This window comes from Mesorhizobium sp. M1050 (assembly GCF_040318715.1).
Lineage (GTDB): Bacteria > Pseudomonadota > Alphaproteobacteria > Rhizobiales > Rhizobiaceae > Mesorhizobium.
The window spans coordinates 1-56,240 of sequence record NZ_JAMYMV010000024.1; the positions used below are offsets into that span (position 1 = coordinate 1).

The following is a 56,240-nucleotide window of genomic DNA, read 5'->3' on the forward strand; positions in this document are numbered from 1 at the left end:
ACTCGACGGCCTCACTCCAAGCGAGTATCTCAAAATCTGCCGAGACCGGATGACCCAGCCGTCTCATATGTACTGAGCGCGGACATCTCGTTGACACGGCGTTTGGTTGCGAGAATAGTGGCAGGCGCTGGTCAAAATGTCGGTACCCGATCCGCAATCGGAACTTTAATCGCCGCAGGGTGGGGTCCTGCCTAATTCGTTTCCGAACCGGGAGCATCGTTGGCGCTCCAGCGTCCGACAGTTGGTCACTTATTCACACTGAATTCTGGGAGGAACAGGCAATGAGAACGGATCTTTACGAGAAACTGGTTCGTGCCGGCGCCACAAGGCGCGACATATTGAAGGGTGCGGCCAGCATGGCCGCAATCGCAGCGGCATCTGGTGCAGGGCTCGGCGCCTTGACGCGCCCGGCTTCCGCTGCAAGCGAACTTCGCTCCAAAATCCTGCAGATCCCCGGCGTCGGCAAGGGTCAGCCGACCGATGCCGATTTCCAGAAGGTCGGCGAGCTCTGCCTCGAAGCCACCAAGGCCAACGTCAAGGAAGGCGAATTCGCTGGCGTCGAGCTCTCCTTCATGGGCCTCAACAACCAGAACCTGCACAATGTGCTGTTCCGCGGCTTCCTGAAGCCGTGGGAGGCCTATACCGGGGCCAAGATCAACTGGATCGACCTGGCGCAGGCCGACTACAATCCGCGCCTGCAGCAGGCTATCGCCACGAACACAATCGACTTTGATATCGTCGAGATGGGCGCGCCTTTCGAAGGCGATGTCTGCGGCAAGGGCCTCACTTCCGAGATGCCCGACTGGGTCAGGAAGCAGATCGATATGGACGATCTGGTGGCCTATCTGAAGCCGCCGGTCGGCACCTGGAACGGCAAGCAGTATCGCGTTACCGTCGACGGAGACGCGCACAACTTCAACTACCGCACCGACGTGTTCTCCGACTCTGATCTGGCAGCAGCCTGGAAAGCCGATAGCGGCGACAAGGCAGGCCTGACGGAATGGGGCGTGCCGAAGACCTGGCAGCAAGTGCAGGTAGTGACCAAGTTCCTCAAGGGCAAGCAGGTGAAGGGCCAGGACGTCTACGGCTACCTCGACGCGCCCAAGCCCTGGGGCGGCTTCGGCTTCTATTTCCTCGGCAGCCGCGCCTCCGCCTATGCCAAGCATCCGGATGACAAGGCGTGGCTATTCGATCCGGATACCATGAAACCGCGCGTCAACAACCCGGCTTGGGTGCGCGCGATCCAGGACGTGATCGATGCGCTGCCTTCCGAGCCGCAAGATCAAATCAATGCCGACCCGAACCAGACCTGTTTCTCCCAATTCCTGGGCGGCACCGGTTCGATGCTGGCTTGGTGGGGAGACGCGGGCTCGAATGCGAAAACTAACGATTCGTCGGTCGTCGGCGATGTCACAGGCTTCTCGATCCTGCCAGGCTCCGACGATGTCTACAATTCCAAAACTGGCAAGTGGGACAAACTGGCCAGCGGCCCGAACTATGCGCCGAACTGCGCCTATCTCGGCTGGGGCGTCTATGTCATGGCCCGCGTCGACAGTGACGAGAAGAAGAAAAAGGCCGCCTGGTCTGCGGCAGCCCATCTCGGCGGCAAGGACCTCTCGCTCTGGTGCGCCGCATATCCATCGGGCTTCCAGCCCTACCGCAATTCCCATTTCGACATTCCGGAATGGGTGGCGGCCGGCTACGACGAGGCGTTCATCACCTCCTACCTCAAGTCGGAGGCCGACAGCTACAACCATCCGAATGCGGCGATCGAGCCGCGCATCCCCGGCATCTTCCAATACTACAGCGCCGCCGAGGACATCCTGGCCAACACCTTCGCCGGCAAGATGAAGGCGCAGGAAGGCGCCGACGCCATTGCGGCGGCCTGGGAGAAGCTGACCGATCAGATCGGCCGCGACAACCAGATCAAGCTCTACAAGGCCTCGCTCGGCATGTAGGTTGGCTTATAAACCGTGGTTCGGCGGCGCAAAGCCGCCGGACCTGACCGGCCGGCAAAGGGCCTTCTGTGAACGGACGGGACGCGTGGCTAACCAGACTTTGCCCACCAATGCGTGGCCGGCAGACGCCGCCCCTTACGATCTGATTTCACCGAGCCGCAAACGCCTGGGCTGGGCTTTGATGGCTGCTGCAACTCTCGGTCTGCTGGCGGTGATCGCGCTGGAGATCCTGTACAAGACCGAAGCCGACACCGTCGGCTTCGAAACCTGGCGCCCGGTCGTCTACGCCTATGTGCTGTGGGGCGTGGCTATCGGCATCGGCCAGGTGCTGACGCGCGGCGAAGACGGCCAGCGTGCGCTGTTCCTGCTGCCGGCGCTGCTGTTCACCATCGCCATGGTGATCTTCCCGACGCTGTTCGGTTTCTACATCGCGCTCACCGACTGGAATCTCAGCTCCTTCAGTGGACGCAGGTTCAACGGGCTCGCCAATTTCTGGCAGATGCTGGGCGATCCCTACTACCGCAATGCGCTGTTCAACATGGTGCTCTATGTGCTGGCGGTGGCGGTCGAATATGTCATTGCCTTCGGCCTGGCGCTGCTGCTTAACGCGCAGATCCGGGCACGAAAATTCTTCCGCGTCGTCTTCCTCTTACCCTTGATGTTGTCGCCGGTCGCGGTGTCGTGGATGATCGGCAAATCGCTGATGGAATACCGGTTCGGACCGGCAGCGACGCTGGCGCGCCATCTCGGCTGGGAGAATCCAGCCTTCTTCAGCGATCCGATCATCGCGCGCATCGCAATCATGGTGCTGGATGCCTGGACGTTCATTCCGTTCATGATGATCATGCTGCTGGCCGGGCTGCAGGCGATGTCGCGCGAGGTGCTCGAAGCCGCCCGCGTGGACGGCGCCAATGTGTGGCAGACCTTCTGGCAGGTCACCTTCCCGCTGATGCTGCCGGTGTCGGTGACGGCGGTGATCCTGCGCATCATCTTCAAGCTGAAGCTTGCCGACATCATCATCACGGTGACATCGGGAGGCCCGGGCGGCGCCACCGATTCCGTGTCGAGCTTCATCTATCGCGAATACCGCGACCGCTCGAATGTCGGCTACGGAACCATGCTGGCGATGGCCTACCTAGTGATCATCATCGTGTTCGTCACGTGGCTGTTGAAATTTGCCAACCGTTTCGTGCGCAATGTGAATTGAAGCAGGGCGGGTCAATTGAAGCAAGATCGGGTGAATTGAAGCAAGATGAGCGTACTCACCACCGAATATGTAGCCTCGGAGATCCGCTCGCCGGCGAGCTTCCTCGCCAGCCGCTTCTTCATCTACGCGGCGCTGGCGTTCTGGGCGTTCGTCTGCCTGTTCCCGATCTACTGGACGATCACGACCTCGTTCAAAACCGCGGTCGACGTCACCCAAGGCCATCTGATCCCCTTCGTCGACTTCCAGCCGGACTGGAAGGGCTGGCGCTCGCTCGGCCTGTCGCCGGACTCGATCTTCCAGACCTCGACGGTGCGCGAGGAGTTCCTCAAGCGCTTCATGAATTCGGTGATCACCTCGGTCGGCGCATCGAGCCTGGCCATCGTCATCGGCAGCCTCGCCGCCTACGGGCTCACCCGCTATCGCTACCATTTCGCCTGGTTCAAGAACGAGGACATCTCGTTCTTCTTCCTGTCGCAGCTGATCCTGCCTCCGGTGGTGCTGGCACTGCCCTTCCTGGTGCTCTACCGTGAAGTCGGCCTGCTCGACACGCGCGTCGGGCTGATCCTGCTCTACACGCTGATGGTGCTGCCGATCGTCATCTGGATCATGCGCGACCAGTTCAACTCCATCCCGGTCGAGCTCGAGGAAGCAGCGCTCGTTGACGGGTTGTCGATCTGGGGAGCCTTCTTCCGCATTGTCATGCCGATCGCGCTGCCCGGCATGGTCGCCGCCTTCATCCTGGCAATGGTTTTGTGCTGGAATGAATATTTCTTCGCGGCCCTTTTGACATCGACCGATGCCAAGACCATCCCCGTCATGGTGGCGAGCCAGACCGGCTCGCAAGGCATCAACTGGTGGTCGATGGCAGCGCTTGCCACGGCGGCCATCGCCCCGCTTGCGGTCATAGGCATTGCGCTTGAGCGCTATCTGATCATGGGCATGACCGCGGGAGCGGTGAAGTAGGCATGGCGATGCCGGCCAGCGCCCTGATCGGCTGTTGATCGCCGAGTACAGTGTTGATAGGCGTGGGGCGAGCATGCCCCGAGTTTGTTTGCGCCTACATCGCCTCCGACGGCGCAAAGAAGCAATTTTCGTGCTCCTCTGTCGGATGCAGGCAGATGTGGAAGTTGTCGTCTCCTGACGGAATGACACTGTCGTAGGGAACGAAGTATCGGTTCTGGTGGGTGACTTTCTGATGGTCACCTGGCCGCAGAATGATCACATAGCCGTCGGCCTGCGGTGTTACGGTCATGCTGGGAATCCTGCCGCACTCTCCTGTCGTTGGATTGCCGTGACAGCAGGCTGGCGGATAAGTCCAGCCGCTATCGGCATTGTGCGCAAACACAGAAACATTCTGAACTGCTGCAGCCGTGACGATCACGCCTGCCAAGCTTGCCATACGTCGTTTTCCGACCTCGTGCACCGAGCGGCTCCAGGGCCTAAAGGCATTGCCGGAGCGATAGTATACCATTACCGATTGCTAATATATAAGAAGCGGTCTCCTGATAGTCCCGTTCGAAAGGAGCCCGCTAGCTTGAAAGCGTGGCGCGCAGGTGGTCGAGGATCATGGCGACACCCTTTCGTCCCAACTCCGCCGAAGCATCCTTGGCGCTCGCCGTGTACCAGCCGGTATTGTCGGCGTAATGGCTGGCATCCACCGTTTCAGGACATAGCGCCAGCATCAGCGAGGTCTCGCCAATGCCGGCATGGTCGAACGGGTACTTGCCGTTCATAGGCACCGGCATCAGTGGATGCACCTGCACCCAGTTGAAGAAATTGGCGCCTTCGGCGTGCTCGGCATAGTAGTCGGCCATCGCCTCGGAGCCCCACCAGCCTTCGCCGCGTTCCTTCTCGAGAAAGCGGAAGATCGCCTGGCGGCCGGCGGTCTTGAACGCCAGATCGGTCGGCATGCCGGCGGTGAAATTCTCGGTCTGGTGGTGGATGATGGCGTGGATGTTGCGAAAGCCGATGCGCAGCAGGCTGTAGAACAGCTCCTCGCCGAACGGTGCCAGCGCATTGCCGCCGACCTGCACCGAGCCGCTGCCCTCCGGCGGCGCCACAGCGTAGCTCGCAGCACCGTAGTAGAAGGGTGGCAGGATGACGACGTCCCTCTCCTTTTCGAACAGCTCCAGGGTCTTGATGACGGCCAGCGTGTCCATGCCGACGGCCATGTGCTCGCCATGGTATTCGAGCACGCCAAGCGGCAGGGCGACCGGCCAGTTCTCGGCGATCGCCCTGCGGATCTGGTGAGGCAGCATCAGTTCGTAGCGCATGATCTATTCCATGTTGGTGTGGCGCGCGCGCATGGCGTCCGGCGACGCGCCGATCAAGTCCTTGAGCTTCAGCACCATCACTTCGAACAGCAGGAACAATGCGCCTTCAAAGACCGAACCCATCGGCAGCACCGACGTCTTCCGCGCTCCCTGGTCGCTGGCCATGGTCTGCGCGGGAATGAGCAGCGTGAAATCGGCGCGCTTTGCCGCGCTGCCATCGTCCTGGGCCGTCAGCAGCAGGTTGGTCGCGCCTGCATCGTTCGCGACCTGCATGAGGGTCAGCACGGTCGAGGTTTCTCCGGGTCCGGAACTGACCAGGAAGACATCGCCTGGCCCCAGGGGCGGCGTGGTCATGTCGCCGACCACGGCGACCGGCAGGCCAAGATGGTAGAGCCGCATGGCAAAACCCTTGGCCTGCAAGGCCTCGCGGCCACAGCCATAGACGACGATCTGTCGGGCGCCGGCCAGCATCTTGCAAGCAGCATCGATCCGGTGCTCATCGACGCGCGCCAGCACGCCGCCGAGTTCGTCGAGCGCGGTCTCGAACAGGCTTTTGCTCTTGTCGCTCACCGCAAACCTGCCATCGAAAACACCCTGGGATTTGCCGCTCTTGCTGCCACGAACAGCTTGATTTCATTCATGCTAGCAATCGCGAAAATGCGTGTCCAACGCTGCGCGGCGCTTTTGCCTGATCACAGGCATGATAATGTCATGCAGACAAATCAAGCGAGGCAAACGGCAGGATATGAAGACACGGCATTTCGACCGCATCGGCAATGGCGGCATCAGCTTCACCGAACTCGGCTTCGGCACGGCGCCGCTTGGCAATCTCTACCGTGCCGTCTCAGACGAGGATGCCAACGCCACGCTGGAGGCCGCCTGGGCGACCGGCTGCCGCTACTACGACACCGCGCCGCTCTACGGGCTTGGCCTGTCGGAAACCCGGCTCAACCCTTTCCTGCGCGGCAAGAAGCGCGACGACTATGTGCTGTCGAGCAAAGTCGGTCGCATCATGCGCGTCTGCCCGCCTGAAGAGCGCACCGGCATCGGCAAGTTCTTCGACACGCCATCGCGCCGCGAGGTGTACGACTACAGCTATGACGGGGTCATGCGCTCGTTCGAAGCCTCGCTGGAGCGCCTCGGCGTCGACCGTATCGACATTCTCTTCGTGCACGATGTCGACATCTTTACCCATGGTAGCAAGGAAGCGTCGGACCGCCGCATCGAAGAATTCATGCGCTCCGGCTATTACGGTTTGCTCTCGCTGCGCGACCAGGGCGTGATCAAGGCATTCGGCGGAGGCATCAATGAGTGGCAGGTTGCGCAGACGCTGGCCGAGCGCGGCGATTTCGACCTGTTCCTGCTTGCCGGCCGCTATACGCTGCTGGAACAGGAGGCGCTGACATCCTTCCTGCCGCTTTGCCAGGCGCGCGGCATCGGCATCGTTCTGGGCGGGCCCTACAACTCCGGCATCCTGGCGACGGGACCGAAGCCCGGCGCACACTACAACTATTCCGAAGCGCGGAAGGACATCCTCGACCGGGTCGCCGCCATCGAAAGCGTCTGCAAGCGCCACGGCGTGCGCCTGATCGAGGCCGCGCTGCAATTCCCGCTGCTGCACCCCTCGGTCGTCTCGGTGATCCCCGGTGGCCAGCGGCCGAGCGAAGTCGAGAGCAACCGTTCGCTGCTCGATGCAAAACTGCCCGCAGCGCTTTGGGCCGATCTCAAGAAGGAAGGCCTCATGCGCACCGAGGCGCCGACCGCATAACCCAGTCGCCATGCGCATCGGCGTCGGGCACAAAAATGAAAAGCCGGGCAAGCCCGGCTTTTCTGGTCTCTGAAAAGAAAAAGGCGCTTAGTTGACTGCGTCCTTGAGGCCCTTGCCGGCCGAGAACTTCGGCACGGTGCGTGCCGGGATCTTTACTTCGGCGCCGGTCTGAGGATTGCGGCCGGTCGACGCCGCACGCTTTGACACGGTGAAATTGCCAAAGCCGACAAGCCGGACATCGCCGCCCTTCTTCAGTTCGCCGCTGATCACGGAGAATACCGCATCCACCGCCGACTGCGCGTCACCCTTCGAAATGCTCGCGGCGTCGGCGACAGCGGACACCAGTTCGTTCTTGTTCATAAAAATTCCCTTCCATGAGAACACCGGAACTTACGACTCATCCGGCAGGAAACGGACTTTAGAAAGAAGCGTTGCCGCAACCAAGTCGCAAAGCCGTGAAAAAAGCGGAAAAAGCCCGGAATTCCGGGGTTTTTCACATGAAAAAGCCGGGCGCGAAGCCCGGCTCTCTGTTTGTGCATTGCAACCTTGGCGAAAACCAACGCATGGCTCCGAAAAACGCAGCCGGTTTTCGGAAAGGGCCATGCGCAAGTCCAAGTCCGAGAGCGTCCTTTGCTCGTCCAAGCGGACGCGCACCGCTCTAGTGCGCAAGCGTCTTCCCGGCATCGTCCGTGGTGTCGGTCGCGGCCGGAGGATTCACCGGCTCGATCCATTCGATCGCCTCCGGCATACGCACCAGCGCGTGGCGCAACACTTCACCGACCCGTGCGACCGGAATGATCTCCATGCCGTTCTTCACGTTGTCCGGAATGTCCGCCAGATCCTTGGCGTTGTCTTCCGGGATCAGCACCTTCTTGATGCCGCCGCGCAATGCGGCAAGCAGCTTCTCCTTCAGGCCGCCGATCGGCAGAACCCTGCCGCGCAGCGTGATCTCGCCGGTCATCGCCACATCCGCCTTGACCGGAATGCCGGTCAGAACGGAGACGATTGCGGTCGCCATCGCCACGCCGGCCGACGGTCCGTCCTTGGGCGTCGCACCTTCCGGAACGTGCACGTGGATGTCGCGCTTGTCGAACAGCGGCGGCTCGACGCCGAAATCGATGGCACGGGAGCGGACATAGGAAGCCGCCGCCGATATCGATTCCTTCATCACGTCGCGCAGATTGCCGGTCACCGTCATGCGGCCCTTGCCGGGCATCATGACACCTTCGATCGTCAGCAGTTCGCCGCCGACTTCCGTCCAGGCGAGCCCGGTAACGACACCGACCTGATCGTCAGCCTCGACCTGGCCGAAGCGGAAGCGCGGAACACCGAGATAGTCGGCGAGGTTCGCCGCCGTGATGTCCACCGTCTTCTTCTTCGTCTTCAGGATCTCGGTCACCGCCTTGCGGCCGAGCTTCATCAACTCGCGCTCCAGGCTTCTGACGCCCGCTTCACGGGTGTAGGTCTGGATGATGGCACGGATCGCGTCCTCGCCGACGGAGAACTCCTTCGGCTGCAGGGCATGGTCGCGAACCACCTTCGGCATCAGGTGCCGCTTGGCGATCTCGATCTTCTCGTCCTCGGTGTAGCCGGCGATACGGATGATCTCCATGCGGTCCATCAAGGGCGCAGGGATGTTCAGCGTGTTCGCCGTCGTCACGAACATCACGCTCGACAGGTCGTATTCGACCTCGAGGTAATGGTCCATGAACGTCGAGTTCTGTTCGGGATCGAGGACCTCGAGCAGAGCCGATGACGGATCGCCACGGAAGTCCTGGCCCATCTTGTCGATCTCGTCGAGCAGGAAGAGCGGGTTGGACTTCTTCGCCTTCTTCATCGACTGGATGACCTTGCCGGGCATCGAGCCGATGTAGGTGCGGCGGTGGCCACGGATCTCGGCCTCGTCACGCACGCCGCCAAGCGCCATGCGGATGAATTCGCGACCGGTCGCCTTGGCGATCGACTTGCCGAGCGAGGTCTTGCCGACGCCGGGAGGGCCGACGAGGCACAGGATCGGCCCCTTCAGCTTCTTCTGACGGCTTTGCACAGCAAGGTACTCGACGATGCGGTCCTTGACCTTGTCGAGGCCGAAATGGTCGGTGTCGAGCACGTTCTGCGCAAAAGCCAGATCCTGCTTGACCTTGGAGTTCTTGCCCCACGGGATCGACAGGATCCAGTCGAGATAATTGCGCACGACCGTCGATTCAGCCGACATGGGCGACATCGTCCTGAGCTTCTTCAACTCGGCTTCCGCCTTTTCGCGGGCCTCCTTGGAGAGCTTGGTTTTCTTGATGCGCGCCTCGATCTCGGCGGCTTCGTCGCGGCCGTCCTCGCCCTCGCCGAGTTCCTTCTGGATCGCCTTCATCTGCTCGTTGAGGTAGTATTCGCGCTGCGTCTTCTCCATCTGGCGCTTGACGCGCGAGCGGATGCGCTTCTCCACCTGCAGGACGGAGATTTCGGCCTCCATGAAGCCCATCGCCTTTTCCAGACGCTCCTTCACCGAGAGCGTGGCCAGCATTTCCTGCTTTTCAGGGATCTTGATGGCGAGGTGCGAAGCGACCGTATCGGCGAGCTTGGAATAGTCGTCGATCTGGCTGGCGGCACCCACCACTTCGGGCGAGATCTTCTTGTTCAGCTTGACGTAGTTTTCGAAGTCGGTGACGACGGAACGAGCCAGCGCCTCGACCTCGACCTCTTCCTCGTCCGGCTCGACCAATGCCGAGGCGCGGGCCTCATGGAAGTCGGGACGGTCGGTGAACGAGACGATTTTCGCGCGCGAGGCGCCCTCGACCAGAACCTTGACGGTGCCGTCGGGCAGCTTCAGCAATTGCAGCACATTGGCGAGCGTGCCGATGTCGAAGATGGCATCGGGCTCGGGATCGTCGTCTGCGGCATTCATCTGAGTGGCAAGCAGGATCTGCTTTTCCTGACCCATCACCTCTTCCAGCGCCTTGATCGACTTCTCACGCCCGACGAAGAGCGGAACGATCATATGCGGGAATACCACGATGTCGCGCAGTGGGAGGACTGCGAAGACGCCGTCGCTGGGTGCCTTGGATATTTTGGCCATTGTCCAACCTTTCATGTCGCGGCCGCCAATCAGCCAACCGCGAATCTTACATTAACGACCGGGGATCGTTCCGCCTACCATCGTTTGTGACGGGATTTTTACAGCACAGAAATCGGGCACCTCGGCCTTCTCCATTTAGTTGGATGCACGATCCCCAAAGATCAAGGGGCGAGTCCAAATCCGTAGCTCCAGCGTGCCCGCAAGTGACACATTTGCGACGACCACACCGAACGTCCTGCAAAAAACCTGCGCGACAGCAAAACGGCGCCTTGCGGCGCCGTTTCAGAACTTCGCTGCGGGCTCATGTCAGGCGCTGACATTGCCCTTCTTTTCCTTCTGCTCGGAGTAGATATAGAGCGGCCGGGCGCTGCCGGTCACCACCTCCTCCGAAATTACCACCTCGCGCACGCCCTCGAGCGCCGGGAGTTCGAACATCGTGTCGAGCAGGATCGCTTCCATGATCGAACGCAGGCCGCGCGCGCCGGTCTTGCGCTCGATGGCGCGCTTGGCGATCGCCGACAGCGCGTTCTCGTGGAAGGTCAGGTCGACATTCTCCATCTCGAACAGCCGCTGATACTGCTTGACCAGCGCGTTCTTCGGCTCGGTCAGGATCTGGATCAGCGCCGGCTCGTCGAGATCTTCCAGCGTCGCCAGGACCGGCAGACGGCCGACAAACTCGGGAATAAGACCGAATTTCAGCAAATCCTCGGGCTCGACCAGGCGGAAGACATCGCCGGTGCGGCGATCCTCGGGCGAGGCGACAATGGCACCGAAGCCGATCGACGTCTTGCGGCCGCGATCCGAGATGATCTTGTCCAGCCCGGCGAAGGCGCCGCCGCAGATGAACAGGATGTTGGCGGTATCGACCTGCAGGAACTCCTGCTGCGGATGCTTCCTGCCGCCCTGCGGCGGCACGGAGGCGACGGTGCCTTCCATGATCTTCAACAGCGCCTGCTGCACGCCCTCGCCCGACACGTCGCGGGTGATCGAAGGGTTGTCCGACTTGCGCGAAATCTTGTCGATTTCGTCGATGTAGACGATGCCGCGCTGGGCCCGCTCGACATTGTAGTCGGCCGACTGCAACAGCTTGAGGATGATGTTTTCGACGTCCTCGCCGACATAACCGGCTTCGGTCAGCGTCGTCGCATCAGCCATGGTGAAGGGTACGTCGATGATGCGGGCGAGCGTCTGCGCAAGCAGCGTCTTGCCGCAACCGGTCGGGCCTATCAGCAGGATGTTGGACTTCGCCAGCTCGACATCGTTGTTCTTGCCGGCATGCGCGAGGCGCTTGTAGTGGTTGTGGACCGCCACCGACAGCACGCGCTTGGCGTAAGGCTGGCCGATGACGTAGTCGTCGAGAACCTTGAGGATCTCCTGCGGTGTCGGCACGCCTTCGCGCGACTTCACCATCGAGGTCTTATTCTCCTCGCGGATGATATCCATGCAAAGCTCGACGCACTCGTCGCAGATGAAGACCGTCGGACCGGCGATCAGCTTGCGCACTTCGTGCTGGCTTTTGCCGCAAAACGAGCAGTAAAGCGTGTTCTTGGAATCGCCGCTGTTGTTGCCGACCTTGCTCATTTTCATGTCCTTTCATGGCCGCCCGCCGATGGTCTGGCTGAAAGGGCGCATTCTCTATCTATCGCGGGAATCCGCCGCCGCCAGTGTGTCCCGGCTCCCGCAACGCTTCCCTACGAAACACAAATCAGAAAACGTGGCAATGATTCGCGACAACCCCGCATAAAGCTAAGCCGCCGAAACTCAACATAGGCTTAACGTAGGCAATCCTGTCCCCCGAGGGAACAGCCAATTGTGGCCGAAATGCCGCAAGACACGCCAAAAGCGCGTGATGGCGCCATCCAGCTGCCAATAAGCCCTTATACCAGAGCGACTTCTGCCGCCTCGCGCGACGAAATGACCTTGTCGATGAGACCGAAGTCCTTGGCCTCGTCGGCGGTCATGAAATGGTCGCGGTCGAGCGTCCTTTCAATCTCTTCGTAGCTTTTGCCGGTGTGCTTGACATAGACCTCATTGAGGCGGCGCTTCAGCTTGATGATGTCCTGCGCATGGCGTTCGATGTCGGACGCCTGGCCCTGGAAACCACCGGAAGGCTGGTGAACCATGATGCGGGCGTTCGGCGTGGCAAAGCGCATGTCCTTGTGGCCGGCGGTCAGGAGCAGCGATCCCATCGAGGCGGCCTGGCCGATGCAGAGCGTCGACACGGCCGGCTTGATGAACTGCATGGTGTCGTAGATCGCCATGCCCGAGGTGACGACGCCGCCCGGCGAGTTGATGTAGAGATTGATTTCCTTCTTCGGATTCTCGGCTTCGAGGAACAGCAGCTGCGCGCAGACCAGCGTCGCCATGCCGTCCTCGACCGGACCGGTGATGAAAATGATGCGCTCCTTGAGGAGACGCGAGAAAATGTCATAGGCCCGCTCGCCGCGATTGGTCTGTTCGACCACCATCGGAACGAGGTTCATGTAGGTTTCGACGGGGTTTTTCATCAGATATCTCTTATCTCGCGGTGGGATTCCGGCGCCGGCAATGCTGGCAGATCGGGCAGAATCGGTTCTGGATCGGTATTCCGTAAATAGGATGCCGGCTCATCCTTGTGCAAGGCCGACCCCTCCTAGCCATCTGGGTAAGTCGAATCAAGCTTCCTGACCAACGATTCGCAAGGGCAGGTGCTCCTGCGAGCCTATAGCCGCACCGCCATTACTGCATGGTAGCTGTTTCTTAACCGCGTCCGAGGCATTGCCGGTTAGGTTGGCCGCTGGCGGTCTTCAGGCCACCTCCGCCCGCAGCCAGCGCTTCAGGCCGGCGACATCGCCATTGCCGACGGCAGCGGCAACACGCCGGCCGACCGCCGCCCCGAACTTGTAACCATGGCCGGAGCAGGCCGAGACGATCAGGCACTTGCCCTTTTCATACGCCATGAATTTCTCGTCTGATGTGAAGGTGTAGGCGCAGGTGACGACCTCGGTCACCCTGTATTCCTCGATCCGGGCTATCGGCGGCGAGAAGAGGTTGCGGATCGCCTCGCCCTCGCCCGGCACTGGCTGACGGTTCCAGTCGGCATCGCTGGTCGGCACCCTATGCAGCCCCGAACCGAACTTCATGCCGGCGCCGCCGGAGGGCGGGATCACATAGCCGTCGGTCGCGCCGCCGATATCAAGGACAACCGGCGAAGCCTGCCAGGCCACTCTCAAGTCAGCCGGCGGTTCGACATAGGCGAGCGCGGTTCGATAGGTCTTCAGTTCGCCGTCCAGCTCCGGGAACAGTTTCAACACCCAGGCTCCTGCCGTGACGATGATGCGGTCGGCCTGCATCGTGTCGCCGCTTTCGAGCACGAGGTGGCCGGCTTCGGCATCGATTGCCGTCACTTTGCTGTGCTCGTACACATTGGCACCGTTGGCACGCAACCAGGCGGCAAGGCCGGAAGCTATCTTGCGGCAGTGGAGCGCGCCGCCTTCCGGCGAATAATAGGCATAGCGGAACGTGCCTGGCTCGAGAAACGGCCAGCGTTTCACCGCCGCGTCCGGCTCCAGCAATTCGAAAGGAAAATTGCCCTCTTCCAGGCCCTCGCGGTATTCCTCGGCCTCGTCGCCCGGCTCGCGCGAGATGCAGACAAATCCGCGCGCATCGAGATGGCTTTCGCCGAGATCGGCCCACATCTCGTCCCAAGCCTGATAGGCTTCGGTGATCAGCCGGCCATAGCCGGTTCCGGCCCGGTAGGCGCGGCGGATGATGCGATGGTGGTCACCCGACGCGGCCAGCGGATTGGGGATCGGTCCCTGTTCGACGATCGACACGCTATGGCCGGCCTTGACCAGCGACCACGCGGTGGAGAGACCGGCAATACCCGCGCCGACAACGATCACATTCATCAAATCAGACTTTCCGCAGCGGTATCGGCTGGCTCAACGCATTGGGTTGCGGGCGCCAACATACGGTCTGGAAACAGGCTGGCAAGCCGCGCTATTGGTCTGGCATGAGCAAATTGGCGCCGCCCTCCCTGGCCTTTGATCCAGTCACTCGCCGCCTGCGGCTTGACCCGCACGAGCCGACCTTTTTTCAAAACCCGTACGAGGCCTATGCCTTTCTGCACGGCGCATCGAATGCATTTTTCTGGGAGGAATTCGACTTCTGGTGCTTTGGCGGCTTCGACGATGTCAACCGGCTGCTGCGCGACCGCCGCTTCGGCCGCCAGAACCCGGCCGGTATTCCAGACAGCCGCGGCATAGGCGAGGACCGCAGCCATCTCAGGGCATTCGACGGCATCGAAGCCAATTCGATGCTCGAACTGGAGCCGCCGGTGCACACGCGGCTGAGAACACTGGTCAACCGCGCCTTCGTCTCGCGGCAGGTCGAACGGCTGCGGCCGCGTGTCGAAGTGCTCGCCAACGAGCTGATCGACCGGTTCGAACCGGGCAAGACCGTCGATCTGTTGCCGGCCTTCGCAGCGCCGCTGCCGATCACCATCATCGCCGAAATGCTCGGCGTGCCGGTCGAGACGGGGCCGCAGCTGCTCGACTGGTCGCACCGGATGGTTGCTATGTACATGCATGGCCGCACGCGCGAAACCGAGGAGACGGCCAACCGCGCGGCGGGCGAATTTGCCTATTTCCTGCGCGGTTGCGTCACCGAGCGACGCAAGAACCCCGGCGACGACCTGCTGTCGCTGCTGATCTCGGCGCAGGAGGACGGCCAAAAACTGTCGGAGGACGAGATGGTATCCTCCGCGATCCTGCTGCTCAATGCCGGCCATGAGGCGACGGTGCACCAGACCGGCAATGCCGTCCGCTCGATCCTGGCGCAAGGCGGCGACCCGCGGCGGTTCTTCGCCTCACCCGAAGCGACCGCGGCCACGGTCGAGGAATGCCTCCGCTTCGACGCGCCGCTGCACATGTTCACGCGCTACGCCTACCAGGAGATCGAAGTTGCCCCCGGCATCGTCGTGCAGCCGGGCCAGACGGTCGGGCTGCTGCTCGGCATGGCCAATCATGACCCGCGCGCCTTTGCCGAACCGCAAGCCTTCCGGCCCGATCGCGCGGACCAGAAGAACGTGTCCTTCGGCGCCGGCATTCATTTCTGCATCGGTGCGCCGCTGGCCCGGCTCGAGTTGCAGGTGTCGCTGAAAACCCTGTTCGAACGGCACCCAAAGCTCCATCTTGCCGAAAGCCCAAGCTTCCGCGACACTTACCACTTCCATGGGCTGGAAACGCTCGCCGTCGGCTTCTGACGATTTGCGGCTGCCTGCCCGCGAAATGCTGGCCCAGGGCATCGGCCAGGAAGGGCTCGATCTCCTGGCGCAGTATTATTGCGACGAGATCTCCGCCTGCCTCAGCCAGTTTCCGGTGAAATAGTCATACCCAGGCAGTGCAAGCTTGGCTCGATGCTCGCGGGGAGCCTGAAAGCCGTTGCTGGCGGGCCCCTGTTGATCCATGCCAAATCGCAAGATCGGTCGAGCGCGACATACCCGGAAAGGCCTAACTGGTGTCGTCACGGAGGAAGAGACGTTGAAGGCCGCACTTGAAAACTACCAGGCCCGAATGCAGCGAGTGCTGGACCATATAGACCAGCATCTCGATGACGATCTGAGCCTGGAGGCGTTGAGCGGTGTCGCGGCGTTCTCGAAATACCATTTCCACCGGCAGTTCACGTCCACCTTCGGGGTGTCCGTGCATCGCTATGTCCAGCTCGCCCGCATGAAGCGGGCTTCGTACAGGCTTGCCGAGAGTGACGCCCAAAGCGTCACCGACATAGCCATGGATGCCGGTTACGACGCACCGGATGCCTTCGCCCGCGCCTTTCGGCAACGGTTCGGACAATCGCCCTCGTCGTTCCGGAAGTCTCCCGACTGGGGGTCGTGGCTCATGGCCTTCGGGCCCCTCGAAAAAGCAAGGAACACGCTCATGCAGATAATCTTTGAACACGACGACGTGACGATCCGCGATGTGCCTCCGACGCCGGTGGCGATCATGGAACATCGCGGAGACCGGGCGACGCTCCAGGACACCATCCAGCGGTTCATCGCCTGGCGTAAGGCCGCGGGCTTGTCGCCCGAGATAAGCCCGACCTTCAACGTCTTCCGTTCCGAAAGGGAGCCCGCGATCCCGGCTGACTACAGCATGGACATTTGTGCCGGGACCGCCCAACCGATCGAGGCGAATGACGCACAGATGAAGGCTGGCGTGATCCCCGGCGGACGCTGTGCGGTGCTGCGCTACCCCGGCAACACCAACAATCTCGAGCCCGCAGCACTTTACCTTTATCGGGAATGGCTTCCGGCGAGCGGCGAGGAAGCACGCGACTTTCCGATCTATTGCCAACGGCATCTGTCTCACTTCCCGGAGGGGCCGCTACGCGAAGTGGTCGTTGAACTCTTTCTGCCTCTGAAATAGCTCGGCAGGACAGCGGTTTGTCCCTTCCGCTCGCGAGAATCATGGCGACGCGAGATCAGAGCTTGATCACGTATTCCTTGCGAGTCGTTTCAAGCACTTCCCAGCTGCCATTGAAGCCTGGCCTCAGCACGAAGCTGTCGCCGGTCTTGACGGTGCGCGCTTGCCCACCGTCCTCCGCGATCACCGAAACGCCGGACAGGATGTGGCAGAACTCCCACTCGTCATAGACGATGCGCCATTTGCCGGGAGTCGATTCCCAGATGCCGGCGTAGAGGCCGCCGTCGCGCTCCTCGACATTCCAGGTGCGAAATTTGGGATCGCCAGAGATCAGGCGATCCGGCGCCGGCGCGCCGGATTCGGGTTCGACGCTGTCCGTCGATATTGTCAGGTAATGCGCCGACAAGACTTGCCTCCATGAAAAGAGCCGGCGCTGCGCGCCGACCCTCCCCACAAGGGGGAGGGTAAAAAGATCAGACCTTGGCGAGCGCCTGTTCGAGGTCGGCGACGATGTCGTTGACGTCCTCGATGCCGATCGACAGCCGCACCGTGTCCGGTCCTGCGCCGGCCTTGACCTTCTGCTCATCGGAAAGCTGGCGGTGCGTGGTCGAAGCCGGGTGGATGACCAGCGACTTGGTGTCGCCGACATTGGCCAGGTGCGAGAACAGTTCGAGCGCCTCGACGAATTTGACGCCGGCGTCATAGCCACCCTTCAGCGCGAAGGTGAACACGGCGCCGGCGCCCTGCGGCGAGTATTTCTTCTGCAGCGCATTGTTCTTGTCGGTCGGCAGGCCTGGATAGTTCACCGAAGCGACCTTGGGGTGGTTGGACAGCCAGGCGGCGACTGTCACGGCGTTGTCGCAGTGGCGCTGCATGCGCAGCGGCAACGTTTCCAGGCCGGTCAGGATGAGGAAGGCGTTGAACGGCGAGATGGCCGGGCCGAGATCGCGCAGGCCGAGCACGCGCGCGGCAATGGCGAAAGCGAAATTGCCGAACGTTTCGTGCAGGACGAGACCGCCATATTCGGGGCGCGGTTCCGATAGCATCGGGTACTTGCCCGACTTCGACCAGTCGAAGGTGCCACCGTCGACGATGGCGCCGCCGATCGAATTGCCGTGGCCGCCGATGAATTTGGTCAGCGAATGCACGACGATGTCGGCGCCATGCTCGATCGGTCGGATCAGGTAGGGCGAGGCCAGCGTGTTGTCAACGATGAGCGGCAGGCCATGCTTGCGCGCGATGTCGCCGATCTTCTCAATGTCGACGAAGGTGCCGCCCGGATTGGCGAGGCTCTCGATGAAGATCGCCTTGGTCCTGTCATCGATCTGGCTTTCGAAGGTCGAGATGTCGTTGGTGTCGGCCCAGCGCACCTCCCAGCCATAATTCTTGAAGGCATGGCCGAACTGATTAATCGAACCGCCATAGAGCTTGTTGGCGGCAACGAAATTGTCGCCAGGCTGCATCAGATTGTGGAACACGATCACCTGCGCGGCGTGACCGGAGGCGACCGCAAGAGCCGCCGTGCCGCCTTCGAGCGCCGCCATGCGCTCTTCCAGCACCGCCTGCGTCGGATTCATGATGCGGGTGTAGATGTTGCCGAAAGCCTTCAGTCCGAACAGTGAGGCGGCATGGTCGGCGTCGTCGAAGACGAAGGAGGTCGTCTGGTAGATCGGCGTGGCACGAGCGCCGGTCGCCGGGTCGGGCTTGGCCCCGGCGTGGACGGCGAGCGTATTGAAACCTGGCGTGCGGGTCACTGAAAACCTCCCTGAAAAACCTTCTGAAATTCGCCGGGCATTCTTGGCGAAGCCCGGCCGCGAATGCAAAGAAGAAAATACCCTTCCGTGCAGGACCTTCTATCAAGCGGCAGGAAAATACGGCGTTTGCCGGAATAATTTTGCGCTGTTGCCCCTTGCCTATTTCTGGCGGACGCCGAAACTCTGAAATCCGGAGCGCATCAGCGGCTTCTTCGACGACAGCACGCCGGAGTTGACGCCGGTCCAGCCGATCTCGCCGGACAGTTTACCGTATTCGATCTTGGGGCAGCGGTTCATCACCACCTTGATGCCGGCAGCCTCGGCGCGCGCGGCGGCCTCGTCATGACGGATGCCAAGCTGCATCCAGATCACTTTCGGCAAGGGGTCGAGCCGCAACACCTCGTCGATGATGCCGGGCACCGCTGCTGGCGCGCGAAAGATGTCGACCATGTCGATCGGCTCCGGAATGTCGGCCAGCCTGGCATAGGTCATCCGGCCGAGGATCTCCTTGCCGGCCTGGCCGGGATTGATCGGAAACACCGAAAACCCCTTGGCCAGCAGATATTTCAGCACGAAATAGCTCGGCCGCACATCATTGGCGGATGCGCCGACCATGGCGACGGTCTTCACCGAATTGAGGATGCCGGCGATGTAGGTGTTGTCGTAGCTATCGTGGTTCATGGCTCGTCCTCATACAATGCCTCGTCGAGAAAGCCATCCGGGTCATTGCTGAAATCGCGCATCATGCGGAAATGGTCCGTATCGCGAAAATCGGCGGGTTCCAGCCCGAAGCGGCTGATGCGGAACAGCTGCGCGCCGGGACAAGCCATCAGCAATGGCGAATGCGTCGCCATGATCACCTGCGCGGTGCCCGACTGGTCCATGCGCCGCAGCATCTTGAGCAGTTCGATCTGGCGCGATGGCGAAAGCGCGCTCTCGGGCTCGTCGAGAATATAGATACCTTGCCTGCGGCAGCGCTCCTCGAAGAAGCGGATGAACCCCTCGCCATGCGACCAGGACAGGAAGTCCGGCGGCGGTGGCTTGAACGGATCGTCCAGCGCCGCCTGGTCGAGATAACGAGCCACGGAGTAGAAGGATTCGGCACGAAAGAACCAGCCGGCGGTGACCTTCGGCAGCCAGTGGCCGCGGAATGTGTTTGCCAATGCTGAGCCACTCTTGTCGATGGCGCTGGAATGGTCGACTGGCCGGTAGCCCTTGCCGCCGCCGGCTTCGTCATAGCCGGCCAATGCGCCGATCGCCTCGAGCAGCGTCGATTTGCCGGTGCCGTTCTCGCCGACGATAATGGTGATCGGCGTGGTGAATTCGAGTTCGAAGTCCTGGCCGCGAAACAGCGGCAGGTTCCAGGGATATTTTTCCCAATCCTCGACCCGCGCGGGGTCGAGCAGGATGCGCTTGAGATAGGGTGCTTTGAGCTGCGTCAGCTGCTTGCGGTGGGCCATCAATCGGGCAGCGAGATCGTGCCGTCTTTCGCGATCGGAAAGGCCGGATTGTGCGCCACTTCCCAGACATGCCCGTCGGCGTCGGCGAAATAGCCGTACCAGCCGCCCCAGAAGGCGCGTCCGGCCGGCTTGACGATGCGGCCGCCGGCTTTCTCGGCCCTGGCGAGGACTTCGTCGACCTCCGCGTCGGAACGGGTGTTGTAGGCGAGATAGACAGCGGACGGTGCGTCGGAAAAGGCAATACCCGAATCCTCCTCGGCGCTGGCGCGCGGGAACAGGCCGAGAATAACGCCGCCCATCTGGAAAAAGGCGACACCCTCGGTGATCCCGGTATGACGGGTCAGGCCCATCGCTTCGTAGAAGCGAACGGCGCGGTCGAGATCGTCTGTGGCGATGGTGACAATGGAGATGCGCGGTTCCATGGTGCTGCCCCTATTCGTCCGTCCATTCCGGTTTGCGCTTGCCGATGAAGGCGCCGATGCCTTCCTCGGCGTCACGCGCCAGCATGTTCTCGACCATGACGCGGCCGGTAAGGGCATAGGCATCCGCCAGTCCCATTTCGGCCTGCGCGTAAAAGGCTTCCTTGCCGGTCTTGACCACCAAAGATGATTTGGCAGCAATGGTTTGCGCGTATTTGGTGACAATCTGATTCAGATACTCACGCGGCACGACGCGGTTGACCAGGCCGAATTCCTTGGCGGTTGCGGCATCGATCGTTTCGCCAGTCAGCAGCATCTCCATCGCATGCTTGCGCGAGACGTTGCGCGACAGCGCCACCATCGGCGTCGAGCAGAACAGGCCGATGTTGACGCCTGGCGTGCAGAAGGTCGCCTCATGCGAGGCAATCGCCAGATCGCAACTGGCGACCAGTTGCAGCCCGGCGGCGGTGGCGAGGCCGTCAACTTCGGCAATCACGGGCAGCGGATGACGCACGATCGCCTGCATCAGCGCGGCACAAGCCGCAAACGTCTCTTCGAAGAAGGCCTTGCCATGATCGGCATCGGCGCGCCGCGCGGTCATTTCCTTGAGATCATGGCCGGCGCAGAACACCTTGCCGGACGCCGACAAAACGATGACGCGAACGGCCTTGTCGGCCCTGGCGCGCTCGAGTTCCGCCGTCAGCGCCGCCATCACCGCCAGTGACAGGGCGTTGGCTGGTGGATTGGCGAGCGTCAGACGCAGCACGCCCTTGTCCAGCCTTGCGGCAACCGGACCGTCAACGGCAGCAGGCTTGATGGCAAGGATTTCGGCCATGGATAGGGTCTCCGCGATTCCGCTCGGGGTTGGCAGAGTATCTAATACCGGATCGGGTTTCGTCCAACACCGATCGCTTGCACCAAGGGACGAAGGTTGCCAGAAATGCCGCGCTGCGCTCATACAGGCATGCGCGAAACGAGAGGCCGACATGCCCGCCCATTCCAATCTCAAGCCGGTACTGACCGCACAACAAATCAACGCGCTGATGGAGACCGTCTATCCGCAACTCAACGAGCAGTTTAGATATTACGAGGCGATCGACGTGTTCCCAGGCGGCTGTATTGTGCGGCTCAATGCCGGCGAGCGGCATCTGCGTCCCGGCGGCACGGTATCCGGCCCCTCCCTGTTCACGCTGGCCGACATTGGTGGGTATGTCTGCGTGCTGTCGCATGCCGGACCGGATGCGCTCTCGGTGACCACCAATCTCAACATCAATTTCGTCCGCAAGGCCGAGGCCGGACCGATCGATGGTCACTGCCGCATCCTGAAGCTCGGAAAGAGCCTGATGGTGTTCGACATCGACATGGTTGCCGGCCCGGAAGGCCACACGGTGGCTCACGCCACCGGTACCTATTCGATCCCGCCGAAGCGTAACACATAGTGCCGGTGCGAGGACACGGCGCAGCAGGATGACATTATGGTCCTTGGTTTGGGCAAGAGCAGTCGGACCGGGGTAACAAGAAAGCTTTCCGCCGGGCAAGCAACCGACTAATCTTGGCCAGCATCCACGGTCGGAACCAGAGAGACTGAGCCCTTGGCAACGAACTCCACCTCTACGGGACACGAAGCCAGCGATGCGGGGTGGCTTGACTTGCACTTCGAGTCGTCGCGTCCTGAATATGAACAGGCGCTGCGTGCGATAGGCATTCAGCCGGGTTGGGCGGTTCTGGACGCTGGCTGCGGCAGCGGCAGCTTCTTGCCTGTCCTGCGTGACTTGGTAGGGCCGAGCGGAACGATCGATGTGATCGACATGGCACCCGAGAACATCGCGCGGGTGAAGGGCTGGATACCGGACCTTGGCCAGGAGCCGACAATCCACGCCCAAACTGGCAACGTTCTGGAATTGCCCTTTATCGACGCTTCCTTCGACTGCGTCTGGTCGGCCAACGTCATGCAATACCTGACCCCCGCCGAGTTCGTCCAAGCGGTCCGGGAAGCTTGCCGTGTCCTGAAGCCCGGCGGGACGCTTGCCATCAAGGACTTCGACTCGACCCTGTTGCATATCCTGCCGATCGACCGGGGCGTTCTCTCGCGTTTCATGGCGATCCGCCTGCAGGCATTCCGCGACAAGGGGGTATTGGGAACGGATTGCGGATCGACGCTGCCCGCTCGCCTTCGAGCCGTCGGCATCACACCTTTGTGGCGTAAGGGTTGGCTCGTGGAGCGCTGGGCGCCCGTTTCGTCTTGCACGCGCGCTTATGTCGCCGATCTCCTGGCTTACTTCGCATCCGTTTCAACCACTTACGACCTCAGCCAGGCCGACCGGAGCTATTGGCAGCGCCTGGGCCAAAATCCGGGCGAGCTGCTCGACCAGCCCGACTTCTGTTACCGAGAACTTTTTGTCCTTACGGTCTGTCGTACGACGTAGAGGCGTCACATTGGACCGGGATAGGCGACGCGCTACCGAGTCGATCCCAATTCACCGCCGCCTTGGCAGAAGGCAGCCACCTTGTCTCGGTCCCGTTCCTGTCGAACCATTTCGATGTGGTAAAATAATACCTTTTTGCTAAGCGATTGTTTTTGCTGCTTTTTGCGTACAAACCTGCTTTTCCTATGCCTTGACGCCACAACCACCCTCGCCTATAAGCCCCTCACGAAGCAGCGGCCCGCAAAGGCCGCCGTTTTGTTGTTGGCGGCGGGCAAGCGCTTTTCGCCAATCCAAGCAACAAGAAACGCCTTCCCTCGTGAAGGTCCGAACCGAAAGCAGAAAACATGACAACCTTTTCGCAGAAGCCTGCGGATGTGGTGAAGAAGTGGATCCTGATCGACGCCGAAGGTCTCGTCGTCGGTCGTCTGGCCACTGTCATCGCCAATCATCTTCGCGGCAAGCACAAGCCGACCTTCACCCCGCATGTCGATGACGGCGACAACGTCATCGTCATCAATGCCGACAAGGTGGTGTTCACCGGCAAGAAGTTCACCGACAAGGTCTATTACTGGCACACCGGCCACCCCGGCGGCATCAAGGAGCGCACCGCGCGCCAGCTGCTCGAGGGCCGTTTCCCCGAGCGTGTCGTTGAGAAGGCCGTTGAGCGCATGGTGCCGCGTGGCCCACTCGGCCGTCGCCAGATGAAGAACCTGCGCGTCTATGCAGGTGCCGAGCATCCGCATGTCGCCCAGCAGCCCCAGGTTCTCGACGTGGCCAAGCTGAATTCCAAGAACAAGAAGGTCGCATAAGATGGCTGAGCTTTCCTCGCTCGCAGAACTGGGCGCCGCCACCGGCAACACCAATACGCAAGCCGCGGCCCCCGTCCACGTCCAGAAGCTCGACAAGTCGGGCCGCGCCTATGCCACCGGCAAGCGCAAGAACGCCATTGCGCGTGTCTGGGTGAAGCCCGGCTCGGGCAAGATCATCGTCAACGACAAGGAATTCGCGACCTATTTCGCGCGCCCGGTCCTGCAGATGATCCTCAACCAGCCGATCATCGCCTCGAACCGTTCGGGCCAGTACGACATCGTCGCCACCGTCGTCGGCGGCGGCCTCTCCGGCCAGGCCGGCGCCGTGCGCCACGGCATCTCCAAGGCGCTGACCTACTACGAGCCGACGCTGCGCGCCGTGCTCAAGAAGGGCGGCTTCCTGACCCGCGACAGCCGCGTCGTCGAGCGCAAGAAGTACGGCAAGGCGAAGGCCCGCCGCAGCTTCCAGTTCTCGAAGCGCTAATCGCACCGCCGCTTCAGACAATCGAAAGGCCGCCTCCGGGCGGCCTTTTTGTTTGCGGCTCACCAATCACCCCATCCATGCCTTTGGCGTCACGACAGCTCAGGACTTGCCGGCCCTGATGAAATCGATGAACGCCCGCAACGGAGCCGGCACCAGGCGCCGGCCGGGATAATACAGAAACGGTCCGGAAAAACTCGGCCACCACGGTTCGAGAATGGGCTCAAGCGCACCGCTACCGAAGTAAGGGCGAAGCCAGCCCTCGAAGAGGCCGATGATGCCGGTGCCGGCGATGGCCGCATCGACGGCAAGGTCAGTCGCCCGCCGATCCGCACGATCAAAGGCCCCGTCGGATCGACCCGGACCACCTCGCCGTCGCGCTCGAATTCCCATGGCAGCATCGCACCGCTGGCAAAGCGGCCGCGCACGCAGGAATGTCCAAGCAGGTCGCTCGGGTGTTCCGGCCGTCCATGGCGATCGAGATAGGCAGGGCTGGCGGCGGTGGCGAAACGCTGCACGCGCGGCCCGATAGGCACCGCGATCATGTCCTGCTCCAGCCGCTCGTCATAGCGGATACCGGCGTCGCACCCTGCCGCCAGCACGTCGACAAAGTTCTCGTCGGCGATCACCTCCAGCCGGATACCGGGATAGGCGGCAAGGAAACCCGGGACGATGTCGGGCAATATCAGCCGCGCCGCACTCACCGGAACGTTGAGCCGCAACGAGCCCGCCGGCCTGTCGCGAAACCCGTTCACCACGTCCAGCGCCGCCTCCACCTCCGACAGCGCCGGGCCAAGCCGTTCCAGCAAGCTGAGGCCGGCCTCGGTCGGGACAACGCTGCGCGTGGTTCGGTTGAACAGCCTGACACCCAGCTGCGTCTCGAGGCGACGCACCGCCTCGCTCAAGCCGGAGGCACTGCCGCCGCTGGCACCCGCGCCGTCGCGGAAGCCGCCGGCGCGCGCCACCGCCACGAAAGCGTTCAGATCACTGAGGTCCATCATTGTTCGCAATTCCGCACAGCCTGTGTGAATTGTACCCGATTATCACCGGATCGAGCAGTGACTATCTCTGCCTCCTCAAAGGAGATCAATCATGTCCAATATTCAACAGGCCGGCACCTTCACCCTTGGCAGCCATACCGTGAAGCGGCTCGGCTACGGCGCCATGCAGCTCGCCGGGCCCGGCGTGTTCGGGCCGCCCAAGGATCATGACGCGGCGTTGGCCGTGCTGCGCGAAGCGGTTGCACAAGGCGTCGACCACATCGACACCAGCGACTTCTATGGTCCGCACGTCACCAACCGGCTCATCCGTGAGGCGCTGGCACCCTACCCCAGTGATCTCGTCATCGTCACCAAGATCGGCGCCCGCCGCGGTGCGGATGGTTCATGGCTGCCGGCCTTTTCTCCCGAAGCCCTGACCCAGGCGGTACACGACAATCTAGGCAATCTCGGGCTCGAAGTGCTCGATGTGGTCAATTTGCGCATCATGTTCGACACCCATGGCCCCGCCGAAGGGTCGATCGAAGCGCCGCTCACCGTGCTGGCTGAGCTTCAACGAAAGGGCCTGGTCAGGCATATCGGACTGAGCAACGTGACGGCTGCGCAGATCGCGCAAGGACGCCGGATCGCCGAGATCGTCTGTGTGCAGAACCAGTACAATCTGGCGCATCGCGGCGACGACGCCCTGATCGACGACCTCGCCCGCGACGGCATCGCCTATGTGCCGTTTTTTCCGCTCGGCGGCTTCAACCCGCTGCAGTCTTCGACGCTGTCCGATGTGGCGAAGCGCGTCGGCGCCACGCCCATGCAGGTCGCGCTCGCATGGCTGCTGCGTCGCGCCCCCAATATCCTGCTGATCCCCGGCACATCTTCAGTCGGGCATCTCAGGGAGAACCTAGCGGCTGGCGAACTGGTGCTTTCGGACAACGTGCTGAGCGAATTGGATGGCATAGCGATGGCTGCTTGAGGGTGGGACCCACTGGGGAGCAAGGCCTTCCAGTTAGGGCTCGGCAGTCACCCACCCGGCGCTTCGCGCCTACCTGCCCATCAAGGGGAGGTAGGGTGGCGCGCTCCAGCACTTGCCAGGCCTTGCGAGACACTCGATGGGTGGGAATCTGCCGTGACCTTCTACCTCCCTCGATGGGGAGGTCGGCGCGGAGCGCCGGGTGGGGTGCGGCGCCAGCGTTCTAACTAATTGATACTCGCCGTGTTCGCCGGCTCAACCGGCCGCGCCTCGATGGCATAAGGCACGCGAAAACCGTTCGCCGCCAGCCAGCCGATGGCTGCCTTCGGCTCATCGGTCTGGATGATAGTGGCGCCGTGATCGGCCCAGAAGCCCCAGGCTTCGCGCGGCAGGCTAGCCTGGACTGCCAGTTCATCGCCGCGGCCGCCGGCAAGGAAGCCGCCCGGCTTGTTGACGATGGCGTAGGTGTCGGCCCAGATGTGCCAGTTGCCACGTACGGCAGCCGCGCGCATTCGCGTGCTGAACAGCGGTCCGCCGGTCTCGGTCAGCGTCTCAGCGCCCGCCCGCCAGTTGATCAACTCGATCGCGCGCGGCGACAAGGCGCGGTCGACCGTTTCGGCGAAACCGGCATTATGCACCGCGTCGTCGGCGATGATCGGCATGAACTGAAAGCCGCCGTCGATGGCGCTCATGGCGGCCTTGACCGTGGAAATCCTGTTCTGGTTCCACAGGTTCTCCTTGACGATGACCTGCTCGGCCATGCCGAGATCGCGAGCGACCGCAATCATGCCCGAGAGGTCTCCGACGTCGAGCTTGTTGTCGAGGTTGATGAGAATCCTGTCTCGCGTTGCCGTCAGCATCTCACGCAGCGTCGAGACCGTTTCACCGGTAACGATGCGGGTGCCTTCGATCACCAGCCTACAGGTCCTGAGTTCGGCCAGCGTGTATTTGACCACCTCGCCCTTGCAGGTCGTGGTGCGATCGAGCCAGCTGTCATGCATGACGACGAACTCACCGCCCTTCGAACGCCGGATGTCGACCTCGACGATCTCAGCGCCCATGGCGATCGAGCCCTCGACGGCGGCAATCGAGTTTTCCGCATAAAGCGTCTTGCCGGCCTGCATGCTGCCGGCGCGATGCGCGGCCACCATCACGTGGTCGCGCCACTGGTTGGCATGGTCGAAGCGGTCGAGAATCTGGCTGGCGCGGGTCTCACCGGCCAATGCCTGGCCAGAGAAGACCGCAAGTGCCGAGAAAAAGAACGGGCTGAGCCAGATGGTCCGCATCGAGAATCGCTCCTTGCCGGGACGAAATCGAGATAAGCGATGCCCGTGACAGGGAGGTGAACGCAGCCGCTAGGATGCGTGGACACTTGTCTGAATCCAGAGGACGGTTGCCGCGATGTGACGATGGCAAGATAGTTTCTCGAATTGTGTGGCGAGGGCGTCGAAACTGCTTGAGCCTGGGAAAAGCGACATTCGATCAGGTGACGTTGGGCATAGCGGCGCTTGTCGATCGGGTATTTGCGGCGCAACAGATCGGCATCTTAGCCCGCGTCGGCCATGACGACGAATGCAGGTCGCGTTCCCCGCGAGCCGAAGCATTTGTCTCTCAGGGCCACCTGTCGGGACAAGACTGATGCTATTGGGATTTGGCCGCCGCAGCCGCGAGCATCGCTTCTCCCATCCCATTGACGCCTTGGGCATTCAGCATTTCACCAGCGTTCTGAATATCGCGCACCTCTTTGTTCTGGCTGAGTTTTGATTTCCCAACCAGGCCGGTGATCTCGATCTCCAGAGCGACGATCGCCTCAACCATCGTGTCAATGAAGTCCCTCGGCGCGTCGCCCATCTTCCACGGGGCAGGCTGCGAGGCTTCCTGCATATGAGTGAGCTTCGCCACGTTACGGCGCACATATCGCTCATCATCCCGGACAGTGATGCGTCCGTGGGCGTGGACGACGAGATAGTTCCACGTCGGCACCTGCTTGTGGAGTTCGTGCTTGCTTGGATACCAGTTCGGCGAGATGTAAGCGTCGGCCGCACGGAAGATAACGAGGACTTCATCGCCATTGGCGACTTCCTGCCAGACTGGATTCTTGCGGGCAACATGACAATTGAGGACGCCCTTGTCTCCCTTCGAGCGGTCGAGCTCGAAGGGGACGTGGTTCGCGTCGAGGATGCCTTTGCTTTGGGTGACCAGGATACCGAGCGGGTGTCTCTCGATAAGGTCGAACTGGGCGTTCTGATCGGGAACGGCAAAATGGGGCGGAACGTACAACGGTATTTCTCCTGTCGTGAGTGGCGGCTGTTAGTGATCGGCGAAATCTTACGGAACGGGCCCGGGCATCTTCGTTGCGGTCGACGAGCGCCCCGCATCTCGCTGTCCACCACGCTCAAGGACGGCCATCGAGAAGTGGGCGGGCACATCAGATGCCGCCGCGTATGTGTGCGGTTGATCAGTGACAAGCCGCGCACTCTCGCCCTGGCTCAAAATTACTGCGTGGCTACCCACCACGACACTCAGGGACCCCTGAGTCACCGAGATCAGCTCGCGCGTATCTGGACTATGAGCATCTGCGGAAAACACGTCGCCCGGCATAATGACCCAGCTCCACAATTCGAACATCGTGCGTCCCGAGGTCGATGAATGAAGTTGTGCAAAGCTTCCTTTGGCGCTTGTCCAAAGCGTCCTCGTCTCTGTCCGCTCAATAGGGAGGCGAACTGTGGAAGCATCGTCATTCAGCAAATCGGCCACGGAGAGCGAAAACGCCGCCGCCAGTCGGCAAAGTATGCCGATACTGGGGTTCGCCTTGCCTTGCTCCAGCGAGACGACGGTTCCCTTGGACAACCCGCTCAGTTTTGCCAGTCGATCCAGGGTCAGATTTTGGTCGCGCCTCAAGTCTCGGATTCGAACCGCTATCGCTTTGCCAAGCACCTGCTCGGAATCCATCGCTGTCGTAACATCGGTCATTATATTGACTTAGCGCCTCGGCTCACCTATTGCGGTCAATATAATGACCGACGTGAATTTGCAACTGCGCCGTAGCGAGGAAATTATCGATGCGCCAAGGCGCCAGCCGGATTGCTACGAATGTCCGTGGGACTTGAGCATCCTCAGGACATTATCAACGACCTGATGCAGGCCCTAGGATGAGTGGACACTTGTCGATCGGGTATTTGGCATCGTAGGCCGCGTCGGCCATGACGACCTTTGCGGGCAACCCCTCGATCGAGGTGACCCAGCGGTGCCGCGATACCGAAATCATTGTCGCCCGCCAGGGAGACGAAAAGCACGATAACCGCCCTCATCACGATCTCGGCGAGGGCCCAGTCGGTCCTGGCGAGGACCTGTCGCGCCCCTGCAATGGAATCATGCTGAAATCAGGCCCGCAAGGCGACAAATCCTGTCTTGGAGTGGCACTCGCGCAGCACCATTCCGTCTCGCCAAGCTGTGACTGGTATCTTCCCTGCCGCTTCTGTAGTTGTTGCACCCCGATGAAAACGAGGATCCGCAATGGCGAACAACAACATCGACAACGCCTTCACCGCCCGTTCCAAAATGGGCGCCGCGTTCGAGCCGACCTATTCCGGCGCGCTGTCGTTCATGCGGCGTAAATACACCAAGGACGTGAAGGGCGCTGACGCGGTGGTGTGGGGCATTCCGTTCGACGCCGCGGTGACCAACCGGCCTGGCGCTCGTTTCGGGCCGCAGGCTATACGCCGCGCCTCGGCGATCCTCGACAACGACCCGCAATACCCGTTTTCACGTGATCTGTTCGAGCATCTGGCGGTCGTCGACTATGGCGATTGCCTGCTCGACTCAGGCAACCACCAGAAGACGCCCGGCACGATCGAGCGCGAGGCGGCGAAGATCCTCAAATCAGGCGCCTTCCTGCTGACGCTCGGCGGCGACCATTTCGTCACCTGGCCATTGCTCAAGGCGCATGCCGCCATCCACGGTCCGCTCGCCCTGGTGCAGTTCGACGCGCATCAGGACACCTGGCCGGATGATGGCAAGCGCATCGATCACGGATCCTTCGTCGGCCGCGCCGTGAAGGAAGGAATCATCGATCCAGACCGCTCGATCCAGATCGGGATCCGCACCCACGCGCCCGACACGTTCGGCATCAAGATCCTCCATGGCCATGAAATCGAGGAAATGCGGGCGTCCGATATCGCCTACGCCATCGTCGACCGCACCGGCGGCAAGAAGACCTATCTCACCTTCGATATCGACTGTCTCGATCCGGCCTATGCGCCGGGAACAGGCACGCCGGTAGCCGGCGGACCGTCCTCGGCGAAGATCCTTTCGACGCTGCGTCAGCTCAACCAGATCGATATTGTAGGCGCCGATGTCGTAGAGGTTGCGCCGGCCTATGATCACGCCGATATAACGGCGATCGCCGGCTCGATGGTGGCCATGCAATATCTCGGCCTGCTGGCGGAGCGAAAGGCAAGGCTTGAAGAGCTGAGCAACAACGGCAGCCACCAGGGTGCCGCAGTGAATCAAGGACAGGACATATAGTCTTGAATTAACAGGGAATTTGATCAGTCCATGAAACCGAAAATCTTCATCGACGGCGAACACGGCACTACCGGTCTGCAGATCCGGGCGCTGCTTGCCGAGCGCGGCGACCTGGAAATCATCTCGGTTCCCGCCGAGCGTCGCAAGGAAACGGCTGCGCGCGCCGAGTTCCTCAATGCCGCCGATGTCGCGATCCTGTGCCTGCCCGACGATGCGGCGAAGGAGAGCGTGTCGCTTATCGCCAACGACACTACCAAGGTCATCGATGCGTCGACCGCGCATCGCGTGGCGGAAGGCTGGGCGTATGGTTTCGCCGAGATGGACAAGACGCAGGCGAAGACAATTGCCTCGGCAAAGCGCGTCGCCAACCCCGGCTGCTGGCCGCAAGGGCCGATCGCCACGCTGCGGCCGCTGGTCACCGCTGGTCTGCTGCCCGCCGATTTCCCGATCACCGTCAATGGCATTTCGGGCTACTCGGGCGGCGGACGGCCGATGATCGAGGACTATGTCGCCAAGGGCGAGGACGCCTCGGAATTCCTGCCTTATGGCCTCACCTTGCAGCATAAGCACGTGCCGGAACTCAGGGCCTACGCCAAGCTGTCTCATGATCCGATCATGCAGCCGGCGGTCGGCAATTTCGCGCAGGGTATGATCACCGTGGTGCCATTGCAGCTTGGCGGTCTCGATCATGTGCCGACGGGTGCGGAGCTGCATGCGGCGATTGCCGACCATTTCGCCGCGATCGAAGGCGGCGTTGTCGAGGTGGCGCCCTACGCGCATTCGGAGCGCATGCCGGAGATCGATCCGGAGATCTACAACGGCACCAACCGGATGAAGGTCTACGTCTTCGCCAACGACAAACGGGCGCAGGCGCTGCTGCTGGCGGTCTATGACAATCTCGGCAAGGGTGCCTCGGGTGCCGCCGTCCAGAACATGGACCTGATGCTCGGCCTTTGATGGACGCGCCAGTCCGGTCGGTGCGGGCAAGCTTCTGATCGCCACGGCCAAATCAATCCGCCCTGCGCCGGGGCGTTGCGTCAGGCGGAATTTGACGGCGAGAAGACGATCCGTTCAAACGAATTCTGGATGTGAGTGGCCGACCGGCTCGGAATCAGTTCCTGAGCGCGATTTCGTGCGGCAACGGATAGGCGCCCTTGGTGCCACGCCAATGCGCTGATGCAAACCCCAGCACGATGAGCGCAAATCCCTGATGCGCCAGCGCCATATGCAGCGGCACATGCATCAGCAGCGTGCCGATGCCAATCGAAGCCTGGACCAGCACGGCCAAAAACAGCAGCGTCGCACGGCGAGCGTGTGTTGAGCCTGGCAGCCGCCGGCGCGTGGCGATCATGTGCCACAAGGCCACGACGAACACCGTGTAGGCGCCGAGCCGATGGACGAACTGCACCGTCTTCGGATTCTCGAAGAAGTTGCGCCATGCCGGTTCGAGCAGCAAGAGATCGCCCGGGATGATCTTGCCGTCCATCAGCGGCCAGGTGTTGTAGCTCAAGCCGGCGTCGAGCCCGGCGACCAGCCCGCCGAGATAGATCTGAACCAGCGCCAGAAGCACGATGAAACCGGCCAGCCTCTGCGTCGACCGGTCGGCGGCAGGCTCGGAATGCGGCGCAAGGCCCCGCGCCACAACCATGGTCGCTGTGAAGATCAGCGCCGCGAGCGTCAAGTGGGTGGCCAGACGGTATTGGCTGACGGAGACCCGTTCGACCAGGCCGGAGGCCACCATCCACCAGCCGATGGCGCCCTGCAGGCCGCCGAGGAAGAGAATGCCCAAAAGTTTCGTCCCCAGGCCGCGCTCGATGCGGCGCGTCGCCCAAAAAAACAGCAGCGGCAAGGCAAAGACCAGGCCGACGCTGCGCGCCAGGATGCGGTGCGCCCATTCCCACCAGAAGATCGACTTGAACGCCTCGATGCTCATGCCCTTGTTGAGCTCGGCATATTGCGGGATCTGCCGATAGAGCTGGAATTCCTCTTGCCACTCGGCGTCGTTGAGAGGCGGGATGATGCCATGGATCGGCTTCCATTGCGTGATCGACAGGCCGGAATCGGTCAGCCTGGTGGCGCCGCCGACCAGCACCAGCGCAAACAGCACCAGCACCACCACATAGAGCCAGCCGCGCAGCAGGGCCCGATTGTGGAGGTCGCGGTCGCGGGCCACAAATGGCTCGGCAGCTGGTATGGCAGCCATGGTCTTGTCCCGGCAGGTTGGTTTGGCGGATTGGTGGACCATCGCACTCGTGCTGGCAAGGCCATGCAGCGCGGCACGCCGTCGCGCCGCGTCTCACCGGTTGCACAGCTTCGCGCCAGGGCCTATGCGAGGCCAACACTCTGAGTTTGCCCGGTCCCTTGTCCGAGTTGCCGGCATCCTCGACAGGAGACTAACCATGCCCCTGCGGCTGAAAAAGCTGATTGGAATGTTTCTGCTGATCGCGCTCGTCATCATTTATGCGCTGGTCGCATCGATCTTCGCGGTCGCCCGGCTGTCGGAGTCGGGCCCATGGGTGCACTTCCTGTTCTTCCTGCTCAGCGGCTTGCTCTGGGTGCTGCCGGCGATGGGCATCATCAAATGGCTAATGCTGGAGCCGCGGATCAAGCGCTAAGCGGAACCCGCCACCGTCAGATGGTAACGAGCATCTTCCCTGCATTGGCCAGCGGCGTCGTCACGCCCGACAGCATGGTGCGGATATGTGCGAGGCTCTGGTAGCGGCCGTTGACTGAAATGCGCGGCAAGGCATGCAGGAACCCGGCATGTTCGGCGCGCAGCACACCGTGGCGTGTCGTCACGGCGGATGCATAACCCGAGTCGCGGGCAAAGCGGACTTCGCGACAGCCAACAGCACTTGCATAGCCATAGGGGTAGGCGAAATGGCCGGGCTTTTCGCCCAGTTCTGCCTGCAACATCGCGCGCACGGCGCCGGTCTCCTGACGGGCGTCGGCTTCTGAAAGCCGCTTCAGATTGCTGTGGTTGATCGTATGAGCGCCGATCGTCACCAGCGGATGCGCGGCGATGCTGCGGATTTCGTCCCAGTTCATCAATGTCCGCAAGCGCGGGCCGTCGGCATCAACGCCATTTGAGCGAGCCAGGTCGCGCAGCACCGCTTGCAGATCCTCCTCACGGACTTCGGAGGTGAGATAGGCATGCAGGCGTGCATTGGCCTGCAGTTTCTTCGCAGGTGTCGAGCAATCGATCGTCATCGGACCGTTCGGTCGCATCAAAGTGAGACTATTGCGCGCGTTGACGATGTCCTCGACCACATCCCACCACAGGTCGGCGGTGCCGTTGATCAGCCCGGGCGCGACATAGATGGTGATCGGTGCACCGTGCTTCTCCAGTAACGGCAGCGCCTCGGTCATGTTGTCGCGATAGGCGTCGTCGGCGGTGATGGTGGCGAACTGGCCACCTTTGCCGCCCACCTTGATGCGCTCGACGGCTTCGTCCATGGAGACGAAGGCATAGCCGCTCGCCTTCATGTCGGCGATCACGGCATCGAGGAAGCCGGGCGCGATGTTCAAATGGCGGTTGACGCTGTGCGGCTTTTCCGGCGTCGCGGTGACGCGGTGCAGCATCAGGATGGCGCCAATGCCGCCGACGAACGGCTTGGCCAGCGGTGCAAGGCCGGTATAGCGGGCGACGTTCAGCGCCAGTTTCCGGATTGCCTCCCCGCCGTCGATCATTCATTCACCTTTTGCGCCTAGGCTGATCCAAGCACGGAACGCGCCTGCGCGAAGCCCCAAATCGCGATCAATATGCCCTAAGGATTGAGGTATGGTTGACGCAACCGCGTCATTTGACGGCAATCGGCTTGCGGCGACCGAGGCGTCGCCGCGCGCCTTGCCGCAGGACCATGCTGGCTTCTCCATTTCGGTGGTGTCGGCGGACGGGCTCGCGGCCTATGCCGGGTTCTGCCGCTCGGCCCTGTTTGGGCCGGCGCAAAGTGCTGCCTGGGTCCTGAACTGGGCTGCGCAGGTCGGGTCGGATTTGCTCGTCGCGACATTGAGCGCCGACGGCAAGCCGGTTTTTTCGCTGGCGCTGGAGGTCACCGCCAGCGGTCCGTTCCGTGTCGCCCGCTTCATGGGAGGTCGCCACGCCAATGGCAACTTCGTCGCCGCGGACCCGGGCTGGCTGACCAAAGCGGATATCCGGGCCGTCCGATCGATGCTGGCGGCCATTACCAAGGAACGTCCGGACATCGATCTCGTCGCGCTGGAACGATTGCTGCCCAATCTTGACGGCGTCGCCAATCCCCTCGCCTCGCTTGACCATTTTGCCAGCCCCAATCTGTCGCTGGCCGTCGACCTTGTCGGAGGCTTCGATGCGCTGCTTTCTCGCGCCAGCGGCAAACGCAAACGCAAGAAGCACCGTTCGCAGATCCGGAAATTCGAAGCCGTCGGCAGCCATCGCCGGATCGAGGCGCGCACGGCCGACGAGGTCGCAAGGCTGCTCGATGCCTTTTTCGAGATGAAGGAATTCCGCTTCCGCAAGATGGGCATCACCAACGTCTTCGGTGACGAGTTGGTGCGCAGCTTCTTTCGCGCGCTTTTCACGCAAGCGCTCGCGGAAGACCTACCTTCTTTCGTGTTGCACGGGCTAGAGGTTGCCGGCAAGTTGCGCGCTGTCACCGGATCGAGCCGCTCGGGCAAGCGCCTGATCTGCGAGTTCGGCGCGATCGCCGACGACGACCTCGGCCATACCAGCCCCGGCGACTTCCTGTTCTTCGACAACATCCAGGAAGCCTGCGCGACCGGCTTCGAGGTCTATGATTTCTCCGTCGGCGACGAAGCCTACAAGCGGCTGTGGTGCGATATCGAGACCCAACATTTCGAAGTGCTGATACCACTGACCCTGAAGGGCCGCGTGCTGGCGCTGACGCTCAGGCAAGGCGCGCGGCTGAAAGCCTTCATCAAGAACAGCCCGACGATCTGGAAACTGACCAAGATGCTGCGCCGCAAGGCGGCGGGACAGGCGGCATCCACTGCCGGCGAAGACGACAGCTAGCTCTCAGAAATCGAGGGCCTCCCTCAGCGCCGGGCCGGCCCTGACGCGCAAATCCAGATCGGCCTCGATATGATCGAGGTGGTGCAGCATCAGCAGGCTCGCCCGCCCGCAATCTCCGCTCCCCAGCGCGCCGACAATTTCCGTGTGTTCGCTGTGCCCACAGGCGGATATGCCAGACCGCCCGTAAAGCGCGATGACCAGTGACGAGCGCGCCACCAGCTCCTCCATGAAGCGCTGCAGGATGGCATTGCCGGCGACGGCGGCGAGCAGCAAGTGGAAATCGCCCGACGCCCTGATTTCGGAACGCCGCGCATTCGGCCCACGCTCGGCAATGAAGCGGCCCTCCTCGTCGAGCTGCGCCTTGAATGCAGCGATGTCGGCAGCGGTGACGCGGCCGCAGGCGGCGATGGCGATGCCCGGTTCGATCAGCCGGCGCGAGGCGAACACCTGGCGCGCCTCCTCTGGCGATGGGTTGGCGACGAAGGCGCCACGGTTTCGCTCGGTGCGCACCAGCCCTTCGAAGGACAGCATCTGCAGCGCCGCGCGTGCCACCGTACGGGAGACGTCGAACAGCGTGCCGACCTCGCCTTCCGACAGTTTGGTGCCCGGCGCCAGCCGGCGGTCGACGATGGCGTCGCGTAGCTGGTCGCGGATCGCCTGGGCACGATCCTGCGTGGCACTGTCGGTGGCGGAATAGATCTGGTCGGCAAAGTTCATGGCGGCAATTCTTTCCGTCCCCTTCTAACGCGACTCTCGACGTCAGCACGAGAGGCAAAGTGGACACGAAGACAAAAAAGATTGCATACGATTTGTGTATAGATCGCAGACAATCGCCCATAATTTATGCAACGCACAAAACGCCCGTTTGATAGGCGACACCCGAAAATCCTGATTTCCCCGACAATTCAAATGCTTGGTCGGCAGCATGGCGATTGGCATGCATGATGCTTTGATTAACACGACCAAACGGGGAATGCTTGATGTCCAAAGCCGCCGAAATCGACATTGTGTCCGTTTCGAAAGTCTATGGAACGACGACCGCCGTCGAGGGTATCAGCCTCAAGATCCCGGCCGGCACCTATTGCTGCTTGCTCGGCCCTTCCGGCTGCGGCAAGACCTCGACGCTGCGCATGATCGCCGGCCATGAGAGCATTTCCAGCGGCGACGTCCGCCTCGGCAATGTGGTGGTGACGGACTTGCCGCCGGCCAAGCGCGGCACGGCGATGATGTTCCAGTCGTACGCGCTCTTCCCGCATCTCGACCTCATCGACAATGTCGCCTTCAGCCTCAAGATGAAGGGCGTCGACAAGGAAAAGCGTCGTGCCAGGGCGCTCGACATGCTGAAGCTGATGCAGATGGAGGCCTATGCGACGCGCCGGCCCGCACAGCTTTCCGGCGGCCAGCAGCAGCGCGTTGCGCTGGCGCGCGCGCTGATCACCGATCCCGAGGCGCTGTTGCTCGACGAGCCGCTTTCCGCGCTCGATCCGTTCCTGAAGATCCGCATGCGGGCCGAGCTGAAAAAGCTGCAGACGTCACTCGGCATCACCTTCGTCCACGTCACCCACAGCCAGGAGGAGGCGATGGCACTCGCCGACCTGATCGTGGTGATGAATGACGGCCGCATCGAACAGGCGGCGCCGCCGCGCGACGTATTCGAGCGCCCGGCCACCGCCTTCGTTGCCCGCTTCATGGGCGACCACAATGTCATCTCCGGCCGGGTCACCGGCGAACGCGGCGCCATGGTCACCTTCGACGTGAATGGCGGCGGCTCGCTTGCCGCCAGCGGCCAACCACGGGACGTGGGAGCGCCGATCGACATCGCCATCCGCACCGACCATGTGCGCATCGGCGAGGCGCCCTCGCCCGGTCTCGGCTTCACCGGCATCGTCTCCAACATCGAATATCGCGGCGCCACGGTGAAGCTGTCGGTCACCGGCGCCGGCATCGACGATTTCACCGTCATCGTCGACGATTCCGACTTCTTCGCCAAGCCAGTCGCCATTGGCAACGCCGTTCCGCTGGCCTGGGATTCCGAGGATGCCATCATCCTCGGCCGCCTGCATTCATGACGTCAACCAAGCAAAACAAGATAGGGGAATAGGATGACAAACACTACGCAAACCAAGGCGGGCATCTCGCGCCGCTCGCTGCTCAAGACGGGTGCCGCTGCCGTCGGCCTTGCCGCCGGCTCCGGTGCCATATCAGGCTTTCCGACAATTTGGGCGCAATCCAACATCACGTTGCGCCAGTTCGGCACCGGCGTGTCGAACCTCAACGCCATCGCCGACAAATGCAAGGCCGATCTCGGTATCACGCTGGAGATGACGGCAACAGATTCCGACGCGGCCGCCCAACGCGCAGTGACCCAGCCCGACAGTTACGACATCGCCGACATCGAATACTGGATCTGCAAGAAGGTGTTCCCGAGCGGCGTCCTGCAGCCGATGGACGTCAGCAAACTGAAGTACTACGACGAACTGGTGCCGCTGTTCAAAACCGGCAAGCTGACGCCCGACAGCGTCATCGCGCAGGGCACGGCGCCGCACACGGTCGGGTATGTCGACGCGCAGGACTCAAAGACCTTCGCCAAGGCACCGACCAACTGGTTCACCATGGTGCCGACGATCTACAACGCCGACACGCTGGGCATCCGCCCCGACCTCGTCGGCCGCGAGATCACCACATGGGCCGATATCATGGACCCGGCCTTCAAGGGCAAGACCGCAATCCTCAACATCCCCTCCATCGGCATCATGGATGCGGCGATGATCATGGAAGCCACGGGCAACATCAAATATGCCGACAAGGGCAACATGACAAAGGACGAGATCGACAAAACGATCGACTTCCTGATCAAGGCCAAGCAGGCCGGCCAGTTCCGCGCCTTCTGGAAGTCCTTCGACGAGAGCGTCAATCTGATGGCGTCGGGCGAAGTCGTCATCCAGTCGATGTGGTCACCCGCCGTCGCCGCCGTGCGCTCCAAGGGCATCGCCTGCCGCTTCCAGCCGCTCAAGGAGGGCTACCGCTCATGGGGCGGCGGCCTCGGTCTTGCCGCCCACCTCAAGGGCGCCGAGCTCGACGCTGCTTACGAGTACATCAACTGGTACACGTCGGGCTGGGTCGGCGGCTATCTCAACCGCCAGGGCTATTACTCCGCCAACATGGTTTCGGCCAAGAAGTTCATGACCGAGGACGAGTGGGGCTACTGGATCGAAGGCAAGCCAGCCAAGGGCGAGATCAAAGCACCGGACGGCACAGTCATGGAGAAGGCCGGCGCGGTGCGTGACGGCGGCTCGTTCGAGGAGCGCATGGGCAAGGTCGCCTGCTGGAACTCGGTCATGGACGAGGACCGCTACATGGTGAAGCGCTGGAACGAGTTCATCGCGGCTTGATCTAGTCAGCGCCCCTTCTCTTCCCCTTCTCCCCTTGTGGGAGAAGGGATTGGCGCGCAGCGCCCGCACCACAAACCTGCACCGAGAGCATTAATGACAGTCGCGCTCGACCGCCCCGCAATCGCCGCCGCCGCGAAACCAGCCCGACGACGACGCTTCGCGTTCGGCGGGGTCACGCCCTATCTCCAATCGGCGCCACTGGCGCTGATCCTCGGCGCATTCCTGCTCCTGCCCATAATCATGATCGTCGTCGTGTCCTTCTGGGATTACGACTTCGCCGCCATGTATCCGGATTTCCTGAGCACCAATTATTCCGACGTTCTGGGCTCGTGGGTTACCTGGAAGACCTATCTCAACACCATCAAATTCGCCGCCATCGTCTGGGCGCTGACCTTGTTCATCGGCTTCTGGGTCGCCTATTTCCTGGCCTTCCACATCCGCACCACGGCCATGCAGATGGTGCTGTTCCTGGTCTGCACCGTGCCTTTCCTGACCTCCAACATCATCCGCATGATCTCATGGATTCCGGTGCTCGGCCGCAACGGGCTGATCAACTCGACGTTGGTGCATCTGGGGCTGGTGCCGAAACCGATCGAATGGTTGCTCTATTCCGAATTCGCGGTCGTGCTCGCCATGGTTCATCTTTACACGCTGTTCATGGTGACGCCGATCTTCAACACGCTGATGCGCATCGACCGCTCGCTGGTCGAGGCCGCGCGCGACGCGGGCGCGTCCGGCTGGCAGGTGCTGTGGAACGTCATCATTCCGCTGGCCAAGCCGGGCATGGCGATAGGCACTATCTTCGTCGTCACGCTTGTCATGGCCGACTTCTCAACCGTGCAGGTGATGTCGGGCGGCCAGAGCGCCTCCGTTGCGCTGATGATGAAGAACCAGATGTCACTGCTGCAGTATCCGGCCGCCGCCGCCAATGCGGTGGTGCTGCTGGTGCTGGTGCTGCTGATGGTCGCCGGCATCCTGCGCATTGTCGACATTCGCAAGGAGCTCTGACGTGAGCCCCGAAAAACGCACTGTCGGTTTCTACGTGCTGGCGGTCTTCTTCACGCTGTTCGTATTGTTCCTCTACGGCCCGCTGTCAGCGATCCTGATTCTCTCCTTTCAGGGCGAGACCGGCGGCCTCACCTTCCCGCTCAACGGTGTGTCGCTGCACTGGTTCGCCAATCTGTTCGAGCGCCAGGCGGTCGGCGATTTCGGCGGCAGCTTCAAGCGCTCGCTGGTGCTGGGCGTCATGGTGATGATCGTCACCGTCGTTGTGTCACTGCTGGCGGGCCTTGCCTTCCGCCAGAAATTTCGGGGCGCTACCGCGCTGTTCTACCTGGCTGTCGCCAGCCTCGTCGTGCCCTCGATCATCATTTCACTGGGCATCGGCGTGGTCTTCCAGCAGATCGGCTTTCGTCCGGCCTGGTACACGTCCGCCTTCGGCGCGCATCTGACCTGGACCTTGCCGTTCGGCGTACTGATCATGTTTGCAGTCTTCAACCGCTTCTCGCCGGCCTACGAGGAAGCCGCACGCGACCTCGGCGCCACCTCCTGGCAGACCTTCGCCCATGTCGTGCTGCCGATGATCGCGCCGAGCCTGATCGGCGTTGGCCTGTTCGGCTTCACGCTGTCCTACGACGAGTTCGCGCGTACGCTGATGACCTCAGGCACCTTCAACACGCTGCCGCTCGAAATCTATGGCATGACCACCAATGTCACGACGCCCGTGCTCTACGCGCTTGGCACGCTGACCACGGTGTTTTCGTTCCTGGTGATCCTGGCGACGTTGGGCGCCATCCTCTATGTCGGCCGCCGCCGGGCGAGAGCGTGACCGTGCAGATACTTGTGGTAAACCCAAACACGACCTCGAGCATGACCGAGACGATCGCCACCGCAGCACGCGCGGTCGCCGGTACCTGGACGGAGGTGGTTGCCGTCACTTCGTCCATGGGACCGGTATCGATCGAAGGCTATTATGACGAGGCGCTGGCCGTGCCGGGCCTGCTGATGGAGATCGCTGCCGGCGAGCGTCGCGGCGCGCAGGCGGCCATCATCGCCTGTTTCGACGACACCGGCCTGGATGCGGCACGCGCCATGGCCAGTATCCCTGTCATCGGTATCTGCGAGGCGGCGCTTTCCATCGCTGCTTTCATTGCCCAGCGCTTCACCGTCGTGACAACCACCGAACGCTCGCTTGTACCTGTCGAGGGGCTGGTGCAGCGCTACGGCATGGCGGGCCGCGTCCGCGTGCGCGCTGCGGACATATCCGTGCTTGCGCTGGAGGACCCGGCATCTGGCGCGGTCGGAAAACTACGCGACGAAATCGCCCGAGCCATCGGGGAGGATCGCGCCGAGGCCATCGTGCTCGGCTGCGCCGGTATGGCCGACCTTGCGCACCGGCTACAGGCGGAGTTCCAACTACCGGTGATCGACGGCGTCGGCGCAGCACTCAAGCAGGCCGAGGCGCTGATCTCGCTCGGCCTGTCGACATCGAAGCGCGGCGCCTATGCAAGCCCGCTGGCCAAGCCCTATCGTGGTGTGCTGAAATCCTTCTCACCCGGAATAGCCGCTGCGGAGTGAGCGCCATGAAGCCGACCATCCGGACGCTGTCGCTGCAAGAGCTGGCTGTTCTCGTCGACTGGGCGGCCGCGGAAGGCTGGAACCCAGGCCTTGAAGACGCGGCGATGTTCCAGGCCGCGGATCCCGAAGGCTTCATCGGCGCCTTTGTCGGCAACGAAATGGTCGCGGCAATCTCGGCGGTGGCCTATGGAATCGAGTTCGGCTTCATTGGCCTCTACATCTGCCGGCCGGACATGCGCGGCAAAGGCTACGGCAAGGCGGTGTGGAACGCCGGCATGAAAAGGCTTGCCGGCCGCACCATCGGCCTCGACGGCGTCGCAGAGCAGCAGGCGAATTACCGGGCCATGGGCTTCAGCCCGGCCTACGAGACCACTCGCTACAGCGGGCGCAAGGTGGGCCCATCGGGCAGAGCCGACGGACTGCGGTTGTTGACGACAGAGCTCGTGCCCGACATCATCGCCTATGACGCACATTGCTTTCCCGCGCCCCGGCGTGCCTTCCTGCAGCGATGGCTGCAGGCGCCGCATCACGGGCTGGCGGCGATCAATTCGCGTGGTACCAGCGGCTATGGCGTAGCGCGGCGGTGTCGGTCCGGCTTCAAGATCTGTCCGTTGTTTGCCGACGATATGAAAATCGCCCTGCAATTGCTGGAACGACTGGCTGGTGCCTGCGAGGGCGGCGATCTGAGCATCGACGTTCCAGCCACCAAACTGGACTTTATCGCAGCGCTCAATGCGGCCGGTTTTGTGCCGACCTTCACCACCACCCGCATGTACAAGGGCCCGCCCCCGAAACTCGGCCTGCAACGATTGTTCGGCGTGACGACGCTGGAACTGGGATAGCGACCGGACCGGCCTTTGCCAAGGAACTCCTTCAGGCGGCAGTGCGCCGTCCCGGCACCGGATTGCCGGGCGGCTCGTGGCCGAGCGGCGTCACCAGCGTCAGGTCGGGATAGCCGCTTTCGATCAGCTTGACCGCGGCCTGTGTTACGTCGTCGTCCGACTCCAGCATGGAGAGAAAGACCTCGGTGGCATCGCCGGTCAGACGGCTGATGCCTTGCGCGTCGGCTGGTCCGCATTCGACCACGACCAGATCATAGGCCGTTGTCAGCGACTGCATGATGATCGGCAGCCGGTCGGCGGCGCGCATGGCGCGGACCGGATCGGCGGTGCCGACGGGAATGACGTGACAGTCCGAGTAGAGATCGGCGTGGATGACGTCGCTGAACTGCGCCTCCGAAGCGAGCAGGTTCGTGATGCCGGGGAAAAGTCCACTGTCCAGCATCGGCCGTGAGGCCGCTCCCGACGCGGTGAGATCCAGCAACAGGACGCGCAGGCCGGCGTCGGCGACCTCGCGTGCCACCAGGACCGCGGACGCGGCGGCCTCGTCGCCCTCCGGCGAGACGAAGATGGCGCGCGCGGCACCGCTGGAGATCAGCTTTTCGGCAGCCTTCTCAACGTCGATCTCACCCAGCGTCGAACGCACCGGTTCGGGCTCGACAGCCGTCTGCTTGGCTGCCGCTGCCTCGGCCATTGCGACCATATCAGGCGCTTCGGCCATGGCGGGCATCGTGGCGTAGGGCTTGGCCTCCGCCGCAGCCGGGCGGTTCCCCATCTCCGGGCGAAGGACGGCGGGTTCCTGGCGGACAACCGGCATTGCGACCATGTCAGACGCCTGCGCCACATGGGGCATCGCGACCTCATCGATCCGTTCGAAGCGGGAACCGGTCGCCGGACGCATCGCACGCCCGGAAAACAGCTCCCGCAGAAGCGTCACGATGGCCATGATCAGCAGCGATGCGGCGAAAGCGGCGCCAACGATAGGTCCGACCTTCGGGAAATAGGCCTCGGAGGGAACCGAAGCCTTCGAGGCGATCCGGGCGTCAACCGGCAGATAGTTGCGGTCTTGGCGCGAAGCCGCTTCGCGATAGTTGGCCAGATACAGCTCGAGCTGCTGCCGTTTGGCGGTAGCGTCGCGCTGCAGCGCGTCGAGATCGACCTGCTGTTCGCCGGCTTGCGCCGAAGCCGCCTTCAACGTGTTGACGTCGGCGACAAGCTGGTTCTCGCGGGCCTTGGCCGTCTCGGCCTGCATCAACAGGCCTTTCATGATCTTTTGGGCCTCGCTGCGGATCTGCGCGTCGAGGTCGGCCAGTTGCGATTTCAGCGCGCGAATACGTGGATGATTGCCAAGCAACGTGGTCGACAGATCGGCGATGTTGGAGCGCAATTCGACCTGTCGCTCGCGCAAGCGCTGGATCAGGTCCGACGACAAAACCTCCGGCACGGCATCCAACGAACCGCCAGTCTGCAGCGCCCTGCGCACACCGTCAGCGGTCGCTTCGGCAGCGGCGCGGTTGGCGCGCACTTTCGACAGTTCGCTCGACAGTTCCGAAAGCTGCTGGGTGGCCAGCACCGAATTGTTGCCACCCATCAGAAGATCGGACTGTGAGCGATAGGCGGCGACCTTGGCCTCGGCATCCTTGACCTGCTTCGACAGGTCGGCGATCTCCGGTGCCAGAAAGTCAGCAGCGGCGTTGTTGGATTCGAGCTTTGCCGCCCCTTGCCCCGCTATATAGGCGGCAGCAATGGCGTCCGGTATGGCGGCCGCGAGCTTGGGATCTTCCGACGAGAACTCAATGGCAATGATGCGGGTCTTCTCGACACCATAGACGTTGAGCTTCTCGTGCATTTTCTTAAGGACGCGTTCTTCCGTCGGAATCTCCATCGGATCGCTTTTCAAGCCGACGAGGACCAGAGCGCGGCTCAACGGCGACATGTCGAGCGCGTCGTCGAACTCGGGCAATTTTTCCAGACCAAGCTTTTGTGCGACCTGCTTGAGGATTTCGTTGGAGGAAATTATCTGGACCTGGGTGGCGACGCCCTGTTCGTCGAGAATTGGCTTGTCGGTGTCATTGTTGTTGCTGGCCGGCCGCGTGTAGACAGATTCGCGTGGAGCGATCTCCACCTGCGTCTCGGCCTTGTAGTGGCGGGTTGCCAACGAAGCGAAAGCGAATGCCAGCCCTGTCACCGACAGCACGACGACGACTATGCGCAACCAGTTCCTCCCCAGGCTGGCGAAGAGCTGCCTGAGATCGACGTCGACATCTGCGGCCGCGGACTGAACGGACATGCATCCCTACTCCGATACTGGGTCAGGATGCACCGTAAACAACTATGGTAACTCAGCCGTTAAGAACACGGTAAGTTTCCGTTAGGGTTTACTGGCGAGTGAAAAACAAACCTGCAAAAAAACGTAAAAACTCTTGCCGATGCGCCATGCGTCAGCCCCTCCCTTTACCGGTCATTAACCCTAACAGGATGATAACGAACCCGATCCCTGATGTTTGCTGCGACGCCGCAGCGGCAAGTCGAAGGTACCTGTCCGGTCATGAAAAGCACTGCTCCCCTGTTTCGCGCTCTGCTTGCCGTGTCGATGCTTGCTGGCTGTTCCAGCTATCGGCCGACGCCGGCAGCCTTCCACGAGGTGCTTGATCAGCCCTATCGTCTTGGCGCTGGCGACCGCGTCCGCGTCACAGTGTTCGAGCAGGACGGGTTGACCAACACCTACAGCGTCGACCAATCCGGGTACCTCTCCTTCCCGCTTGTCGGCGCCATAGCGGCGCGTGGCCACACCGCGCAGCAGTTGGAAAAGCAAATCGCCGACAAATTGCGGCAAGGCTATCTGCGCGATCCCGACGTATCGGTCGAGATCGATCGCTACCGGCCGATCTTCGTCATGGGCGAAGTGGGTGCCGGCGGCCAATATTCCTATGTCCCCGGCCTAACTGTGCAGAAGGCAATCGCCATTGCCGGCGGCTTCACGCCGCGCGCCAACCAGGAAAGCGTCGACATCACCCGCGACATCAACGGCAAGGTGATGACCGGCCGCGTGGTCACCTCCGACCCGCTGCTGCCCGGCGATACCGTCTACGTCCGCGAACGCCTGTTCTGACGAACCACGTGGCGGACACCCTCAGGATCGTCCATTGCTTTCGCTCACCCGTCGGGGGAATTTTCCGCCATGTGCGCGACCTGACCGAGGCGCAGGTCGCCGCCGGGCATTCCGTCGGCATCGTTTGCGATTCGACGACGGGCGGCGAGTTCGAGGAACATCTGTTCGAGCAGATGAAGGACATGCTGGCGCTCGGCATCCATCGCACGCCGATGCAGCGCCATGTCGGCCCGGGCGACCTTGCCTCGGCCTGGCGCACTTACAGGATCATCAAGGAATTGCGGCCGGACGTTTTGCACGGGCACGGCGCCAAGGGTGGCGCTTATGCCCGTCTGTTCGGCTCATTGTTGCGGGTATCAAGGTCTCGCGTAGCCCGCCTCTATTCGCCGCATGGCGGCTCTCTCCACTATGACGAGAACACGACCACCGGAAAGCTGTTCTTCGCGCTCGAGCGCTTCATGGCCCGCTTCACCGACTGCCTGCTGTTTGTCTCCGACTATGAGAGGCGAACGTATCGCCATAAGGTCGGCGAACCGCCCATTCCCAACACCCTTGTCTATAACGGTCTGCGCGCCACCGAATTCGAGCCGGCGATCACCGAGCCCGACGCAGCCGATCTTCTCTATATCGGCATGATGCGCGACCTGAAGGGGCCGGATATCTTTATCGATGCTTTGGCGCTGGCCGGCCCCCAGTTCGGCCGCGCGCTGACCGCGGTCATGGTTGGACACGGCGATGACCTGCCGCGCTACCACGTGCAAGTAAAACGCCTGGGGCTTGAGCGTCATGTCCGTTTCCTGCCGCCAATGCCGGCCAGGGATGCCTTTGCGCTGGCGGCGCTCGTCATCGTTCCCTCACGCGCCGAAGCCATGCCCTATATCGTCCTGGAAACGCTTGCCGCGGGAAAGCCGATGGTCGCCACCGCAGTCGGCGGCATTCCGGAGATATTCGGCACCGGTTCCCCTGCGCTGATCCGGCCCGACCCGGTCGAGCTTGCCGACAAGATAGGCCAAGCGCTGGCCGACCCTGCTGCCTATATCAACCTGATGCCCGATGGCGCGAACCTCAAGGCGCGGTTCGGCGCCGATGTGATGGCCGCCGACATCGAAAAGGCCTACTTCGCCGCGCTCGACAGATAGCCGTTTCAAAACCACAGGTTGTTTCAAGGGTTTCTTAGCTCTCTTTTGCTATTCACCGTCGGGAAGCTTGCGGAAAGCCCCATGAACGAGATCGACCCCGCGCGCCGCTTTTCAGCAGAGGCGGTGCGTAAATTCGACGGCCCGGCCGATGGCGATACTCCCATCGGCATGAACGATGTCGCCCGCCAGGTCGCTACGCAGTACAGGCGCGATACGATGTCGCCGATCATGGTCAGCGGTGTGCTGCGTATGGTCGAATTCGGCTTGCTGCTGCTGTCTGGGCTCGCCGTCTATTTCCATTTTGTCGGGTTCTTCAACTATCTCGCCTGGCAGTATCCGCTGACGATCGCCGCCGCGTCTTTCCTGGCCGTGGTTCTGCTCGACGTTACCGACTGCTACCAGGTTGTTTCGCTGATGCGGCCGATCGCTAATTTCAGCCGCATCCTGCTGGCCTGGGCTGGTGCCTTCGCCCTGATGGCGTTGACCGCGTTCGCCATGAAGATGGCGCAAGACTATTCGCGCCTTTTGTTCGGCAGCTGGTTCGTCATCGGTTTCGTCCTCATCTTCGGCCTCAGGCTGGTGATGTCGAAGTTGATCCGGCGCTGGGCGCGCGATGGCCGCATGGAACGGCGCGCCGTCATCGTCGGCGGCGGCAAGGCGGCGGAAATCCTGATCCGTTCGGTCGAAAAGCAGCCTTACAACGACATCCGCATCTGCGGCATCTTCGACGATCGCGGGGACAAGCGCTCGCCGCCCATCGTCGCCGGCTATCCGAAGCTCGGCACCATCTCGGAACTGATCGAATTCGCTCGCATCGCCCGCATCGACATGCTGATCGTGTCGCTGCCGCTGACTGCGGAATCGCGCGTGTTGCAGCTGCTGAAGAAACTATGGGTGCTGCCGGTCGACATCCGGCTGTCGGCGCATTCCAACGCACTGCAATTTCGCCCGCGCGCCTATTCCTACATCGGCTCGGTGCCGATGCTCGATATCTTCGACAAGCCTATCAACGACTGGGATTCGGTCGCCAAGCGCGCCTTCGATATCGTCTTCAGTCTCATCGGCATCGTCGTGTTCTCGCCGGTGATGCTGGCGACCGCCATCGCCATCAAGCTGGACAGCAAGGGGCCGGTGCTGTTCCACCAGAAGCGGCATGGCTTCAACAACGAGATCATCGAGGTCTACAAGTTCCGTTCCATGTATACGGACAAGGCCGACCCGACCGCCAAGCAGACGGTGACCAAGAACGACCCGCGCGTCACCCGCGTCGGCCGCTTCATCCGCAAGACCTCGATCGACGAGTTGCCGCAGTTCTTCAACTCGCTCTTGGGTTCGCTGTCGCTTGTCGGTCCGCGCCCGCATGCCATCGCGGCGCAGTCGCACAACCTGCTCTACAACGAAGTGGTCGACGGCTATTTCGCGCGCCACAAGGTCAAGCCCGGCGTCACCGGCTGGGCGCAGATCAATGGCTGGCGCGGCGAGATGGACACCAACGAGAAGATCCGCATGCGGACGGAGTACGACCTCTATTACATCGAGAACTGGTCGCTGCTGTTCGACTTGCGCATCCTGTTCCTGACGCCGGTGCGGCTGCTCAACACGGAAAACGCCTATTGAGCGCGATCAGCCATGATTTGCCGCGCGCGGCGGTCAACGCCAAGCTGATCGCACTGATCTCCTCATGCGCGGTCTTCCTCGGCATATTCCTGTCCGGCTTCGTCATCAGCGAACCGGCGCCTTACGAACTTTACATGGCGGGGCTGATCGCCATCTGGGCCCTGTTCGGCCTCAGGGTGTCGCGTGCGGCAATGCCGCTCCTGATGCTGCTGGTGACGATGAACATCGGCGGCATGATGTCGATGACGCAGATGTCGGATCTCGCCAATACGCCGCTCTATCTCGCCGTCTCGCTGTTTCTTGCCTTCACCGCCGTGTTTTTCGCCTCGGTGACCGCGGTGCAACCCAGCCTCTACCGGCTGATCTTCGTCGCCTATGTCGTGTCGGCGGTGATAACCTCGCTGCTTGGCATTGCCGGCTATTTCCACGCCTTTCCGGGCGCGGAGATGTTCACCAAATACGACCGCGCCGCCGGCGCTTTCCAGGATCCAAACGTGTTCGGACCATTCCTGGTGCTGCCCGGCATCTATCTGCTCTATCTGCTGTTGACCGGACCGGTCACACGTATGCCGCTGTTGGCAGTGCCGCTGCTGATCATCACGGCGGGCATCTTCTTTTCCTTCTCGCGCGGCGCCTGGGGCATGTTCGCCGTCTCGGCTGTCCTGCTCACCGGCTGCCTGTTCCTGCAGAGCGCCAGCGGCATATTCCGGCTGCGCGTGGTGGTGATGACGATCGCCGCGCTGGCACTGCTGGTCGTCGCCATGATCGTCATCCTGCAACTGCCCGGCGTGTCGGAAATGTTCTCCAACCGCGCCCATCTCGAGCAGAGCTACGACACTGCCCGCCTCGGCCGTTTCGCCCGCTACGGGATCGGCTTCCAGATGGCGATGGAGCATCCGTTCGGCATCGGCCCGCTGGTCTTCGGCAAGATTTTTGGCGAGGACACCCACGACATCTGGCTGAAGATGCTGATGGACTATGGCTGGCTCGGCTTCGTGTCGTTCCTTGCGCTCGTCTTATGGACGATATCAGCTGGCTTCCGCATCCTGCTGCGCGACCGGCCGTGGCAGCCCTATCTCCTGTGCGCCTATGTCGCCTTCATCGGCAACATCGGGCTCGGCACCTTCATCGACATCGACCACTGGCGCCACGTCTACCTGCTGCTCGGCCTGATATGGGGCGCGATTGCACTGGAGTATCGCCACCAGCGGCTGTCGCGGCCTGCGTCGGTTCAAGCAAGAAGTTAAAGATTGGAAACTTAGCTGATCTGGCCGGATTTCCAGCCAATGCGGACTCGGGGGAAGTCCTGCTTCAAAATGGTCGGAGTGGCCGGATTCGAACCGACGACCCCTTGACCCCCAGTCAAGTGCGCTACCGGGCTGCGCTACACTCCGGACCGGTCGCGATGTATCGTGATAACCCCGGTCGGGTCAACCGAAATTCGGCGCCTATCATGCCGGTACGATCGCGGGTGGTGGCGAACCCTGAAATGCCGGCGCTGACCTACCCCTGACACACATCGACCCATTCGGCACCAACAAGGTCAATCATCCGCTGTGGCGCTATCCGCACCGCGGCATTGGTGGCGCCTGCGGCCGGCACGACCTCGTCGAATTCGCGCAGCGATACATCACAGAATGTCGGCAGTGGCGCCGGCAGGCCGAACGGACAGACACCGCCGACCGGATGGCTCGTCGCTTCGACAACCTCGGCGGCGTCGAGCATGCGCGGCTTGCCGCCGAACTGGTCCTTGAACTTGCGGTTGTCCAGCCTGGCGATACCGCTGGTCACCACCAGCATGGTGCGATCACCGACGCGCAGGCAGATCGTCTTGGCGATCTGTGCCGACAGCACGCCATGCGCCTCCGCCGCCAAGGTCACCGTCGCCGAACTCGCTTCCGTGACGATGACATCGATGTCGGGTGCGTGGGTGGCGAAGAAGGCACGAACGGATTCCAGGCTCATCGTCAAATCCATGATTCAAAACTGATGGACGGTAGAGTGACTTCCAGCGGATTTTGGCCGCCGCGCGTATGAACACGCGCGACACACAAATCGGCAAGAAGCGAACGCGGCGGCAGGTACAAAGAACCCGCCAAGGGGGCCTTGGCGGGTTCTTTGGAATACCTGGTGCAGATTATGACAGGGATCGACCTTGCGCGGCCGGCGTCGGCGCGGCCGGGGTGATCAAGGCCTCCTGGGGAAGTCGAAGCGCGGACACAATACGACGCAGCTTCAACGGATCGGTCACCTTGCCGCTCTCGATATCCTCAATCTCGTCGACCGCCAGACCGCACGTCAGGGAAAGCTTTTCCACGCTGTAGCCGCGGGCCTCCCGCATCGCTCTGAGGGTGCTGTAATCAGGCCCGCTCCCGTTGATTGCCGATTCGGGGCGGGCTTCGCTTTTTGCATTATGGGGCATTGGCAACTCCATGACTGAAAGGTTTGATCAAATGAGGAGTGTTGCCTGAGACGACCGGGAAGATGCCCGCTCGCCAGCGATTTGCCAAGAGCCAAACGGACCGTCACGGGATCGTGAACCAGCCGCCTGCGAGGCGCGGCGTTTCGGCCCTGGCGATTATGACGCCGGCGGCCCTGGATTGCGTAGAAACAGTCCGGAAACAAGATTCTACAATCGGGAGATACTGACGAAAAAATTCAGGAGCGTAATCCCATTCGCGGCGATCGGATGACCGAGCCGATGACCTGCTAAGAAGGAAACGATCCATGAAGAAGTCCCTCCTCTCGGCCCTCGGGCTTGCAGTTGCACTTGCTTTCACGGTGCCGGTGATCGGCGCAACGAGCGCGGATGCGGCCCCGATGGCAAGACATCATCGTCATCACCACCACGCTGTTTGCCACTATGGGATGCATCGCCGCCATCACGTTCATCACCACCACATGAAGAACATGATGAGGAAGGCCTACTAACATGCCAACCAGAAGACCGGCCTTGGCTACTTGTTCAAGGCTGGTCTCCTCTTGGCACTGCGGCGCGACACGATGCGGGCGCGTCGATTTCGTCGAACGACAGCGTCGGGGATCTTCAGCATCCGAATGACCGGGCCTACTCCTCAGCGCCGGCTGAACAGCAGGCTGGCGACGAGGCCAACCACCACAAGGCCGACCGCAGCGGCTACCGCCGGATGATCGCGGGCCGACTTCTCGATCACCCTGCCCCGTTTGCGGATTGCCGGCATGGCATCGCGCAGACGTTCGGCAAGGTCGGAATAGGTGTCGAGCGCGGCATCGCGACCGTCCTCGTAGTAGGCAGCGCCTCGCTTGGCCACGGCCTTTCTCAGGCTGGCCAATTCCTTGGTCAGAGCCGCGACCTGTCTGTCGAGATCGACATCCGAGAGGGTCGAAGATGATGCCATGATGTGTTTCCTTCACGTTTAGAAGGAAGCGTAACGCCTCATCGGTAGACGGGTTCCGGTTTTCGAAATATCGACATCACATCGGGCAGCTCTAAAACCGTTTCAAAGCTTTCCTGGAATTGCTTTAGCGCACCTGGTCAAGCAGGCGCTTGCATTCCAGAAGGTCGAACAGCGCTTCCTGCAGCAGCGCGCGATTGTCGCGCGAGAGTTTTGACGCGTCCGGCTGCACCGGACCGTCCTCGTCGCTCTTGCCCAGGCCGAAAAAGCGGCGGCTGGGTTTGACGCGCGGCTGGCCAACCAGTTCGTCGTCCATGCCGCGCGGCTGGGCCGCGGGAGTCAACGGCACTTGATCGGCCTGCTTTCGCTGCGAGATCGCCTCAACGGCCGCCATGTCGCCACTGCCGATGGCGACCAGGAAATGATTGCCGTTCTCGCGCAACAGCTTCTGCACGCCCTTGATGGTGTAGCCCTGGTCGTAGAGCATGTGGCGGATGCCCTTGATCAGTTCGACATCCTGCGGCCGATAGTAACGACGGCCGCCCCCGCGCTTCATCGGCTTGATCTGGGTGAAACGCGTTTCCCAGAAGCGCAGCACATGCTGCGGCAAATCGAGATCCTCAGCGACCTCGCTGATGGTACGAAAGGCGTCGGGGCTCTTGTCCATGGGCGAATCCTCACGCTGGACGATGATCCGGCTTGTCCTGCCGAATCGGGTCTCATTTCAGCGGTTTATGAAGCAATATTCAAGCCCGGCGTCATGGCGGCGGCGGTTTTCAACCGCGCGATGGTCTACTTGCCGCTTTTGGCCTTGCCGCTTTGATGGGAGCGCAAGATACGGTTCTTCAGCACGTTCGACGACTTGAAGGTCATCACCCGGCGCGGCAGGATCGGCACTTCTTCGCCGGTCTTGGGATTGCGGCCGATGCGCTCGTTCTTGGAGCGAACGTGGAACGTCGCGAAGGACGACAGCTTCACCGTCTCGCCACGGACGATCGCTTCGCAGATTTCGTCCAGCACCGCTTCGACGAGTTCGGCCGATTCAGTGCGCGACAGGCCGACCTTCCGGTAAACCGCCTCGGCAAGGTCGGCGCGCGTAAGTGTCTTTCCCCCCATCCGACCGTCCCATCAGCTCAAAACATAAAATTCGGCACAACAACGATAGAGCCTAAGTAATTGATCCGGCAAGGTCAAGGACCGAAACCGGACCGTTTGGCACTTACCAGCGAACCAGGACCGCACCCCAGGTGAAGCCGCCACCCATGGCCTCCAGAAGCACCAGATCGCCCTTCTTGATGCGGCCGTCCGCGACGGCCACCGAAAGCGCCAGGGGCACGGAAGCAGCCGAGGTGTTACCGTGCAAATCGACCGTGACCACCACCTTTTGCTCGGCTATCCCGAGCTTCTTGGCGGAAGCGTCAATAATTCGTTTATTGGCCTGGTGCGGCACGAACCAATCGAGGTCATCGGCGGTGATGCCGGCTTGCGCGAACGTCGCTTCGATGACGTCGGTAATCATGCCCACCGCATGCTTGAAGACTTCGCGGCCCTCCATTCGGAGGTGGCCGACGGTGCCCGTGGTCGACGGCCCGCCGTCGACGAAAAGCTTGTCCTTGTGAGTACCGTCCGAGCGCAGGCTGGCCGCCAGCACGCCACGGTCGGCGATTGCGCCAGTCCCCTCGCCGGCTTCCACGACCACGGCACCGGCGCCGTCGCCGAACAGCACACAGGTCGAGCGGTCGCTCCAGTCGAGGATGCGCGAGAACGTCTCCGAGCCGATGACCAGGACGCGCTTGGCGAGACCGCCGCGGATGTAGAGATCGGCGGTGGCCACGGCATAGACAAAGCCCGAGCAGACCGCCTGCAGATCGAAGGCAAAGCCGTGATGCATGCCGAGCCGGTTCTGGATATCGACGGCGGTGGCCGGGAAGGTGTTGTTGGGCGTCGAGGTCGCCAGCACGACCAGATCGATGTCGGCGGGCGTGAGACCAGCATTGGCAAGCGCTGCGCGCGCCGCCGCCTCACCGAGCGAAGCCGTGGTCTCGTCATCCCCAGCGATATGGCGCTGGCGAATGCCGGTGCGCTGCGCGATCCACTCGTCGGATGTTTCGACCATGCCTTCGAAATCGGCATTCTTCATGATTCTGCGGGGCAGGGCGGCGCCCGTGCCGCGCACGACTGATCTGATCAAAGTTCTTTCCTATTCCTTTGCGTCGGTTACGACGTCGGATTTCCTGTTTGCCTGGGCATGCGGGTTGCGCGCATGGAACAGGTGGAGGTCGGCCTCGATGCGGTCGAGCAGATTGTTGCGCACCATATCATAGCCAAGCTCGATCGCCGCAGCGAAGCCGTCCGAATCGGCACCGCCGTGGCTTTTCACCACGATGCCGTTCAGTCCAAGGAAGACGCCGCCGTTGGAGCGGCCGACATCCATCTTTTCGCGCAGGCGATCGAAAGCGCCCTTGGCGAAAATGTAGCCGATCCTGGCCATCAGCGTCCGGCTCATCGCCGCGCGCAGATAACCACTGATCTGGCGCACCGTGCCTTCCGCCGTTTTCAGCGCGATGTTGCCGGCAAAGCCTTCGGTGACGACAACGTCGACCACGCCCTTGCCGATGTCGTCGCCCTCGACGAAACCATGATAGTTCATCGAGGCCATGTTGGCTTCGCGCAGCATGCGCCCGGCCTCCTTGACCTCTTCCTGGCCCTTGATCTCCTCAACCCCGACATTGAGCAGGCCAACGGTCGGCCTGGCGACGCCGAAGACCGAGCGCGCCATGCCGGTGCCCAGAATGGCAAAGTCGATCAGCTGGTGCGCATCGGCGCCGATGGTGGCGCCAACGTCCAGCACCACGCTTTCGCCCCGCAATGTCGGCCACAGGGCCGCGATCGCCGGGCGATCGATGGTGGCCATGGTGCGCAGGCAGAATTTCGACATCGCCATCAGCGCGCCGGTATTGCCGGCGGAAATGCAGGCGTCCGCCGTGCCGGCCTTGACCGCTTCCACCGCCTTCCACATCGACGACTTCCAGCGGCCCTGGCGCAGCGCCTGGCTCGGCTTGTCGTCCATTCTGACCGCCACCTCGCAATGGAAGAACTCGGTGACCGCGGCGAGCTTCGGAAATTTGGCGAGTTCCGGGCGCACGACCTCCTCACGCCCGAAGATGACGAAGCGGATGTCGGGACGGCGGGTCGCGACGGTCATGAGCGCCGGAATGACCACGGCTGGTCCGTGATCGCCGCCCATGGCATCGATGGAAATCCTGATCACGCGGTATTTATCTCACGGTTAGGCGGCAGGTCGCTTCAGCGACCCCGAAGGTTCGGCGAAAATAACGGTTTTGGGCTGCCGCACAACCGGCTTTTCCGTCACGGGCGAGGTTTTCAGGATTTTCCCAGCAAGGATCGCAGTTTTTGCTGAAATTCATTCTCCGCCGGTTCGGTCTCGCTGCCGGCCGCCAGCGAGGCACCCTGCTTGCGCGGATAAGGGTCGATGGCCAGTCCGAAGTACTGTTCGGCAAGTGCTCCGACATCGATCGTGTCACCGGAAAATGTTTCGGGACTGTCAGGGCCTTCGGCGTCGAGCAGGATCTCGCCGCCACCCTCGAAACCCTGCCGTCCAAGCTTGGAGTCCTCAGGCAGCAACAGCGCTTCGACCGGTTCGTCGATATGCGCCTCGACAGGCTCGAGCGTGACGATACAGGCCTGGGTGATGTCGGCTTCGACGCGACCGCTGACCTTCACGCCATTGCGCTTCCATGACGCCACCAGAAGCTCGGCGCGATAGGATTCGACCGAAATCAGCCCGTGCTCCTCGGCCAGCGCCGCACGCTGTGCGGCATCGGCCTCGATAACCATCGGCAGACCCTTCTGCGGCAGGCGAGTGACGTTTGCGCGGAAGGATACCGGGCTTTGCAGGTCAACGTGCTTCATTGTTCAATCTCCCTTGGCGACGGGAAACGCCAGCGTGCCGGCGACAATCGATTCGGATGACTGCGCGGCCAGTTGATCGCGAGCATCGGTGACGTAGTTGGCAAGGAGCGATGCTTCTGGCCAGGCGCCGGAGTCGGGCCGGACATTGCGGGCAAGGGCTGCGGTGAGCCCGTTGCGGTCATTTCTTTCCAGCGCATCGTCATATGCGGCGGTTCGGCCATAAAACATCCTTGCCAACTTTTTCATGCGCTTGGGTACACCGACATCGCCAACGCCCAATTCCCGCAGCGAATGATCCACGTCGAGGAAGAACTCGTCGATCAGCACCTGGGCAACCTCTTGCGCCACGCCACCCTCGCCGCGCAACCGGTGCTGGAACAGGAACATGTGCAGCGACAGCATCTCGAAACGGCCAAGCGGCGTGTCCGGCACATTCCAATGGGAATAAAACACGGTCTGCCGCGCGGCCGCCACGATTTGTGCGTAAAGCGCCTCGGTGATAGCGCGGTTGGCGTGGCGTTCGCGGCCAAAAAGGCGCTGGAACATTGGGGATGGTCTCCTGGGGACCGTTTGTTGAAGTGGCCTTGTTGCATCGGCAAGCAAGCTGGTTTACCGGTTTCGCGGCCCAGCGCAAGTTGCGGCCAGCTAATGGAGTTGTTGTTGCGCGCGCTGAATTTCAAGTCGACCTTCTCATCCAGGCCCGCCGGCGCAATCTCGCTGCTGGTTAT

At 62.0% G+C, this 56,240-nt stretch carries 56 protein-coding genes, 1 tRNA gene and 2 pseudogenes (1 of these 59 running past the window's edge); 27 read left to right on the forward strand and 32 right to left on the reverse strand.

What is annotated here, in order from left to right:
* The first annotated feature begins 281 nt into the window (after window positions 1-281).
* From NKH57_RS15340 to NKH57_RS15350, 3 genes are all read left to right on the forward strand, one after another.
* Window positions 282-1,958 carry an ABC transporter substrate-binding protein gene (locus NKH57_RS15340; protein WP_352602771.1) on the forward strand — a complete coding sequence of 559 codons (1,677 nt, stop codon included), beginning with the start codon at window positions 282-284 and terminating at the stop codon, window positions 1,956-1,958.
* Window positions 1,959-2,043: 85 nt separating this feature from the next.
* Entirely contained in the window at window positions 2,044-3,165 is a 1,122-nt protein-coding gene (locus NKH57_RS15345; protein ID WP_352726527.1) for a carbohydrate ABC transporter permease, read from the forward strand.
* A 45-nt stretch (window positions 3,166-3,210) separates the two neighbouring features.
* Entirely contained in the window at window positions 3,211-4,128 is a 918-nt protein-coding gene (locus tag NKH57_RS15350) for a carbohydrate ABC transporter permease (RefSeq protein WP_023759834.1), read from the forward strand.
* Window positions 4,129-4,222: 94 nt separating this feature from the next.
* On the opposite strand, the gene NKH57_RS15355 is transcribed toward NKH57_RS15350, so the two are convergent.
* The 3 genes from NKH57_RS15355 to NKH57_RS15365 form a co-directional block, all read right to left on the reverse strand.
* On the reverse strand, window positions 4,223-4,564 hold the full coding sequence (locus tag NKH57_RS15355) for a hypothetical protein (protein ID WP_352827334.1): 342 nt from the start codon (window positions 4,562-4,564) through the stop codon (window positions 4,223-4,225).
* A gap of 130 nt (window positions 4,565-4,694) precedes the next feature.
* Window positions 4,695-5,438, reverse strand: a complete 744-nt coding sequence (locus tag NKH57_RS15360; RefSeq protein WP_352945199.1) for a creatininase family protein — start codon at window positions 5,436-5,438, stop codon at window positions 4,695-4,697.
* 3 nt (window positions 5,439-5,441) lie between these two features.
* Window positions 5,442-6,008 (reverse strand): SIS domain-containing protein, encoded by a 567-nt coding sequence (locus NKH57_RS15365; RefSeq protein ID WP_352945201.1) that lies wholly within the window; start codon window positions 6,006-6,008, stop codon window positions 5,442-5,444.
* A gap of 175 nt (window positions 6,009-6,183) precedes the next feature.
* Between NKH57_RS15365 and NKH57_RS15370 the strand changes: the two genes are divergently transcribed.
* Entirely contained in the window at window positions 6,184-7,206 is a 1,023-nt protein-coding gene (locus NKH57_RS15370) for an aldo/keto reductase (protein WP_352945203.1), read from the forward strand.
* An 87-nt stretch (window positions 7,207-7,293) separates the two neighbouring features.
* Here NKH57_RS15370 and NKH57_RS15375 read toward each other — a convergent pair whose 3' ends face one another.
* From NKH57_RS15375 to NKH57_RS15395, 5 genes are all read right to left on the reverse strand, one after another.
* Entirely contained in the window at window positions 7,294-7,566 is a 273-nt protein-coding gene (locus tag NKH57_RS15375) for an HU family DNA-binding protein (RefSeq protein WP_015318196.1), read from the reverse strand.
* A gap of 298 nt (window positions 7,567-7,864) precedes the next feature.
* Window positions 7,865-10,276 carry an endopeptidase La gene (gene lon, locus NKH57_RS15380; protein WP_352485743.1) on the reverse strand — a complete coding sequence of 804 codons (2,412 nt, stop codon included), beginning with the start codon at window positions 10,274-10,276 and terminating at the stop codon, window positions 7,865-7,867.
* Window positions 10,277-10,582: 306 nt separating this feature from the next.
* Window positions 10,583-11,857 carry an ATP-dependent Clp protease ATP-binding subunit ClpX gene (gene clpX, locus NKH57_RS15385; protein WP_023759839.1) on the reverse strand — a complete coding sequence of 425 codons (1,275 nt, stop codon included), beginning with the start codon at window positions 11,855-11,857 and terminating at the stop codon, window positions 10,583-10,585.
* A 296-nt stretch (window positions 11,858-12,153) separates the two neighbouring features.
* Window positions 12,154-12,783 (reverse strand): ATP-dependent Clp endopeptidase proteolytic subunit ClpP, encoded by a 630-nt coding sequence (gene clpP, locus NKH57_RS15390; RefSeq protein ID WP_352945206.1) that lies wholly within the window; start codon window positions 12,781-12,783, stop codon window positions 12,154-12,156.
* 279 nt (window positions 12,784-13,062) lie between these two features.
* A complete protein-coding gene (locus NKH57_RS15395; RefSeq protein ID WP_352945208.1) occupies window positions 13,063-14,166 on the reverse strand; it encodes an NAD(P)/FAD-dependent oxidoreductase in 1,104 nt (367 codons plus the stop codon).
* Window positions 14,167-14,270: 104 nt separating this feature from the next.
* Between NKH57_RS15395 and NKH57_RS15400 the strand changes: the two genes are divergently transcribed.
* Window positions 14,271-15,521 carry a cytochrome P450 gene (locus tag NKH57_RS15400; RefSeq protein ID WP_352945210.1) on the forward strand — a complete coding sequence of 417 codons (1,251 nt, stop codon included), beginning with the start codon at window positions 14,271-14,273 and terminating at the stop codon, window positions 15,519-15,521.
* A gap of 277 nt (window positions 15,522-15,798) precedes the next feature.
* Window positions 15,799-16,683, forward strand: coding sequence for an AraC family transcriptional regulator (locus NKH57_RS15405; RefSeq protein ID WP_352945212.1), 885 nt, complete (start codon window positions 15,799-15,801; stop codon window positions 16,681-16,683).
* Window positions 16,684-16,738: 55 nt separating this feature from the next.
* Here the strand turns inward: NKH57_RS15405 and NKH57_RS15410 are convergent, their stop codons facing one another.
* From NKH57_RS15410 to NKH57_RS15435, 6 genes are all read right to left on the reverse strand, one after another.
* The gene (locus tag NKH57_RS15410) at window positions 16,739-17,086 is read right to left on the reverse strand and encodes a cupin domain-containing protein (protein ID WP_352726517.1); all 348 of its coding nucleotides are present in this window, start codon (window positions 17,084-17,086) and stop codon (window positions 16,739-16,741) included.
* 67 nt (window positions 17,087-17,153) lie between these two features.
* Complete coding sequence (locus tag NKH57_RS15415) at window positions 17,154-18,434, reverse strand: O-acetylhomoserine aminocarboxypropyltransferase (protein ID WP_127269928.1); 1,281 nt, start codon at window positions 18,432-18,434, stop codon at window positions 17,154-17,156.
* 159 nt (window positions 18,435-18,593) lie between these two features.
* The gene (locus NKH57_RS15420; RefSeq protein WP_352827353.1) at window positions 18,594-19,115 is read right to left on the reverse strand and encodes a CoA-binding protein; all 522 of its coding nucleotides are present in this window, start codon (window positions 19,113-19,115) and stop codon (window positions 18,594-18,596) included.
* Window positions 19,112-19,894, reverse strand: a complete 783-nt coding sequence (locus tag NKH57_RS15425; protein WP_352945215.1) for an AAA family ATPase — start codon at window positions 19,892-19,894, stop codon at window positions 19,112-19,114. The genes NKH57_RS15420 and NKH57_RS15425 overlap by 4 nt, the downstream gene beginning before the upstream one ends.
* Entirely contained in the window at window positions 19,894-20,316 is a 423-nt protein-coding gene (locus tag NKH57_RS15430; RefSeq protein WP_352730513.1) for a VOC family protein, read from the reverse strand. The genes NKH57_RS15425 and NKH57_RS15430 overlap by 1 nt, the downstream gene beginning before the upstream one ends.
* A gap of 10 nt (window positions 20,317-20,326) precedes the next feature.
* Window positions 20,327-21,148, reverse strand: coding sequence for an enoyl-CoA hydratase (locus NKH57_RS15435; protein ID WP_352945217.1), 822 nt, complete (start codon window positions 21,146-21,148; stop codon window positions 20,327-20,329).
* Window positions 21,149-21,299: 151 nt separating this feature from the next.
* Between NKH57_RS15435 and NKH57_RS15440 the strand changes: the two genes are divergently transcribed.
* The 4 genes from NKH57_RS15440 to rpsI all read left to right on the forward strand — a co-directional run bounded on the left by NKH57_RS15440 (window position 21,300) and on the right by rpsI (window position 24,032).
* A complete protein-coding gene (locus tag NKH57_RS15440; protein WP_352605290.1) occupies window positions 21,300-21,752 on the forward strand; it encodes a PaaI family thioesterase in 453 nt (150 codons plus the stop codon).
* A 153-nt stretch (window positions 21,753-21,905) separates the two neighbouring features.
* Complete coding sequence (locus NKH57_RS15445; RefSeq protein WP_352605288.1) at window positions 21,906-22,739, forward strand: class I SAM-dependent methyltransferase; 834 nt, start codon at window positions 21,906-21,908, stop codon at window positions 22,737-22,739.
* A 344-nt stretch (window positions 22,740-23,083) separates the two neighbouring features.
* Window positions 23,084-23,548: a 50S ribosomal protein L13 gene (rplM, locus tag NKH57_RS15450; RefSeq protein WP_023759853.1), complete on the forward strand. Its 465-nt coding sequence runs from the start codon at window positions 23,084-23,086 to the stop codon at window positions 23,546-23,548.
* Window position 23,549: 1 nt separating this feature from the next.
* Window positions 23,550-24,032, forward strand: a complete 483-nt coding sequence (gene rpsI, locus NKH57_RS15455; RefSeq protein ID WP_023759854.1) for a 30S ribosomal protein S9 — start codon at window positions 23,550-23,552, stop codon at window positions 24,030-24,032.
* A gap of 99 nt (window positions 24,033-24,131) precedes the next feature.
* Here the strand turns inward: rpsI and NKH57_RS15460 are convergent.
* Window positions 24,132-25,030 (reverse strand): annotated as a pseudogene (locus NKH57_RS15460) (LysR family transcriptional regulator).
* 91 nt (window positions 25,031-25,121) lie between these two features.
* Between NKH57_RS15460 and NKH57_RS15465 the strand changes: the two are divergent.
* Window positions 25,122-25,994, forward strand: coding sequence for an aldo/keto reductase family oxidoreductase (locus NKH57_RS15465; RefSeq protein WP_352945220.1), 873 nt, complete (start codon window positions 25,122-25,124; stop codon window positions 25,992-25,994).
* Window positions 25,995-26,218: 224 nt separating this feature from the next.
* Here the strand turns inward: NKH57_RS15465 and NKH57_RS15470 are convergent, their stop codons facing one another.
* From NKH57_RS15470 to NKH57_RS15480, 3 genes are all read right to left on the reverse strand, one after another.
* Window positions 26,219-27,277, reverse strand: coding sequence for a glycerophosphodiester phosphodiesterase family protein (locus NKH57_RS15470; protein ID WP_352945222.1), 1,059 nt, complete (start codon window positions 27,275-27,277; stop codon window positions 26,219-26,221).
* A gap of 355 nt (window positions 27,278-27,632) precedes the next feature.
* Window positions 27,633-28,271: an FMN-binding negative transcriptional regulator gene (locus tag NKH57_RS15475; protein WP_352945224.1), complete on the reverse strand. Its 639-nt coding sequence runs from the start codon at window positions 28,269-28,271 to the stop codon at window positions 27,633-27,635.
* Window positions 28,272-28,319: 48 nt separating this feature from the next.
* Entirely contained in the window at window positions 28,320-28,964 is a 645-nt protein-coding gene (locus NKH57_RS15480; RefSeq protein ID WP_352945226.1) for a helix-turn-helix domain-containing protein, read from the reverse strand.
* A 543-nt stretch (window positions 28,965-29,507) separates the two neighbouring features.
* Here NKH57_RS15480 and speB point away from each other — a divergent pair.
* Window positions 29,508-30,518, forward strand: coding sequence for an agmatinase (gene speB / locus NKH57_RS15485; protein ID WP_023759860.1), 1,011 nt, complete (start codon window positions 29,508-29,510; stop codon window positions 30,516-30,518).
* A 30-nt stretch (window positions 30,519-30,548) separates the two neighbouring features.
* Window positions 30,549-31,475 carry an N-acetyl-gamma-glutamyl-phosphate reductase gene (gene argC / locus NKH57_RS15490; RefSeq protein ID WP_352605275.1) on the forward strand — a complete coding sequence of 309 codons (927 nt, stop codon included), beginning with the start codon at window positions 30,549-30,551 and terminating at the stop codon, window positions 31,473-31,475.
* 154 nt (window positions 31,476-31,629) lie between these two features.
* Here the strand turns inward: argC and NKH57_RS15495 are convergent, their stop codons facing one another.
* A complete protein-coding gene (locus tag NKH57_RS15495) occupies window positions 31,630-32,721 on the reverse strand; it encodes a COX15/CtaA family protein (protein WP_352945229.1) in 1,092 nt (363 codons plus the stop codon).
* Window positions 32,722-32,917: 196 nt separating this feature from the next.
* On the opposite strand from NKH57_RS15495, the gene NKH57_RS15500 reads away from it, so the two are divergent.
* Entirely contained in the window at window positions 32,918-33,133 is a 216-nt protein-coding gene (locus NKH57_RS15500; protein ID WP_352605272.1) for a DUF2842 domain-containing protein, read from the forward strand.
* Between the two features lie 16 nt (window positions 33,134-33,149).
* Here the strand turns inward: NKH57_RS15500 and NKH57_RS15505 are convergent, their stop codons facing one another.
* A complete protein-coding gene (locus NKH57_RS15505) occupies window positions 33,150-34,208 on the reverse strand; it encodes a polysaccharide deacetylase family protein (protein ID WP_352945231.1) in 1,059 nt (352 codons plus the stop codon).
* Window positions 34,209-34,299: 91 nt separating this feature from the next.
* Between NKH57_RS15505 and NKH57_RS15510 the strand changes: the two genes are divergently transcribed.
* Complete coding sequence (locus tag NKH57_RS15510; protein ID WP_352945233.1) at window positions 34,300-35,529, forward strand: GNAT family N-acetyltransferase; 1,230 nt, start codon at window positions 34,300-34,302, stop codon at window positions 35,527-35,529.
* Between the two features lie 3 nt (window positions 35,530-35,532).
* Here the strand turns inward: NKH57_RS15510 and NKH57_RS15515 are convergent, their stop codons facing one another.
* Window positions 35,533-36,246 carry a GntR family transcriptional regulator gene (locus tag NKH57_RS15515; RefSeq protein ID WP_352730531.1) on the reverse strand — a complete coding sequence of 238 codons (714 nt, stop codon included), beginning with the start codon at window positions 36,244-36,246 and terminating at the stop codon, window positions 35,533-35,535.
* Window positions 36,247-36,509: 263 nt separating this feature from the next.
* Here NKH57_RS15515 and NKH57_RS15520 point away from each other — a divergent pair, with 263 nt between their 5' ends.
* The 6 genes and pseudogenes from NKH57_RS15520 (at window position 36,510) to NKH57_RS15545 (ending at window position 42,340) form a co-directional block, all read left to right on the forward strand.
* Window positions 36,510-37,598, forward strand: a complete 1,089-nt coding sequence (locus tag NKH57_RS15520; protein ID WP_352945235.1) for an ABC transporter ATP-binding protein — start codon at window positions 36,510-36,512, stop codon at window positions 37,596-37,598.
* A 33-nt stretch (window positions 37,599-37,631) separates the two neighbouring features.
* Window positions 37,632-38,921 (forward strand): ABC transporter substrate-binding protein, encoded by a 1,290-nt coding sequence (locus NKH57_RS15525; RefSeq protein WP_352945237.1) that lies wholly within the window; start codon window positions 37,632-37,634, stop codon window positions 38,919-38,921.
* A 180-nt stretch (window positions 38,922-39,101) separates the two neighbouring features.
* Window positions 39,102-39,929, forward strand: a pseudogene (locus tag NKH57_RS15530) (ABC transporter permease); the annotation flags it as partial.
* Between the two features lies 1 nt (window position 39,930).
* Window positions 39,931-40,749 (forward strand): ABC transporter permease, encoded by an 819-nt coding sequence (locus NKH57_RS15535; RefSeq protein ID WP_352945239.1) that lies wholly within the window; start codon window positions 39,931-39,933, stop codon window positions 40,747-40,749.
* Between the two features lie 2 nt (window positions 40,750-40,751).
* Window positions 40,752-41,498 carry an aspartate/glutamate racemase family protein gene (locus tag NKH57_RS15540; protein WP_352945241.1) on the forward strand — a complete coding sequence of 249 codons (747 nt, stop codon included), beginning with the start codon at window positions 40,752-40,754 and terminating at the stop codon, window positions 41,496-41,498.
* Window positions 41,499-41,503: 5 nt separating this feature from the next.
* Window positions 41,504-42,340: a GNAT family N-acetyltransferase gene (locus NKH57_RS15545; protein WP_352945243.1), complete on the forward strand. Its 837-nt coding sequence runs from the start codon at window positions 41,504-41,506 to the stop codon at window positions 42,338-42,340.
* Window positions 42,341-42,371: 31 nt separating this feature from the next.
* Here the strand turns inward: NKH57_RS15545 and NKH57_RS15550 are convergent, their stop codons facing one another.
* Complete coding sequence (locus NKH57_RS15550) at window positions 42,372-44,627, reverse strand: GumC family protein (RefSeq protein WP_352945245.1); 2,256 nt, start codon at window positions 44,625-44,627, stop codon at window positions 42,372-42,374.
* A gap of 258 nt (window positions 44,628-44,885) precedes the next feature.
* Between NKH57_RS15550 and NKH57_RS15555 the strand changes: the two genes are divergently transcribed.
* The 4 genes from NKH57_RS15555 (at window position 44,886) to NKH57_RS15570 (ending at window position 49,452) form a co-directional block, all read left to right on the forward strand.
* Window positions 44,886-45,449: a polysaccharide biosynthesis/export family protein gene (locus NKH57_RS15555; RefSeq protein WP_352945247.1), complete on the forward strand. Its 564-nt coding sequence runs from the start codon at window positions 44,886-44,888 to the stop codon at window positions 45,447-45,449.
* Between the two features lie 8 nt (window positions 45,450-45,457).
* Complete coding sequence (locus tag NKH57_RS15560; RefSeq protein ID WP_352945249.1) at window positions 45,458-46,588, forward strand: glycosyltransferase family 4 protein; 1,131 nt, start codon at window positions 45,458-45,460, stop codon at window positions 46,586-46,588.
* An 81-nt stretch (window positions 46,589-46,669) separates the two neighbouring features.
* Window positions 46,670-48,205, forward strand: coding sequence for an undecaprenyl-phosphate glucose phosphotransferase (locus NKH57_RS15565; protein ID WP_352605253.1), 1,536 nt, complete (start codon window positions 46,670-46,672; stop codon window positions 48,203-48,205).
* The gene (locus NKH57_RS15570; RefSeq protein WP_352945251.1) at window positions 48,202-49,452 is read left to right on the forward strand and encodes an O-antigen ligase family protein; all 1,251 of its coding nucleotides are present in this window, start codon (window positions 48,202-48,204) and stop codon (window positions 49,450-49,452) included. Before NKH57_RS15565 ends, NKH57_RS15570 begins: the two co-directional genes overlap by 4 nt.
* A 70-nt stretch (window positions 49,453-49,522) precedes the next feature.
* Here the strand turns inward: NKH57_RS15570 and NKH57_RS15575 are convergent.
* The 3 genes from NKH57_RS15575 to NKH57_RS15585 form a co-directional block, all read right to left on the reverse strand.
* Window positions 49,523-49,599: transfer RNA gene (locus NKH57_RS15575), tRNA-Pro, on the reverse strand.
* 109 nt (window positions 49,600-49,708) lie between these two features.
* Window positions 49,709-50,170, reverse strand: coding sequence for a YbaK/EbsC family protein (locus tag NKH57_RS15580; protein ID WP_352945252.1), 462 nt, complete (start codon window positions 50,168-50,170; stop codon window positions 49,709-49,711).
* A gap of 172 nt (window positions 50,171-50,342) precedes the next feature.
* Window positions 50,343-50,627, reverse strand: coding sequence for a helix-turn-helix domain-containing protein (locus tag NKH57_RS15585; RefSeq protein WP_352945254.1), 285 nt, complete (start codon window positions 50,625-50,627; stop codon window positions 50,343-50,345).
* A 305-nt stretch (window positions 50,628-50,932) separates the two neighbouring features.
* Between NKH57_RS15585 and NKH57_RS15590 the strand changes: the two genes are divergently transcribed.
* Complete coding sequence (locus NKH57_RS15590) at window positions 50,933-51,136, forward strand: hypothetical protein (RefSeq protein WP_352945256.1); 204 nt, start codon at window positions 50,933-50,935, stop codon at window positions 51,134-51,136.
* Between the two features lie 143 nt (window positions 51,137-51,279).
* Here the strand turns inward: NKH57_RS15590 and NKH57_RS15595 are convergent, their stop codons facing one another.
* The 7 genes from NKH57_RS15595 to NKH57_RS15625 all read right to left on the reverse strand — a co-directional run bounded on the left by NKH57_RS15595 (window position 51,280) and on the right by NKH57_RS15625 (window position 56,058).
* On the reverse strand, window positions 51,280-51,582 hold the full coding sequence (locus NKH57_RS15595) for a hypothetical protein (RefSeq protein WP_352945258.1): 303 nt from the start codon (window positions 51,580-51,582) through the stop codon (window positions 51,280-51,282).
* A gap of 124 nt (window positions 51,583-51,706) precedes the next feature.
* A complete protein-coding gene (locus NKH57_RS15600) occupies window positions 51,707-52,246 on the reverse strand; it encodes a MerR family transcriptional regulator (RefSeq protein WP_023759884.1) in 540 nt (179 codons plus the stop codon).
* Window positions 52,247-52,371: 125 nt separating this feature from the next.
* Complete coding sequence (locus NKH57_RS15605) at window positions 52,372-52,695, reverse strand: integration host factor subunit alpha (RefSeq protein ID WP_023759885.1); 324 nt, start codon at window positions 52,693-52,695, stop codon at window positions 52,372-52,374.
* Between the two features lie 103 nt (window positions 52,696-52,798).
* Window positions 52,799-53,770 carry a beta-ketoacyl-ACP synthase III gene (locus NKH57_RS15610; RefSeq protein ID WP_023759886.1) on the reverse strand — a complete coding sequence of 324 codons (972 nt, stop codon included), beginning with the start codon at window positions 53,768-53,770 and terminating at the stop codon, window positions 52,799-52,801.
* A 9-nt stretch (window positions 53,771-53,779) separates the two neighbouring features.
* The gene (gene plsX, locus NKH57_RS15615; protein WP_023759887.1) at window positions 53,780-54,850 is read right to left on the reverse strand and encodes a phosphate acyltransferase PlsX; all 1,071 of its coding nucleotides are present in this window, start codon (window positions 54,848-54,850) and stop codon (window positions 53,780-53,782) included.
* Between the two features lie 113 nt (window positions 54,851-54,963).
* On the reverse strand, window positions 54,964-55,512 hold the full coding sequence (locus tag NKH57_RS15620; protein ID WP_352945261.1) for a YceD family protein: 549 nt from the start codon (window positions 55,510-55,512) through the stop codon (window positions 54,964-54,966).
* Between the two features lie 3 nt (window positions 55,513-55,515).
* Complete coding sequence (locus NKH57_RS15625; RefSeq protein WP_023759889.1) at window positions 55,516-56,058, reverse strand: ubiquinol-cytochrome C chaperone family protein; 543 nt, start codon at window positions 56,056-56,058, stop codon at window positions 55,516-55,518.
* Between the two features lie 114 nt (window positions 56,059-56,172).
* Here NKH57_RS15625 and NKH57_RS15630 point away from each other — a divergent pair, with 114 nt between their 5' ends.
* Window positions 56,173-56,240 carry the 5' portion of an outer membrane protein assembly factor BamE gene (locus NKH57_RS15630; RefSeq protein ID WP_352945263.1) on the forward strand. 448 nt of this gene lie beyond the right edge of the window, so only the first 68 of its 516 coding nucleotides appear in the window; it begins with the start codon at window positions 56,173-56,175; its stop codon lies beyond the right edge, outside the window.

Excerpts from the sequence above, each read along its gene's own strand:
- NKH57_RS15340 (WP_352602771.1), top strand. The coding sequence starts at position 282 with ATGAGAACGGATCTTTACGAGAAACTGGTTCGTGCCGGCGCCACAAGG.
- NKH57_RS15350 (WP_023759834.1), top strand. The coding sequence starts at position 3,211 with ATGAGCGTACTCACCACCGAATATGTAGCCTCGGAGATCCGCTCGCCG.
- NKH57_RS15355 (WP_352827334.1), bottom strand. The coding sequence starts at position 4,564 with ATGGCAAGCTTGGCAGGCGTGATCGTCACGGCTGCAGCAGTTCAGAAT.
- NKH57_RS15360 (WP_352945199.1), bottom strand. The coding sequence starts at position 5,438 with ATGCGCTACGAACTGATGCTGCCTCACCAGATCCGCAGGGCGATCGCC.
- NKH57_RS15370 (WP_352945203.1), top strand. The coding sequence starts at position 6,184 with ATGAAGACACGGCATTTCGACCGCATCGGCAATGGCGGCATCAGCTTC.
- NKH57_RS15375 (WP_015318196.1), bottom strand. The coding sequence starts at position 7,566 with ATGAACAAGAACGAACTGGTGTCCGCTGTCGCCGACGCCGCGAGCATT.
- lon (WP_352485743.1), bottom strand. The coding sequence starts at position 10,276 with ATGGCCAAAATATCCAAGGCACCCAGCGACGGCGTCTTCGCAGTCCTC.
- clpX (WP_023759839.1), bottom strand. The coding sequence starts at position 11,857 with ATGAGCAAGGTCGGCAACAACAGCGGCGATTCCAAGAACACGCTTTAC.
- clpP (WP_352945206.1), bottom strand. The coding sequence starts at position 12,783 with ATGAAAAACCCCGTCGAAACCTACATGAACCTCGTTCCGATGGTGGTC.
- NKH57_RS15395 (WP_352945208.1), bottom strand. The coding sequence starts at position 14,166 with ATGAATGTGATCGTTGTCGGCGCGGGTATTGCCGGTCTCTCCACCGCG.
- NKH57_RS15400 (WP_352945210.1), top strand. The coding sequence starts at position 14,271 with ATGAGCAAATTGGCGCCGCCCTCCCTGGCCTTTGATCCAGTCACTCGC.
- NKH57_RS15420 (WP_352827353.1), bottom strand. The coding sequence starts at position 19,115 with ATGAACCACGATAGCTACGACAACACCTACATCGCCGGCATCCTCAAT.
- NKH57_RS15425 (WP_352945215.1), bottom strand. The coding sequence starts at position 19,894 with ATGGCCCACCGCAAGCAGCTGACGCAGCTCAAAGCACCCTATCTCAAG.
- NKH57_RS15430 (WP_352730513.1), bottom strand. The coding sequence starts at position 20,316 with ATGGAACCGCGCATCTCCATTGTCACCATCGCCACAGACGATCTCGAC.
- NKH57_RS15435 (WP_352945217.1), bottom strand. The coding sequence starts at position 21,148 with ATGGCCGAAATCCTTGCCATCAAGCCTGCTGCCGTTGACGGTCCGGTT.
- NKH57_RS15440 (WP_352605290.1), top strand. The coding sequence starts at position 21,300 with ATGCCCGCCCATTCCAATCTCAAGCCGGTACTGACCGCACAACAAATC.
- rplM (WP_023759853.1), top strand. The coding sequence starts at position 23,084 with ATGACAACCTTTTCGCAGAAGCCTGCGGATGTGGTGAAGAAGTGGATC.
- rpsI (WP_023759854.1), top strand. The coding sequence starts at position 23,550 with ATGGCTGAGCTTTCCTCGCTCGCAGAACTGGGCGCCGCCACCGGCAAC.
- NKH57_RS15465 (WP_352945220.1), top strand. The coding sequence starts at position 25,122 with ATGTCCAATATTCAACAGGCCGGCACCTTCACCCTTGGCAGCCATACC.
- NKH57_RS15470 (WP_352945222.1), bottom strand. The coding sequence starts at position 27,277 with ATGCGGACCATCTGGCTCAGCCCGTTCTTTTTCTCGGCACTTGCGGTC.
- NKH57_RS15480 (WP_352945226.1), bottom strand. The coding sequence starts at position 28,964 with ATGACCGATGTTACGACAGCGATGGATTCCGAGCAGGTGCTTGGCAAA.
- speB (WP_023759860.1), top strand. The coding sequence starts at position 29,508 with ATGGCGAACAACAACATCGACAACGCCTTCACCGCCCGTTCCAAAATG.
- argC (WP_352605275.1), top strand. The coding sequence starts at position 30,549 with ATGAAACCGAAAATCTTCATCGACGGCGAACACGGCACTACCGGTCTG.
- NKH57_RS15495 (WP_352945229.1), bottom strand. The coding sequence starts at position 32,721 with ATGGCTGCCATACCAGCTGCCGAGCCATTTGTGGCCCGCGACCGCGAC.
- NKH57_RS15500 (WP_352605272.1), top strand. The coding sequence starts at position 32,918 with ATGCCCCTGCGGCTGAAAAAGCTGATTGGAATGTTTCTGCTGATCGCG.
- NKH57_RS15505 (WP_352945231.1), bottom strand. The coding sequence starts at position 34,208 with ATGATCGACGGCGGGGAGGCAATCCGGAAACTGGCGCTGAACGTCGCC.
- NKH57_RS15510 (WP_352945233.1), top strand. The coding sequence starts at position 34,300 with ATGGTTGACGCAACCGCGTCATTTGACGGCAATCGGCTTGCGGCGACC.
- NKH57_RS15515 (WP_352730531.1), bottom strand. The coding sequence starts at position 36,246 with ATGAACTTTGCCGACCAGATCTATTCCGCCACCGACAGTGCCACGCAG.
- NKH57_RS15520 (WP_352945235.1), top strand. The coding sequence starts at position 36,510 with ATGTCCAAAGCCGCCGAAATCGACATTGTGTCCGTTTCGAAAGTCTAT.
- NKH57_RS15525 (WP_352945237.1), top strand. The coding sequence starts at position 37,632 with ATGACAAACACTACGCAAACCAAGGCGGGCATCTCGCGCCGCTCGCTG.
- NKH57_RS15545 (WP_352945243.1), top strand. The coding sequence starts at position 41,504 with ATGAAGCCGACCATCCGGACGCTGTCGCTGCAAGAGCTGGCTGTTCTC.
- NKH57_RS15550 (WP_352945245.1), bottom strand. The coding sequence starts at position 44,627 with ATGTCCGTTCAGTCCGCGGCCGCAGATGTCGACGTCGATCTCAGGCAG.
- NKH57_RS15555 (WP_352945247.1), top strand. The coding sequence starts at position 44,886 with ATGAAAAGCACTGCTCCCCTGTTTCGCGCTCTGCTTGCCGTGTCGATG.
- NKH57_RS15565 (WP_352605253.1), top strand. The coding sequence starts at position 46,670 with ATGAACGAGATCGACCCCGCGCGCCGCTTTTCAGCAGAGGCGGTGCGT.
- NKH57_RS15580 (WP_352945252.1), bottom strand. The coding sequence starts at position 50,170 with ATGAGCCTGGAATCCGTTCGTGCCTTCTTCGCCACCCACGCACCCGAC.
- NKH57_RS15585 (WP_352945254.1), bottom strand. The coding sequence starts at position 50,627 with ATGCCCCATAATGCAAAAAGCGAAGCCCGCCCCGAATCGGCAATCAAC.
- NKH57_RS15590 (WP_352945256.1), top strand. The coding sequence starts at position 50,933 with ATGAAGAAGTCCCTCCTCTCGGCCCTCGGGCTTGCAGTTGCACTTGCT.
- NKH57_RS15595 (WP_352945258.1), bottom strand. The coding sequence starts at position 51,582 with ATGGCATCATCTTCGACCCTCTCGGATGTCGATCTCGACAGACAGGTC.
- NKH57_RS15600 (WP_023759884.1), bottom strand. The coding sequence starts at position 52,246 with ATGGACAAGAGCCCCGACGCCTTTCGTACCATCAGCGAGGTCGCTGAG.
- NKH57_RS15605 (WP_023759885.1), bottom strand. The coding sequence starts at position 52,695 with ATGGGGGGAAAGACACTTACGCGCGCCGACCTTGCCGAGGCGGTTTAC.
- NKH57_RS15620 (WP_352945261.1), bottom strand. The coding sequence starts at position 55,512 with ATGAAGCACGTTGACCTGCAAAGCCCGGTATCCTTCCGCGCAAACGTC.
- NKH57_RS15625 (WP_023759889.1), bottom strand. The coding sequence starts at position 56,058 with ATGTTCCAGCGCCTTTTTGGCCGCGAACGCCACGCCAACCGCGCTATC.